Source organism: Leptolyngbya sp. KIOST-1, assembly GCF_000763385.1.
Lineage (GTDB): Bacteria > Cyanobacteriota > Cyanobacteriia > Phormidesmidales > Phormidesmidaceae > Nodosilinea.
Genome location: NZ_JQFA01000004.1, coordinates 1 through 53,928 on the forward strand (window position 1 = coordinate 1; position 53,928 = coordinate 53,928).

The window sequence follows — 53,928 nt, forward strand, 5'->3', positions numbered from 1 at the left end:
GCCCCCCAGGACTTACGCGGATAACCTGGATCGGGTGCTGGGGTGGCTGCTGGCCCCGCAGACGCGCACGGGGGCGGTGGTGCGGCTGGTGGTGGTGGCCGGGGTGGTGGCGGCGGTGGTGGTGGTGATGGACTGATTCAGCCAGATGGCTGAAAGGGTGGTGGGCGGCTGAGGGGCATTCTCAGGAGGTAATCAGGAGGACGCGCCATGCAGACCCAGGCCCAAGTTGCCGAAGCCCTAAAGCAAATCACCCGGTACACCCACAACCGGCAGACCTCGGCGCGGTTGCTCTATGCGGTGCGCGAGGACAACCGCCACCAGACGCTGCAATGGTGTGTGGAGCGCACGATCGCCCAACTGGTGAGGGACAGGCGATAATGGGGCTGTAGCGAACCCGGCCACCCATGACCACCAGCAATGACCGCCTTGACCGGATAGAAGCCCTGGTAGAGAAGAACAGCGAGACCATTCAGCGCAACAGTGAGGCCATCGATCGGCTCTCCGCTGATATGGGCCAGTTTGCAGAAGAGGTGAAGCGCTGGGACGATCGCTTTTTTCAGCTCTCACGGGACAATTTAATGTTGTCTCGAACCATCATCGTTACGGCGGGAACAGTAGTGATTTTGTCGCCAGTGCTGCAAGCTTTGGCACCGGCAATTGAAACGGTGGTGGCTAAGCTGCTGGGGATGCAGCCATAAAAAACCCCCGGCTGAGAGACCGGGGGTTTTGGCTAAGGAGCCGAGTCGTCATCGTTTAAGCTGTCGCCGTCTGGGACTTTCCCCAGCGTAGATACCCCTTCTCTTGCAAGTGAGTTAGCCGTGCGTAGAAGGAGCGAATATCTTTGATGTTGAGACGCTGCATGATAGCTGCTGTCTTTACCCGTGGGGCAGAGTCTAAAAGCTCTCTGGTAACGCGGTAGGTTTCAGCTTGGCAGCTGGTGCAGTCTGCGAAATCAGGGGCGTCCCCCTTCAGAAACTGAATCCGGATCATAATTCCACCTAGCTAGAGTGGCCACCAGCCCGAAGGCCGGGTTTCGTTATAGTACGTTTCTACTTCGTCTTCTGTCGAGCAGTGAACGTCGTCTTGAGTTTCGACTTTGTGATCAACGTCGCGATCGCCCCAGTCATCCCAGACGGATCGGGGGTCTACGCCCTCTTTGCAGTTGTTGTTTAGGTAATCAGGAGGACGCGCCATGCAGACCCAGGCCCAAGTTGCCGAAGCCCTAAAGCAAATCACCCGGTACACCCACAACCGGCAGACCTCGGCGCGGTTGCTCTATGCGGTGCGCGAGGACAACCGCCACCAGACGCTGCAATGGTGTGTGGAGCGCACGATCGCCCAACTGGTGAGGGACAGGCGATAATGGGGCTGTAGCGAACCCGGCCACCCATGACCACCAGCAATGACCGCCTTGACCGGATAGAAGCCCTGGTAGAGAAGAACAGCGAGACCATTCAGCGCAACAGTGAGGCCATCGATCGGCTCTCCGCTGATATGGGCCAGTTTGCAGAAGAGGTGAAGCGCTGGGACGATCGCTTTTTTCAGCTCTCACGGGACAATTTAATGTTGTCTCGAACCATCATCGTTACGGCGGGAACAGTAGTGATTTTGTCGCCAGTGCTGCAAGCTTTGGCACCGGCAATTGAAACGGTGGTGGCTAAGCTGCTGGGGATGCAGCCATAAAAAACCCCCGGCTGAGAGACCGGGGGTTTTGGCTAAGGAGCCGAGTCGTCATCGTTTAAGCTGTCGCCGTCTGGGACTTTCCCCAGCGTAGATACCCCTTCTCTTGCAAGTGAGTTAGCCGTGCGTAGAAGGAGCGAATATCTTTGATGTTGAGACGCTGCATGATAGCTGCTGTCTTTACCCGTGGGGCAGAGTCTAAAAGCTCTCTGGTAACGCGGTAGGTTTCAGCTTGGCAGCTGGTGCAGTCTGCGAAATCAGGGGCGTCCCCCTTCAGAAACTGAATCCGGATCATAATTCCACCTAGCTAGAGTGGCCACCAGCCCGAAGGCCGGGTTTCGTTATAGTACGTTTCTACTTCGTCTTCTGTCGAGCAGTGAACGTCGTCTTGAGTTTCGACTTTGTGATCAACGTCGCGATCGCCCCAGTCATCCCAGACGGATCGGGGGTCTACGCCCTCTTTGCAGTTGTTGTTTAGGTAATCAGGAGGACGCGCCATGCAGACCCAGGCCCAAGTTGCCGAAGCCCTAAAGCAAATCACCCGGTACACCCACAACCGGCAGACCTCGGCGCGGTTGCTCTATGCGGTGCGCGAGGACAACCGCCACCAGACGCTGCAATGGTGTGTGGAGCGCACGATCGCCCAACTGGTGAGGGACAGGCGATAATGGGGCTGTAGCGAACCCGGCCACCCATGACCACCAGCAATGACCGCCTTGACCGGATAGAAGCCCTGGTAGAGAAGAACAGCGAGACCATTCAGCGCAACAGTGAGGCCATCGATCGGCTCTCCGCTGATATGGGCCAGTTTGCAGAAGAGGTGAAGCGCTGGGACGATCGCTTTTTTCAGCTCTCACGGGACAATTTAATGTTGTCTCGAACCATCATCGTTACGGCGGGAACAGTAGTGATTTTGTCGCCAGTGCTGCAAGCTTTGGCACCGGCAATTGAAACGGTGGTGGCTAAGCTGCTGGGGATGCAGCCATAAAAAACCCCCGGCTGAGAGACCGGGGGTTTTGGCTAAGGAGCCGAGTCGTCATCGTTTAAGCTGTCGCCGTCTGGGACTTTCCCCAGCGTAGATACCCCTTCTCTTGCAAGTGAGTTAGCCGTGCGTAGAAGGAGCGAATATCTTTGATGTTGAGACGCTGCATGATAGCTGCTGTCTTTACCCGTGGGGCAGAGTCTAAAAGCTCTCTGGTAACGCGGTAGGTTTCAGCTTGGCAGCTGGTGCAGTCTGCGAAATCAGGGGCGTCCCCCTTCAGAAACTGAATCCGGATCATAATTCCACCTAGCTAGAGTGGCCACCAGCCCGAAGGCCGGGTTTCGTTATAGTACGTTTCTACTTCGTCTTCTGTCGAGCAGTGAACGTCGTCTTGAGTTTCGACTTTGTGATCAACGTCGCGATCGCCCCAGTCATCCCAGACGGATCGGGGGTCTACGCCCTCTTTGCAGTTGTTGTTTAGGTAATCAGGAGGACGCGCCATGCAGACCCAGGCCCAAGTTGCCGAAGCCCTAAAGCAAATCACCCGGTACACCCACAACCGGCAGACCTCGGCGCGGTTGCTCTATGCGGTGCGCGAGGACAACCGCCACCAGACGCTGCAATGGTGTGTGGAGCGCACGATCGCCCAACTGGTGAGGGACAGGCGATAATGGGGCTGTAGCGAACCCGGCCACCCATGACCACCAGCAATGACCGCCTTGACCGGATAGAAGCCCTGGTAGAGAAGAACAGCGAGACCATTCAGCGCAACAGTGAGGCCATCGATCGGCTCTCCGCTGATATGGGCCAGTTTGCAGAAGAGGTGAAGCGCTGGGACGATCGCTTTTTTCAGCTCTCACGGGACAATTTAATGTTGTCTCGAACCATCATCGTTACGGCGGGAACAGTAGTGATTTTGTCGCCAGTGCTGCAAGCTTTGGCACCGGCAATTGAAACGGTGGTGGCTAAGCTGCTGGGGATGCAGCCATAAAAAACCCCCGGCTGAGAGACCGGGGGTTTTGGCTAAGGAGCCGAGTCGTCATCGTTTAAGCTGTCGCCGTCTGGGACTTTCCCCAGCGTAGATACCCCTTCTCTTGCAAGTGAGTTAGCCGTGCGTAGAAGGAGCGAATATCTTTGATGTTGAGACGCTGCATGATAGCTGCTGTCTTTACCCGTGGGGCAGAGTCTAAAAGCTCTCTGGTAACGCGGTAGGTTTCAGCTTGGCAGCTGGTGCAGTCTGCGAAATCAGGGGCGTCCCCCTTCAGAAACTGAATCCGGATCATAATTCCACCTAGCTAGAGTGGCCACCAGCCCGAAGGCCGGGTTTCGTTATAGTACGTTTCTACTTCGTCTTCTGTCGAGCAGTGAACGTCGTCTTGAGTTTCGACTTTGTGATCAACGTCGCGATCGCCCCAGTCATCCCAGACGGATCGGGGGTCTACGCCCTCTTTGCAGTTGTTGTTTAGGTAATCAGGAGGACGCGCCATGCAGACCCAGGCCCAAGTTGCCGAAGCCCTAAAGCAAATCACCCGGTACACCCACAACCGGCAGACCTCGGCGCGGTTGCTCTATGCGGTGCGCGAGGACAACCGCCACCAGACGCTGCAATGGTGTGTGGAGCGCACGATCGCCCAACTGGTGAGGGACAGGCGATAATGGGGCTGTAGCGAACCCGGCCACCCATGACCACCAGCAATGACCGCCTTGACCGGATAGAAGCCCTGGTAGAGAAGAACAGCGAGACCATTCAGCGCAACAGTGAGGCCATCGATCGGCTCTCCGCTGATATGGGCCAGTTTGCAGAAGAGGTGAAGCGCTGGGACGATCGCTTTTTTCAGCTCTCACGGGACAATTTAATGTTGTCTCGAACCATCATCGTTACGGCGGGAACAGTAGTGATTTTGTCGCCAGTGCTGCAAGCTTTGGCACCGGCAATTGAAACGGTGGTGGCTAAGCTGCTGGGGATGCAGCCATAAAAAACCCCCGGCTGAGAGACCGGGGGTTTTGGCTAAGGAGCCGAGTCGTCATCGTTTAAGCTGTCGCCGTCTGGGACTTTCCCCAGCGTAGATACCCCTTCTCTTGCAAGTGAGTTAGCCGTGCGTAGAAGGAGCGAATATCTTTGATGTTGAGACGCTGCATGATAGCTGCTGTCTTTACCCGTGGGGCAGAGTCTAAAAGCTCTCTGGTAACGCGGTAGGTTTCAGCTTGGCAGCTGGTGCAGTCTGCGAAATCAGGGGCGTCCCCCTTCAGAAACTGAATCCGGATCATAATTCCACCTAGCTAGAGTGGCCACCAGCCCGAAGGCCGGGTTTCGTTATAGTACGTTTCTACTTCGTCTTCTGTCGAGCAGTGAACGTCGTCTTGAGTTTCGACTTTGTGATCAACGTCGCGATCGCCCCAGTCATCCCAGACGGATCGGGGGTCTACGCCCTCTTTGCAGTTGTTGTTTAGGTAATCAGGAGGACGCGCCATGCAGACCCAGGCCCAAGTTGCCGAAGCCCTAAAGCAAATCACCCGGTACACCCACAACCGGCAGACCTCGGCGCGGTTGCTCTATGCGGTGCGCGAGGACAACCGCCACCAGACGCTGCAATGGTGTGTGGAGCGCACGATCGCCCAACTGGTGAGGGACAGGCGATAATGGGGCTGTAGCGAACCCGGCCACCCATGACCACCAGCAATGACCGCCTTGACCGGATAGAAGCCCTGGTAGAGAAGAACAGCGAGACCATTCAGCGCAACAGTGAGGCCATCGATCGGCTCTCCGCTGATATGGGCCAGTTTGCAGAAGAGGTGAAGCGCTGGGACGATCGCTTTTTTCAGCTCTCACGGGACAATTTAATGTTGTCTCGAACCATCATCGTTACGGCGGGAACAGTAGTGATTTTGTCGCCAGTGCTGCAAGCTTTGGCACCGGCAATTGAAACGGTGGTGGCTAAGCTGCTGGGGATGCAGCCATAAAAAACCCCCGGCTGAGAGACCGGGGGTTTTGGCTAAGGAGCCGAGTCGTCATCGTTTAAGCTGTCGCCGTCTGGGACTTTCCCCAGCGTAGATACCCCTTCTCTTGCAAGTGAGTTAGCCGTGCGTAGAAGGAGCGAATATCTTTGATGTTGAGACGCTGCATGATAGCTGCTGTCTTTACCCGTGGGGCAGAGTCTAAAAGCTCTCTGGTAACGCGGTAGGTTTCAGCTTGGCAGCTGGTGCAGTCTGCGAAATCAGGGGCGTCCCCCTTCAGAAACTGAATCCGGATCATAATTCCACCTAGCTAGAGTGGCCACCAGCCCGAAGGCCGGGTTTCGTTATAGTACGTTTCTACTTCGTCTTCTGTCGAGCAGTGAACGTCGTCTTGAGTTTCGACTTTGTGATCAACGTCGCGATCGCCCCAGTCATCCCAGACGGATCGGGGGTCTACGCCCTCTTTGCAGTTGTTGTTTAGGTAATCAGGAGGACGCGCCATGCAGACCCAGGCCCAAGTTGCCGAAGCCCTAAAGCAAATCACCCGGTACACCCACAACCGGCAGACCTCGGCGCGGTTGCTCTATGCGGTGCGCGAGGACAACCGCCACCAGACGCTGCAATGGTGTGTGGAGCGCACGATCGCCCAACTGGTGAGGGACAGGCGATAATGGGGCTGTAGCGAACCCGGCCACCCATGACCACCAGCAATGACCGCCTTGACCGGATAGAAGCCCTGGTAGAGAAGAACAGCGAGACCATTCAGCGCAACAGTGAGGCCATCGATCGGCTCTCCGCTGATATGGGCCAGTTTGCAGAAGAGGTGAAGCGCTGGGACGATCGCTTTTTTCAGCTCTCACGGGACAATTTAATGTTGTCTCGAACCATCATCGTTACGGCGGGAACAGTAGTGATTTTGTCGCCAGTGCTGCAAGCTTTGGCACCGGCAATTGAAACGGTGGTGGCTAAGCTGCTGGGGATGCAGCCATAAAAAACCCCCGGCTGAGAGACCGGGGGTTTTGGCTAAGGAGCCGAGTCGTCATCGTTTAAGCTGTAAAGTGATGTCGATGAACGCGCCCTTGTAGAGTCGTTTAAGTTGTGGCAGTGAAAATATGGAAAAACCAGACATCAGGCCAGTAACGTGCTATCGGCTGGCGGGGAAAAACGGGAAACCCGAGGCAGTGCAGGTGAATATGGCCAACATCTCTTCCTGTCATCGGACAGTCGAAGGGGGTGATTTTTACTATGCGCGACTAATCATGGTCACTGGTGAGTTCTACCTAATCTCTGAAGACGATTATTTTCGCCTTTTCCCTAAGGAGCCACCGGGCGATCGCCCCGCTGCAAACCCGCCTGGTAGATAGCCCAGTAGGTACCCTCATCGATCCACCGCCGATAGACCTTGCAGTGCGTCTCGGGGCTGTGGCCCATCAGCTTTGCCCCAAACTCTGGGCTGTAGCCAAACTCAAGGCACCGCCGCGCAAAGCAGTGGCGCAGATCGTAGGCTTGGCAAAAACCCAGCCGATTGAAGGCCCTCGCGGTCTTTGTCCCCAATTGGGCATTGCTGTACCCTTCGATGTTGGCCAGCGGCGGCATGGTCACGGTGGCCAAATCCCAGCCGGTGGCCCACTCCGGGTAGAGCGGCCACACAAACCGCGCCCCCGTTTTCGTGTCGGCGTGAACCCTCACCGTGGGGAAGTCGGCCAGGTCGGCGGTGTAGGCTTCGTGGGGCCTCAAACCATAGGTTGCCAGCATCCCAAACAGCCACCGCCAACCGGGCTCCGTGATTTTGCCCCGCCAACCGGCGATTTGTTCGTCCGTGGGCAACGAGCGCGGGTCAACCGCCGTCGCGCTGTAGCTGCCCTTGAGCACGGCAACCCCCTCCCCCGGCAGGCCCGCAAATTCTGCCAGCTGGCGATAGGCATTGCAGGCCCGTAGCCGCGCCCTGGTATCCTCGCCGGTGGTTTTCTCGGCGGTCTGCTCCAGCAGGGCCACCGTCAGCGGCGCATCGAGGGCCAGTTTGTTAAAGGGCTGCTGGTAGTCGGTCTGCCAGGTGATCGCCGCGCCCCGCCACCGGCGACGGAACCGCTCGATCCAATCACCCACCGTTTCGGCCCGGGCGCCCCGGTAGGCCCCCCAATCAAATCGCCCTGCCTCAAGGGCCACCCCGATAGCTTTGGCCTGTTCCTCGGCCACAGAGAGGCCCCTGGGGTTGGCCGGTAGCCCCAGGGCGATCCGCTGCTGGTGGGGCGCGTCTTTGGTGCTGCCAGGGGCCGGAGGGAAGGTGCCACGGGCGTAGAGCTTCTGATTGAGCACTTGCAGCCGCACGCGGATCTTAGCGGCCTTCAGCCGCCCGTTAGCCCGGTTCAGTCGCTCAGCAAAATCCATGCCTAAATTTTGCCTAGATTTTGAGGCTCGATTAGCAACGATTAACTACAACTAGCAACAATACACAAACCGTAACAGAGCTGTAACGCCCTGTCTACGGTGTTTCTAGCCCAAAAATGAGCATGAAAACAAAAGGCGACAGGCGGATTCGAACCGCCGAATCGAGGTTTTGCAGACCTAAGTGTTTAGCCCTGAAAGCCTTGCTTGCTATAGCTTTTGGCTTTTAATTATTAATCCTTGCCTAAGATATGGCCTATTATCGCCGGTTTGTCTCGCGCTGGAGGGGGCAAAATTGGAGCAGTGATTTAGGCCAAATATCATGACAGCTTTCACCTCAGCTCAATTACCGACCGGCGCTTTTGCGATAACTACCCTCGAGGAGTTGGTTACTTGGTCTACGGCTGTTTTATCGTTTAACAACTCTACTGATAGTTATACCGAAGCACCTAATACAAATAGGATTTATCGTTATATTCAGCCACAATTAAGAGTGCCAGACGGCGAGTTGATAATAGTAAATCGGGCGATGATCGTTGTTAATGAAACCGCAGCCCAAAATTTGCCGGTTTGGAAACGGGTGCGCGAATTTTCTCAAACAGTAATACCCACCAGCTTTAGATCACCATAATGCCAACCCAATTTGCCGAAGTTATTGACGGTTTAACGGGGCAATGGGTTGTTGGATCGCCTCTGCCCACTGGGGGGCCGATTGCGCCCTATCAAACCGGGGCCGGTGGTGGATACGTTGCGCCAGCTGCCCCGGTGCAGCCCCCCCGTATAGGTAGCCCAACTACCAGACTGGATGCTGCCTTTGATTCGGCCACCTACGTTACCCCCAGCGGGCAACGGGCTTGGATGCCAGACGCGACCGAACGGGCTTTTAATGCCCGATACGGGTTTCCCAGCCCCGTGCCCGCTGGAGCTGTCGATAATTTGGTGCCCTTACCCGCAGCTGCCACCGCTCGAACTGGATCTAGAGTTGCCCAGTCCCTGCCCTATGTGGGGGATGTGGTCGGTGGTGTTGTCGAAGGGGCAGTAGTGTATGGTCGCACCGGATCGCTGACCCATGCGACGTTTGCTGGGGGCGGTGCTGCTATCGGTGGTATTGCCGGGACTACTCTGGGCAGTGCGATCGGGGCCATGGGGGGGCCGGTTGGAGTCGTAGCTGGGGGCATAGTCGGGGGGATTGTTGGTAGCGCGATCGGTTCCTTGTTGGGGCAAGGACTAGCCAATATAATTTCACCGTTGCCATCTGCAAATAAAAATAATGCTCAAATAGCTGGGGTTTTTCCTTATGAAACAATGGGGCAAAGCTCACAGCTTTTTCAAGTCTACTGGCAGTATCGGTATGCTGGTGGAGCTTGGCAAGACAATCAATACGTTGGTATTAGCCAGATTTACCCTTATAGAACTGGATCAAATGGTAGTTCAGTTGGATGCCCTGGTGGCACTAGCAATATTTTTTATGCGCTAAACACACACGGTTTAGCCGCTGGTTGTGGTGCAGAAGTAAGAGATATTAGGATTGCACCCTGGCCAACCGATCCTAACTTTCCTTTGCAAACCATAGTTATTCCTGTAAATTTCGACTCAGTAAATAATCCAAATGCCCCAAAAATACAGCCTCAACCTATTAATCTCCCCGGCCCTACTCCTATCCCAACCCCCCGGCCAACCCCAACCCCAACCCCCTGGCCAACCCCGCTACCAGGGCCAGGGCCAACCCCAACCCCCGGCCCTGACCCTATCCCCTTCCCCGTGCCAGTGCCGGTGCCGGTGCCAACTGGGGACGATAAAAAAGATCCTTACCCCCGGCCAACCCCAACTCCAACCCCAAACCCCCGGCCCAACCCCAACCTAACGGAGCAGCCGGGGCCGGACGATGGTGATTGCGATCCGTGTGCTGAGCTGAAAATAATTAGGGCCAAGTTGGAAGAAACGTTTACCCTCGCTTGGGCGCTGCCGGAGTGTGGAACCGATTTTTCTGTTAGTAGAAACGGTGAAAAGTCAGGCCAGGGTTTAGGAGGGTTAAGTCAAAAAATAGATGGCCTGCATCAAATCTTGAAAGTGTTGCATGACAATACTAGATGCGAGCCACCCCCGCCTATTGCTACTGTGCCAGAGTGGTGGCAGGTGCGGGTAGGAGCGGATCGGCCTCAACTGGTAGTGCTTTATGCGGAGATCAAAAAGGATGGTTCACTAGGGCAGTCTCGATGGCCTCTTACTATTCCTTGGTTTAATGCCTCTCTGAGAAGTGAGCTTAAGCGACGATTGCCCTCTTATAACAAAGGCCAGTGGCAGGGCATGTTAACCCTAAATGACAATTCAAAAATATTGGTCCACGCCAGAACCAAAACAGAGGCAGAGTCAACAATTAATACTCTGGCAAGAATAATTGTTAGCGAACAGCGACCAAAACCAATAGCAATTGTTACAGGAGAAAGGCAGGGCACTGCATTGAAAAAAGTCTCAGTAGTGCCAACTGTGGCTCATTTCTACCCCACGGGGCAAAAAAATATGAAACCCGCCTGGACGGAGAAAATTAGATGAGAAACAAAATTCATCATTTTCGACGTCGGGCCAAAAAACCTCAAGACTGGAGCAATTGGGTAACGCTATTACAGTATAGTGAAAAACATTTCATCAGTATAAGCACGGCTCGACTCAGAATTGTGCGTGGTGAGGTTAGGGCTACTAAATTGAGCGGTCGATGGTATGTGATGGATACCTGATCCGAACTCTTTGGGGCTAAGGCTCGTGATGATAGTTTTGCTTTGCAACCCAATTGCAACGGGCGGTTGGGGCATAGTTTAGGAGACGAGTTCTACTAACAACTATGGCTGATACCGTTAACCTCAACACCGCCACCAGCCTGGAGGGCCAGGTGGTTGAAGCCCTGCGCGAACTGAAGCAGGCCGAAGACGAGTGGATCGCCGAAGGTTTGACCCTCGACCCCCCCGTAGATCGGGAAAACCGGGTCACAGTTTCGGCCAACTTCACCGCCTCTACCATCTCCTTCGATGTGACCATTCCCGTAGAATTTGCTGACAGTGCTAACGGCTATATCATCACTGCCGCGCCCTATCTGCCGTAAATTTCTATCGGCCACGCATTCTTTTTTGGTCAATAAATCAAGGTTTTTTTATGGCAAACAAACGACATTGGGTCCGGCTGGGCGGTGCGGTGGGTGACATTGGAGAGCTGAAGTTTGGCTTCCAAGCACCGGACTACGCCTACGACGGCATTAAGGACGAGCTAGGGGTACGCGAGATCAGCGACAATAACTCTGCCAAGGGCGTAGGGTTTGGGATTAACTACCCCAAGCCTCCCCGCGTTCGGCTTTCAGGCATTCGCAACAAGCGCCAGGTGTCAGCCGTGCGCTATTGTGACCCTGACAAGATTGGCCGGGTTTTGGGCGGCTCTATGGCCGATCAGGAAGTTAAGACCCGTGGCGGGAAGATTAAAATCAATACCGCTAACATGGCCTCATAGCTATGGATCTACTACTCCCGGGTGACCCAAATTTTAGAGCATGGATGGCCATCCCCCCGCCGGATGGCGACTACGCCTATGTTGTGCGACCTGGGGGTAGTCCCCTTATGGAGTCGGTCACACCTGATGAACTTGAAGAATACTTATTGTCGGGTGAATACGATGAAAGGCTAGAGGAAATTGAGGAAGAAGATGCCGATTTAGAATCAGTGGTTGAGATAGAGCAGCCCCGTTCCAGCATCCTTTATTTGCCTACGGCAATTTCTTTTTAGATGGACGTTCGATGGGCACGTTTTCACTCAATTACTTATAGACAAAAACGGGATTCAGTTCTTATTCCTGTTGTGCTGGCGGCAGAGTGGGTAAGGATTGAAATTGAAGTTTTTACTCCGCCCCGGCCTCCAAACTGGTACCGAGCTGGTTGGTTAAACCAGGTTTACCGAGTGGAGGGCAAGCCCCATTTGCTGCCGGGGGTGGTAGTGCCCCTGGCCCCTTCTATTTTTCGGTTTTCGGCAGACTATACCTACCGGCTGCGCTTTGAGCCGGTACATTATCTGCCCTCCTGCAAGGTGACGTTTTATCGGTCGGTGTAATGAGCGTTCAGAGTATTTTGGTGGCCGTGGCCCTGGCGGTGGTGTTGATGGCGGCGGCCTCGTCGATGGGGGGCAAGAAAGACCCCGACAAATTCCCTGGGCGTAGACAGGGGGGAGGGAGCCACGCTGCAAAAGACCCTACAGAGCAGGTGGACCCCGACGGCGATGCCTCCTAAGCTCTGCCTCTACTTTGGCGACGACTTTGCCGATACGGCCTGGGCGGGGCAGGTCTATCAGTTGGAAGCCCCCACCGACAGCCACGGGCATGGGGAGCGCGGGGAGTGGTTGGTGGGGCGGCATCCGGCCTCTGATCTCACCATTGCTCTACGCAACGTCAGCCGCCGCCACTGCGTTATCAGCTACAGCTACAGCGCCGATCGCTGGTCTGTGACCGACCTGGGCAGCACCGGGGGGACTACGGTGTCTGGCCAGGTGCTCACCCCTGGGGACCCGGCCCCGCTGCGCGTGGGCGATCGCCTGTGGCTTGGCCCAAACCTGGTGAATATTGTGGAGGACGAGGGCGACACGATCGGGGAGGATGGCCCCGCCACCGTGGCCGATGTGGTGCCCCTGGACCACCGCCCCCACCAGCCGCCCCCGCCGCCCCCGCCGCCCCCGCCGCCGCCCCCGCCGCCCCCCAGGACTTACGCGGATAACCTGGATCGGGTGCTGGGGTGGCTGCTGGCCCCGCAGACGCGCACGGGGGCGGTGGTGCGGCTGGTGGTGGTGGCCGGGGTGGTGGCGGCGGTGGTGGTGGTGATGGACTGATTCAGCCAGATGGCTGAAAGGGTGGTGGGCGGCTGAGGGGCATTCTCAGGAGGTAATCAGGAGGACGCGCCATGCAGACCCAGGCCCAAGTTGCCGAAGCCCTAAAGCAAATCACCCGGTACACCCACAACCGGCAGACCTCGGCGCGGTTGCTCTATGCGGTGCGCGAGGACAACCGCCACCAGACGCTGCAATGGTGTGTGGAGCGCACGATCGCCCAACTGGTGAGGGACAGGCGATAATGGGGCTGTAGCGAACCCGGCCACCCATGACCACCAGCAATGACCGCCTTGACCGGATAGAAGCCCTGGTAGAGAAGAACAGCGAGACCATTCAGCGCAACAGTGAGGCCATCGATCGGCTCTCCGCTGATATGGGCCAGTTTGCAGAAGAGGTGAAGCGCTGGGACGATCGCTTTTTTCAGCTCTCACGGGACAATTTAATGTTGTCTCGAACCATCATCGTTACGGCGGGAACAGTAGTGATTTTGTCGCCAGTGCTGCAAGCTTTGGCACCGGCAATTGAAACGGTGGTGGCTAAGCTGCTGGGGATGCAGCCATAAAAAACCCCCGGCTGAGAGACCGGGGGTTTTGGCTAAGGAGCCGAGTCGTCATCGTTTAAGCTGTCGCCGTCTGGGACTTTCCCCAGCGTAGATACCCCTTCTCTTGCAAGTGAGTTAGCCGTGCGTAGAAGGAGCGAATATCTTTGATGTTGAGACGCTGCATGATAGCTGCTGTCTTTACCCGTGGGGCAGAGTCTAAAAGCTCTCTGGTAACGCGGTAGGTTTCAGCTTGGCAGCTGGTGCAGTCTGCGAAATCAGGGGCGTCCCCCTTCAGAAACTGAATCCGGATCATAATTCCACCTAGCTAGAGTGGCCACCAGCCCGAAGGCCGGGTTTCGTTATAGTACGTTTCTACTTCGTCTTCTGTCGAGCAGTGAACGTCGTCTTGAGTTTCGACTTTGTGATCAACGTCGCGATCGCCCCAGTCATCCCAGACGGATCGGGGGTCTACGCCCTCTTTGCAGTTGTTGTTTAGGTAGTCGCGCTCGTCGTCGTCGGTGGTATCGTCGTGCGTCCAAAAAGGCCAGGGCATTACCTTCTCTCCTCATAGTGGTAGCCAACGGCCAGGGGGCCGTTGTAGCGGATCACAAGCCACCGGCCACCGGGGGCCTGGTAGTAGTCGAACTGGCCGCTAAAGTGCAGCGGGAAGCCGATCAGGGTGATCATGGCCTCGCGGTCCTGGGGCCAGGCCAGGTACTCGACGGTCAGCGCCTCCTCCTGGGTCACGCTGCCGTCGAGGCCGAAGGGGTGGCCGCCGTGGGGGGAGAACTCCCCCGGCAGAGAGCCATACTCCGGTGCCCAGGCGGCATCTACGCAGCTGGTAGGCACCGTGGAGAGCAGCAGCAGGCCACCCAGCAGGGTGGGGCTGGTGAACCCGTGGACCTGGGCCATTAGGTCGGGTTTGTAGCGCATTTAGTCCGCCTCCCTCACCACGTGGGGGAAGCCCAGGTCGTCGCTCTGCATGATGTAGCGGCCTTTGTCGGTGTCCACGACAACGTGATCCGCGTCGTCGTCGACCTCGACAACTTCAGCCCGGTCTGAGCCGGTTTCTTGCCTGGCCGCGTGCTCGAAGCTGAGGCGGTCGTAGTCTTCAAAGGGTCTATCTTTTGGGTCAGTCATTGGTGGGTACCTCGATAAATTTCAACTCTTTAACTAGGGCCTGGGCCAGCTCGATCGCCCGCATGGCGATCGCGGTGTTGTTCCAGTCGGGATGGGCAGCAATGAGCGCGGGCAGGGCAGCTAAAGCCGCTTTGTGCAGTAAACGCTCGTTGTAGCTGCGCCACCTGGGCTCTTCAGGCGGCATCGGGTTCGCCCTCCCAGACGAGCTGGAAGCGGTTGCGGGGCATGATGCGGCGTAGGGTTGCTATCTGGGCTTCGCCCATAGCTCTATCGCCACACGCGCCGACGGGCACCCACCGGTGGCCCCGGAGCATGTAGATCTGCCAGGGCTTGCATGGGCGCACGGATTCGGCCCCCGGCGTGGGGGTGTTGCAATTGGGTAGCATTGAGTTGTTCCTGTTACTAGATGGACAGTGGACAGGCGCGGGGGTGTGGCTTGCAGGCTACCCCCGCGTTTTTAGGTTTAGCTCACCTGGTGATTGAGATCATCGGGCAAGTCTTCAAGTGAGTAGCCAAAACGGCTTAGCTCACGCATCAACTTTTTAAACTGCCCCGCCGTAAACATGGGCGTTCCTATCCCACGTTCCCAGCGGCTAACTGTGCTCACAGCAATGCCAAGCCAGGACGCGAAGTCCTGCTGAGACATTTCGAGAAGTTCACGAATTGTTTTCAACGGGGGAACCCCCTCGACATTCAACGGGGACGGATCTACCATAGCTCATGTACTAGGCAAATTGACTAGTGCTTTAGATCAACTTTTCAAGCTGATCTTTCCCACTAGGCAGTTCGCTTAGCTCCGATAAACAACGATGGGGGCTGGTTAGATTGGCGTCTTCAGCTCCCATCGCATTATCTCAACAACACGTGTAATCCCCGTGAATCAGCCGATTTCGGACAAAACTTGAGCACAAAAAAACGGCGATCGCGCTCTAGGGTGCGATCGCCGTTGTCGTTTAACCCAGGAGTCTACATGCAACTAGAGCTTGGCCTGATAGAGCCAGACCAGCAGCGCCTGTGGGTTTACGGGCTGGTTAAAGGCCCCCGCCCCATTGCGCTAGATACCGCCTCTCCCATTGGCCGACCAGACGACAGGGGCATGACTTGGGCCAGCTCCTGTATGGGAGAGGTCATCCCAGGGCACTGGGATTTAGTCGGCCAACTGCTGGCCCGTTCATAAAAAGCGGCGATCGCCCCTGAGTGAGCGATCGCCGTCGTCGTTATTGAGAAGACTTTATGGAACCCCTTCCAAAACATCCCCTCGGCCAGAGGCTATGTGAGCTGTTCAGCTACCGCTGGAACTGGCTCGAAGCTTCGTTAGAAGATAGCGCCACAAACACTAAATGGTCAACCAACTCGAAATACCCCATCAAGCCTAGAAGCCTTTGGGTACGGTATCAGGATGCCTCTCAGGTCATCGGTGTGCGGTTTGGCTCAACCACTAAATATGGCCTGGTCGACATCGATGCGCACTCCCCCTACATTGACCAGCTCGACCTGGTGCGAGAGGCCCTAGAAACCATCGGCATCGTCAGGACGATCACCCTCCGCAGCAGCTGGAGCGGCGGCGTCCACATCTACTGCCCCCTCCCCAAAGCCTACGCCACATTCTCGGTGGCCTGTGCCCTCACCATGGCCCTTGAGGCCCAGGGCATCCACATCGCCGGGGGCCAGTGCGAAGTCTTTCCCAACATGAAGGCCTACACCAAATTCTGGCTTGGCGAGTTCAGCAACTACAACGGGCACCGGCTGCCCCTGCAACCCGCCACCGGCAGCTGCATCCTTACCGACGACGGCCAGCCCATGAACGGAGCCTACGACCTGGCCCGGTTCTTCGCCCTATGGGATAACGCCCTACTGCACCAAGACCGCGACGCATTCGAGCAGGCCCTGGTGGTGGCCCGCCGCAACCGCCGCCGTCGGCAGCGTGCCACCGGCCCTGTCGAAACGTGGCGCAACGACCTGGAGCTGGTGATAGCCGAGGGGTGGACAGGTGCAGGGCAGACCAACCAGCTGCTGAAAGAGTTTGCCTGCTATGGCCGTGTCTTCGAGGGGCTCAGTGGCGTTGAGCTGGCCGAGTACGTCGAGCGCATCGCCACCTCGCGGCCCGGTTACGAGCGCTGGTGCAGCCACCAGCACGAGATATGGCGCAGGGCCTGCGTCTGGGCCAGAGCCGCCGAGAACTATTACTGGCCCCTGGGCAGTGAGCCACTAAGAGAGCGGCGATCGCTGGTGGCCGTCGCCCAGGAGCGCGCCAACGATGCCAGGGCACGAATAGCTGAGGCGATCCGCTCAGTGCGCTTTGCTGGCCTCAGCATCCGCGAGTTGGTCAGCAGCCTGTGCAGCTATGCCCGGTGCAGCGCCACCACGCTCTACAAAAACCGCGATCTGTGGCATCCAGACCAGGCCCCAGGAGATGATCCACCTGCACAACCTGTAACAGCCCAGCCAGAGGGCGATGCAGCCTCTATGGGCGCTATCTTGGCGCAGATCAGGGAAAGCCTCGAAAGTGCTGATTTAGCGTCTGTTACAGGTTTATGGGGGGAGAATGAAACGTGTAGCCTGGATTCCTCCGATTTAAAAAACTTATCTCCGGGGGGGAAAGAGGGGGGTGCAGGGGGGAGAGAGGGGTTATCAACAGGGGGCAGCTATGCGTGAGCGCCCCATCCTCCGCCAAAATCGCGGCCCTCAGCAGGCGACGGCCAACCCCACCGCCACCGGCGGCGAATACCTGGGCGATTTGATAGTCCAGGCCGATGTCCTCCGGCTTGAGCTGGGCTACCAGCGCTGGGCTGATCTAAAGCCCCTGTGCGATGGCAACGACCCCAGGACACTAAATCGGCGGGGCCTGGTGTGGCTGATCGGGCAGCTGGGACTTCAAAAGCGGCAGCGACAGCTAACCATCTTCGATGTGTTGGAGGGCCAGGGCGATGACTAAACCCTCCCCCTGGTTGAGCACCGCCGCCGCCTGCCAGCGCCTGGGCGTGAGCCGGTGGGTGCTGGCCACCGCCCGCCAGAACGGCGAACTGAAGAAAGGCCATCACTGGAAGGTGAAAAATCCCACCGCCGCCCGGCTCACCTATCTGTGGCACGTTGAGCGGCTGGAAAAGTGGCAAAGTGATGTCGATGAACGCGCCCTTGTAGAGTCGTTTAAGTTGTGGCAGTGAAAATATGGAAAAACCAGACATCAGGCCAGTAACGTGCTATCGGCTGGCGGGGAAAAACGGGAAACCCGAGGCAGTGCAGGTGAATATGGCCAACATCTCTTCCTGTCATCGGACAGTCGAAGGGGGTGATTTTTACTATGCGCGACTAATCATGGTCACTGGTGAGTTCTACCTAATCTCTGAAGACGATTATTTTCGCCTTTTCCCTAAGGAGCCACCGGGCGATCGCCCCGCTGCAAACCCGCCTGGTAGATAGCCCAGTAGGTACCCTCATCGATCCACCGCCGATAGACCTTGCAGTGCGTCTCGGGGCTGTGGCCCATCAGCTTTGCCCCAAACTCTGGGCTGTAGCCAAACTCAAGGCACCGCCGCGCAAAGCAGTGGCGCAGATCGTAGGCTTGGCAAAAACCCAGCCGATTGAAGGCCCTCGCGGTCTTTGTCCCCAATTGGGCATTGCTGTACCCTTCGATGTTGGCCAGCGGCGGCATGGTCACGGTGGCCAAATCCCAGCCGGTGGCCCACTCCGGGTAGAGCGGCCACACAAACCGCGCCCCCGTTTTCGTGTCGGCGTGAACCCTCACCGTGGGGAAGTCGGCCAGGTCGGCGGTGTAGGCTTCGTGGGGCCTCAAACCATAGGTTGCCAGCATCCCAAACAGCCACCGCCAACCGGGCTCCGTGATTTTGCCCCGCCAACCGGCGATTTGTTCGTCCGTGGGCAACGAGCGCGGGTCAACCGCCGTCGCGCTGTAGCTGCCCTTGAGCACGGCAACCCCCTCCCCCGGCAGGCCCGCAAATTCTGCCAGCTGGCGATAGGCATTGCAGGCCCGTAGCCGCGCCCTGGTATCCTCGCCGGTGGTTTTCTCGGCGGTCTGCTCCAGCAGGGCCACCGTCAGCGGCGCATCGAGGGCCAGTTTGTTAAAGGGCTGCTGGTAGTCGGTCTGCCAGGTGATCGCCGCGCCCCGCCACCGGCGACGGAACCGCTCGATCCAATCACCCACCGTTTCGGCCCGGGCGCCCCGGTAGGCCCCCCAATCAAATCGCCCTGCCTCAAGGGCCACCCCGATAGCTTTGGCCTGTTCCTCGGCCACAGAGAGGCCCCTGGGGTTGGCCGGTAGCCCCAGGGCGATCCGCTGCTGGTGGGGCGCGTCTTTGGTGCTGCCAGGGGCCGGAGGGAAGGTGCCACGGGCGTAGAGCTTCTGATTGAGCACTTGCAGCCGCACGCGGATCTTAGCGGCCTTCAGCCGCCCGTTAGCCCGGTTCAGTCGCTCAGCAAAATCCATGCCTAAATTTTGCCTAGATTTTGAGGCTCGATTAGCAACGATTAACTACAACTAGCAACAATACACAAACCGTAACAGAGCTGTAACGCCCTGTCTACGGTGTTTCTAGCCCAAAAATGAGCATGAAAACAAAGGCGACAGGCGGATTCGAACCGCCGAATCGAGGTTTTGCAGACCTCTGCCTTACCACTTGGCTATGTCGCCACCTTATCAGCTACTGAGTATAGCAAACTAAGGCGGGCAATCTAGCGATCGCCCTGGGAGACCTGCGGCAAATCTAGCTTGGTCTGGGGTTGGCGAAACCGGTAGATATCCTCCAGCGCTGTCACCCAGCCCTGGGTCAACGACTCCAGCAGGCGATCGCCCTTGGCCGCTGTCGCCACCGTTGGGTCGCCCAGCACCCCGCTAGCGCTTAGGTCCCGCGTCACCCAGGCAAAGGGCAGCGCCCCCTCCATCGTCAGCCAGCTATCGGTGGGCAATCCCTGGGGAAACTCAGTCTGGGCCTGGTCCATCCGCACCTGCTCCGGCAGGATCGACAGCATCAGGCTGGTTTCTGCATCCCCGGCATGGATGCCCAATTCCAGTTCTTTCTCGGTGAGCACCTCCCCGGCGCAGTTGGGCACCGCCCACACAAACAGCGGAAACACCATCAGATCAGGGTGGGCCAGGTGCAGGTCGCGGGCGGCGATCTCCAGCACCTGAGGTTGGCCGCCGTGGGCATTGAGCAGCACCAGCTTGCGAAATCCGGCCCGGTAGATGCTCTCTGCCACATCGTGCAGCACCCGCAGCAACGTCTCCGCCGAGAGGGTAATGGTGCCCGGAAAGTGCCAGTGCTCGTTCGACTTGCCGTAGTAGAGGGGCGGTAAGCTGTAAACCGGAACTGCCAGGTCGAGCCGATCGAGGGCGCGACCTAAAACCGTGGTGCAGATGGCACTATCCACGGCCAGGGGCAGGTGGGGGCCGTGCTGCTCAATCGCCCCCATCGGTTGCACGATCACAACATTTTCGCGATCGGGCATGGCTTCGATCTCGGTCCAGGTCAGGTAGGGAAAGTAGCGATGGGCTGGCAGGGGGCTGTGCATAGGGTGTGCAAAATTAAGAGCAACTCAGATGTTAGGGTTCTTTGACAGGTCGGCTTGACAGTTCCGGAGCTAACGGTAACAATGAATACAGAAACAAATCGTTCATCTCTCTACGAGAGACGGAAGTAGAGCTCCAGCTCGAAGGAACGCGCCTCTGTTTATACACCTTCACTCATTTAAGGAGAGGCGAAAGATGTCCTTGAAATATCGCGGCGTTGATTACGAACCGGCTACCCCTCAGGTAGCTATTTCTGAAGAAGTTATTGGCCGCTATCGCGGTGCGGTGGCTACTCGCCACGTGGCGAAGCAGGCTAAAGCCGCTCATCCCCAAGGTCTGAAGTACCGCGGGGCCGTGGTTCGCTAGCTCAAGTTTGCCCGGTTAGGCTAAGTGCTGGCTCCAGCGGTGATTTTTGCGCCGCTGGAGCCAGCGCTTTTTTAAGGGTAGTCACTACCAATCCCTGAATTTTTATTTTACTAAAGCACCTCGGCGGGGTGTTTTTTGTGCGATAGGCTTGGACTATATCAAATAGTACCGATCGCGTCGTCCAGGTGAATTTTTGACTATTTTCGCGTATCTGCTGGGGCTGGCTACGGGGGTGCTGCTGCTAGTTTGGCAGCGCGGGCGGCAGCGTTACCGCGAGCAGCGGCTGCTCGGTACGCTGAAGGCAACCGACTGGCCTACGGCCCTGGGCCAGGTTGAGCAGATGGTGCAAACTCAACCCCAGCAGCAGCGGCAGCTGCGATCGCTGGGCACTAGCCGCGACACCCTGGAGCGCATTTTGCAGACGGCTCCCATCGGCTATCTCCAGGTCGATGAAGAAAATCAGCTGATCTGGTGCAATGAGCAGGCCAACCGACTGCTGAAGATGAACCAACCCCTGGCCGGGCCGGTGCGGCGACGGCGGCTGCTGCTCGAAGTAGCCCGCTCCTACGAGCTGGATGCGCTAATTGAGGAAACGCGTGAAAAGCAAACCTGCTGTCAGCGCGAATGGATGCTCTACCAAATTTCACCCGACCCCCTGCATCCCAAGGAGGAGCCAACCTATCCACTGCGGGGATATGCCCTGCCCCTGGAGGGCGGCGAAGTGGGAGTCTTTTTGGAGAACCGCCAGGAGGCCGCCCTACTGGTGCAGCAGCGCGATCGCTGGACCTCCGACGTCGCCCACGAGCTCAAAACCCCCCTCACCTCAATTCGGCTGGTGGCTGAAACCCTCCAGCCCCGAGTCGACGACGGCCAGCGGCGCTGGCTCGATCGCCTGATCAACGAGACCATTCGGCTCAGCAACCTGGTGGAAGACCTGCTCAACCTCAGTCGGCTCCAGGGCGACCAGTTTCGGGGGCTCACCCTGGAGCCAGTCGATCTGCCCCAGCTGGTGCAGCGGGCCTGGGTGAGCCTGGAGCCTCTGGCCCAGGTCAAAGGGCTTACCCTCACCTACGAAGGTCCCTCCCGCTACCTGGTTAATCTCGACGAAACCCTGTTTCATCGGGTGCTGCTCAACCTGATCGACAACGCCATCAAGCACAGCCCCAGCCAAGCGACGATTTTGGTCCGGTTAAACCTGCCTCCGCAGCCGGTCAGGGATGGCGATGGCGAGGCCGACGCCATAACCCTGGAGGTGCTGGATATGGGGTCGGGCTTTAGCGCCAAAGACTTGCCCTACATTTTCGATCGCTTTTACCGCGCTGATCCCTCCCGCAGTCGCAGCGATCCCCTGGTCGATCTCCCCCCCATGGATCCGGTCGTGGCTACTGAGCTCAGTCGGGGAACCGGCCTGGGCCTGGCCATCGTCAGCCAAATTGTCGAAGCCCACAACGGCACGATTACTGCGGCTAACCACCCCGAGTTGGGGGGTGGTTGGCTACAGCTACAGCTGCCGGTCACAGCCCTAGTTGAATAATTAGATCGCGTAAAAAAATTGCAGAAAATTCATATGGGCAGCGATAGCCTTGATTTGAGCTAACTGAGAGTTTATACTCAGCCTCCCCAATAGCTGCCATACTGGTTAAGTTGATAGCGTCATCTAGGCGGGGTTCTTTGCCCCACGCGTTTCCCATGGCAGAGCGGCTGCAAAAAATTCTGTCTCAGTATGGTTTGGCCTCGCGGCGACAGGCCGAACAGATGATCGAATCTGGGCAGGTGCGGGTCAATGGGGAAGTGGCCTACCTCGGGCAGCGGGCCGATCCCAACTGCGATCGCATCGAGATTAACCGGCAACCCCTCCAGCCCCACCACCGCCCTACCCAGCACTACCTGCTGCTGCACAAACCCCTGGGTATGGTGTCCACCTGCGCCGATCCCCAGGGTCGCCCAACGGTTCTGGACGTGCTCCCATCGGAGCTTCACAGTGCCGGAATGCACCCGGTCGGTCGCCTGGACGTCTACACCACCGGAGCGCTGCTGCTCACCAACGACGGCGACTTCACGTTTCGGCTCACCCACCCCCGCCACGACATTACCAAAACCTATCGGGTGCGGGTGGAGGGGCAGATGTCCCCAGAGGCCCTGGAGGCCTGGCGGCAGGGCATTCTGCTGGACAACCGCCCCACTCGGCCAGCCCGTGTGGAGGTGACTGCCCAGGGGCGAAACCATACCCAGCTGGAGGTCGTACTGCAGGAAGGCCGCAACCGGCAAATCCGTCGAGTCGTCCAGGCCCTGGGCTACCGGGTGCTAGACTTACATCGCACCGCCGTCGGCTCTGTCCGGTTGGGTAACCTCAACGTGGGAACCCACAGGGCTTTATCATCTGCCGAAATTGAGGCATTATTAGCAGAGTCACCGGTTCAATCAGCTCCTCCTGCTAAGCTGTCTCCACCATCAGTAAGCCATTCACCGTCTTGAGCTAGATTTTCCCTGTATGAAGACAAAAGAGTTGGTTGATCCTAATGCTGTTTACCGAGAGCAGCTTTTTGAGCTGGGTGCTCTACTGCGGTCTGCACGGCAGCAGCAGGGCAAAACTCTGGAAGCCCTGGCTGAAAAGACCCTGATTCGGGCCAGCTTAATGGCCGCGATCGAACAAGGTGATCTGGAGGCACTGCCGGAGCCTGTCTACATTCGCGGCCTGATTCGCCGCTACGGCGACGCCCTTCAGCTCGACGGCGAAACCCTGGCCAGTCAATTTTTTGCGCCGCCGCGCATCCAGCGGCGCTCCTGGAAAGAGACGCCAGCAGCCCAGCTGCGTCCCCTGCACCTCTACGGGGCTTACTTCATGCTGCTGGTTGCGGCCATCAGCGGGCTTTCCTACGTGCTGCGGCAAACTGCCCCGGAGGTCACCGTGCTGCCGCCGCTAAATCCGCTCGATGGCACGACGACCCAGCCCGCTCCCTCAGCCGGCTCCGATAGCCTCCCTGCCACTGCCGCCCCCGCCCCAGCGGAGCCCCAGTCCCCCATCCAGGTCAGAATGACCCTGACAGCGCAGTCCTGGCTCCGGATCACCTCCGATGGCAAGACCGAGTTCGAGGGCATCCTGCAGCCGGGCGATACCCGCATGTGGACGGCGGATGAGGCCCTCACCATTCGGGCCGGCAATGCCGGTGGCGTGATGGTCAGCTACAACGATCGCCAGGCCGAAGCCCTGGGCCAGCCGGGGATGGTGCGAGAAATCACCTTTTCCCCCGCTGAGGCCATCAGCCTAGCCTGGTAAGGAGCAGCTGTTTCGAGCAGGATTCGGGACTAGCCGGGTTGGGCGATCGCCCCGTCCTCGGCCTCGGTGCGCTGCAAATCCAAAATAAATGGCACATCGCTGCCCGAACCCACCACCAGCACCCTGGGCACCTGGGCTCCGCCATCTTTCCAGGCTTCGATCGCCTCTTTTTGCAGCACCAGCGCCCCGCCCTTGGCTTTGAGGGTTTCGGCAATTAGCCGCTGGGCTTCGGCCCGCCCCTTAGCCCGGTTAATTTCGGCCTGGGCCTCTTGCTCGGCCTCCTGGGCAATGTAGACCGCCCGTCGGGCGCGCTGCTCAGCAATTTGCTTGTCCTCTACCGCCTTGGCAAACTCCGTCGAGAAGGTCAGATCCACCACGCTGGTGTCGAGCACCACAATGCCGTACTTATCCAGGCGGGAGGTGAGAGCATCGTCAAAGTCCTGCTTGAGTTCAGCCCGCTGGGTAATCGCTTCTTCGACGGTGCGGCGAGCGGCGGCAATCTTAAACGACTCCTGGGTCTGGGGGGCCACAATTTTAGACACCAGGTTTTCCAGGGTGCCCTGGGTGCGGCGAATGTTGACCACCTCGTTGGGGTCAAGGCGGAAGTTGATCGCAAAACGGCCTGAGAGGTCCTGCAGGTCTTTGGTTGAGCTTTGGGCTGGCACCTCAAACTTCTGAACCGTGACGTCGTAAACATCTACGGTCGAGACCAGGGGGGGTTTCAGGTGAATACCCTCCAGCAGAGCCCCATCCTGGGATTTACCCAGGATACTGAGCACGCCGGCCTGGCCGGGATTGATGATGACAAAGCTGCTGGTTACCAGGGCCAGCCCAACGATGGCGAGAAAACTCAGCACCACAGGCGACCAGTTCAAAGTCGAAGATTTCAACGGTAGTTCCTAAATACGCGGCCCTTCTACGGTATCGGCTATTGAGCGAAGCGGCGAGGTTCTTCAGCAAGGCTTTGGATCAGGCGATCGCATCACGCTGGCCGTAGCGCTTAGGACCCCGATCTGGGGCCACGGTTGAAAACAAAAGCAGCACCACGGCGTACAGCCACCGCTTCAAGGGTAACGAGCAAGTCCGCTTCCCTGGCGATAGCGATGTCCGGTTGCCCATATGCTAGTACTGGCTAGCAGAAATAGAGCACCCCTTGCTGGGGGTGTCAGGTGTCAGGTGTCAGGAACAGTTGACTGACTTCTGCCGCAGAGTACTAGTCTGGCAGGCCCGTCACCTGGCCTGCCCCCGCCACCACTTCCCCAATGCAGTAGGCCTCGACCTGGTGCTGGGCCAGCCAGGCCAGCGCCTGATCGACATCGTTGGCCGGCACCACCAGGGCAAACCCAATTCCCATGTTAAAAGTGTGGTAGCGATCGGCTTCGGGCACCTGACCTGCCTGTACCAGCCAGTCAAAGACCGGTGGCACAGGCCAGCTACCAAGATCAAGATGAATGCTCTGCTCTGGCCCCAGGCAGCGGGGCAGGTTCTCGGGCAGACCACCGCCGGTAATATGGGCCATGCCGTGGATAGCCAATCCCTGCCGCCGTGCTTGCAGGACAGGGTTGACATAGATGCGGGTAGGGGTGAGCAAGACCTCGGCCAGGCTCAGGTCACCGAGCGCAGGGACAACCTCATCCCAGCCATAGCCCTGCTGCTCTGGATTCGAAGCATCGAGACGCTGGCCCTCGGCGACCACCTTGCGCACCAGGCTAAAACCATTGCTGTGTACGCCGCTGCTGGCCAGACCCAGGACGCGATCGCCCACCTGAACCTGACTGCCGTCTAGAATTTGCGACTTTTCGACCACCCCAACGCAAAACCCCGCCAGGTCATACTCACCGGGACCGTAAAAACCAGGCATCTCCGCCGTTTCTCCCCCCAGCAGGGCACAGCCAGCCTGGCGGCACCCGGCCACAATCCCTTCCACCACCTCGGCCAGGGCAGCGGGCTCTAGCTTACCGGTGGCCAAATAGTCTAGAAAAAACAGCGGTTCCGCCCCACTGGTGAGAATGTCGTTGACGCACATCGCCACCAGGTCAATGCCAACCGTGCTGTGGCGCTGGGTCACCTGGGCGATTTTGAGTTTGGTGCCCACCCCATCTGTGCCCGATACCAGCACGGGTTCCCGGTAGCCCGTCGGCAGCTCGCAGAGGCCGCTGAACCCACCCAATCCACCCAGCACTTCGGGGCGGCGGGTGCTCTCTACCAGGCTGCGAATGCGCTGTACGAAACCTCGCCCTGCCTCTACGTCCACACCGGCATCCCGATAATCCATGGGGGTTTAAACGTCCTTATATATGGGCCAGTCTTTAACCTTAGAAACGAGGGTGAGCTTCGTCAATGGCCAGGGCATAACTAGCGCCCTCCCACCTCTGAAACAAGCAAGCTACGGATCCAAAAAATGATTCATTGGGCGACTTAGCGGGGGACAATACCTACCCGATTGACGACTGAAGCGCCCCATCATCGCTCAGCAAGATGTATCGAGTTATACATTTTGCTGAGGTGCGCCTCACATTTTGCTGACAAAACTCTATCTGAGGATCACTTGGACTGATGATTTTTACATAACTCTTCAGCCTAAATATATAAATAATTCGAAATATAAGTTAAGCTCCGTCAGGGCTGACAAGTTCAGGCGCAGCAGTCGATTGAGCGATTTGGATGGCGGGCACCCCATTTTTATTTTGTGGTGGCAGCAAAAGTCATCGCCAACTCCCCGGATTCGCAAGCCTGGCCGAACGTGCTAAGTTACGTTTCGTCAAAAAAACCGAAGACCAATTTGCAACGAGTACGGGCTTTAAGGCGGCTCCTGTGTCGCCTGTTTTGGATCCTTTTTTTTCGGACCAGAATTCATCCCCTGCTCTTTCTGTTGAATTCTTTTGGTGTACATGAAACATTCCGTATTGGGCGGACTGACGGTTGCCGTCGCTATGTCCGTCTTTGGAGCACCTCTGCCTAGCCAAGCCCAAGACAGCGGTAATAGCGGTCTTTCTCTGGATGCTGAGGCCGAGTATCACGCTGAAGTCCTGTCCCGTTCCGACTCCCCAGATGCAGGTCCACCTGCCGACTCCGTCCCTTCAAATCTTGAGCCAGCCAAACCTGAATCAGGCCTGCTTCCCCAGTCCGACGACAATGAAAATTCAGCCTTAGATACGGCGACAGTGTTTCCCCACGCCCTCGATGCACGCCAAGCCGCCACGGTCTACATTCGTTCCATACCGGTGATTACGCTGGTGGGAGGTGAGCTTGAAACCCTAAATGCCAGTCAAGATAAAGTTGCCACACCACAGGACGCTCAGGTTTTGGTGGAGCGAGCTAATGAAATTCTGGCCCGACTTCAGGATCTGGCGGATGAAGGCGATGCCACGGCCATTGAGGCTCGGTGGGAGAAGGAGGCCGAGACGTTTGTGGTGGCCTGGGGCGACGAGACCCTGCTCACTGTAGACGACGACGCCATTCTGCCTGACACCACCGCCAACCCCGGCGAAGATGCACTCCAGATGGCCAACCGGCTGCGACGCTTGCTGGGGGATGCCCCTCCACTGGCGCGGATCGAAGGCTTACCTGAACCAGTGACGCCCACCAACCGGCTAGGTGTTGTTTCGGCCACCTTGACCGGGATGGCCTCCTGGTATGGTCCTGGCTTCCACGGTCGCCAGAGCGCCAGCGGTGAAGTATTCAACCAAAATGCGCTCACCGCTGCCCACCGGACGCTGCCCTTCGGTACACAGGTACGTGTCACCAACCTGTCGACAGGACAATCGGTGGTAGTGAGAATTAACGATCGCGGTCCCTTCAGCGGCGGACGGGTGATCGATTTGTCTGCGGCTGCGGCCAGCCAAATCGGCCTGAGGGCCAGCGGCGTTGGCCGGGTGCAGATCGACGTTCTCTCGCCCTAGCCGCGTTTCCACCAGCCTCTGCCAGGTCTGGCCGAGTACCCCGTCACCCCTCTCCATCGTCCACACTGGGGAGGGGTTTTTAGCGTAGACCCTGAGCCTGGCGGTGAGGCGATGGCGAGCTAAAGTCATAGAAAAGCGGAGCGGGGGTCGATATGCTCCTGACTTTAAATCTGGTACGGTAATACCTTTGGAGGGGGGTGGCCAGAAGTTCAGCTGTCACACACGCTCACACGGCAAGACGTAGAACATTGTGCGGGTACTACATTGTGCGGGTACTACATTGTGCGGGTACTTAAGACGGTTGAAGGCTTATTGCGTTATCTGGCGCAGGCGCGCCAGGGTCTAGGGGCTTCCAGCAGCCTGGAAGCTGGGTTGGGGGTTCCCCCTACGGTGGGTCTGGTGCCCACCATGGGCCACCTGCACAGGGGGCACCAGAGTCTGATCGAGCGGGCTCGGCACGAGAATACCCTGGTGGTCGTGAGCATTTTTGTCAATCCGCTCCAGTTTGGCCCCCAGGAGGATCTGGCCCGCTACCCCCACACCCCCGACCAGGATTTGCGCCTGTGTGAGCAGGGCGGGGTGGATGTGGTGTTTATGCCAACTCCGGCTGCGTTCTATGGTTCGGCCAGCCCTCAGGGAAAGGATGTGACCCAGGTTCTACCGCCGCAGCCGATGGTGTCGGTGCTGTGCGGTCCCTATCGCCCAGGGCATTTTGCCGGAGTAGCGACGGTAGTCACCAAGCTGCTGAGCCTGGTGGCCCCCGATCGCGCCTACTTTGGCTACAAAGACGCCCAGCAGCTGGCCATTCTCAAGCGGCTGTCGCGGGATTTGAACTTACCGGGGCAGATCGTTGGCTGTCCCACGGTGCGCGAGGAGAGCGGCCTGGCCCTCAGCTCGCGCAATACCTACCTGAGTGAGGCTGAGCGGCAGCAGGCCGCCGCCCTCCATCGCGGTCTGATGGCGGCCCAGCGCTGCTTCCGAGCCGGGGAGCGCCTGGGCTCGGCCCTGATCGCCGCCGTGTACCAGGAGCTGGCCCTGGCCCCCGACCTGGTACCGCAGTATGTGGAGCTGGTGCACCCCGAAACCCTGCACCCCCTGGAGCGGATCGACAGTCTGGGTATGGTGGCGATCGCGGCTCACCTGGGCACCACCCGCCTGATCGACAATCTGCTGCTGCGCGATCGCCAGCCGATTGTGGCCATTGATGGACCGGCGGGGGCGGGCAAGTCGACGGTGGCGCGGCGGGTGGCCCAGCAGCTAAATCTGCTCTACCTCGACAGCGGCGCCATGTATCGGGCGGTGACCTGGCTGGCCCTGGAGCGGGGGGTAGACCTGCACGACGAGGTGGCGATCGCCGAGCTGGTCAGCGACTGTGACATTCACCTGGCCGCCTCGGGGGATGACCCGGCTTTTGCCGCTTTCCCCAGCCGCATCTGGCTCAACGGTCAGGAGGTGACTCAGCTGATTCGCAGCTCGGCGGTGACCGACCAGGTTTCGCTGGTGTCGGCCCAGCCCACCGTGCGCCAAACCCTCCTGGGTCAGCAGCAGCAGTACGGCGTGACCGGCGGCGTGGTGATGGAAGGCCGCGACATTGGCACCCAGGTCTTTCCCCAGGCCGAGCTCAAGATTTTCCTTACCGCCTCGGTGGCCGAACGGGCCCGCCGTCGCCAGCGGGACCTGGCCGCCCAGCAGCTGCCGGCGATCGCCCTCGACGAGCTGGAGCTGGCCATCGACGAGCGCGATCGCAAGGACAGCAGCCGCTCGGTATCTCCCCTGCGCAAAGCCGACGACGCGATCGAACTCAACACCGACGGCCTGACCCTGGACGAAGTGGTCGGTAAAATCGTGACCCTGTTTCAGGAACGCGTCCTGTCCTAACCAGCGACTTCCCCAAACCACCCACTCACCCACCCACCCTTCACCATGCCCATCACCGGTACTACCCGCCTCCTCGGCGTCATCGGCGACCCGATCGCCCACTCCCTGTCGCCGGTCATGCACAATGCCGCCCTGGCCGAACTGGGGGTCGATGCGGTGTACGTGGCTTTCCCAGTGGCGGTAGACGGGTTGGAGACGGCGATCGCTGGCTTTAACGTCATTGGGGTGCAGGGGTTTAGCGTTACCATTCCCCACAAACAGGCGATCGTGCCGCTGCTGGCCGAGCTGACGCCAGAGGCCCAGGCGGTGGGGGCGGTAAATACCGTCTGGCGCACCGAGCGGGGCTGGGCCGGCACCAATACCGATGTGGCCGGATTTATGGCCCCGCTCCGGGGGCTGCGGGACGGGGGGCTGCGGGACTGGTCGGGCCGAACGGCGCTGGTGCTGGGCAACGGCGGCGCGGCCCGGGCGGTGGTGGCGGGCTGCGGGCAGCTGGGCTTTGCCGTAGTGCAGGTGGTGGGGCGCAGCGTTCAAAAACTGGCGGACTTTAAGCAGAGCTGGGTGACCTCACCCCTGCCCTCGGCCCTGACGGTCCACAGCTGGGCCGACCTGCCAACCCTGCTGCCCACCGCCGACCTGATTGTCAACACTACCCCGATCGGCATGCACACCACGGCAGCCCAGTCGCCGCTGGCGGCGGAACACCTGGCGCTGGCTCCCGACCACGCCGTGGTCTACGACCTGATCTACACCCCCCGGCCCACCCAGATGCTCTCCCTGGCCGCCCAGCGGGGCCTGAACACGCTGGACGGGCTGGAGATGCTGGTGCAGCAGGGGGCCGTGGCCCTGGAGCTGTGGCTGCAGCAGCCCGTGCCCGTGGCCACCATGCGCCAGGCCCTGGAGGACTGGCTGGCGGCCCAGGCCACCTAGTACCCTGCGGCATAAGTCAGCCAACTGTTCCCGACACCTGCAACCAAGCACCTGAAACCCCCAGCAATGGTTACCCTCTTTCTGATCACCCGCACCAGTCCACCGTCGGTCACCCCTCGGTTTTAGGATCCTGAAATAGAAATGTTCGGGGTCGGGCCATGGGGCTGCTGGGTCGCCCCACGGCCTCACTGGCCTCTGTCCCCGGCCCAAAGCCCCCGTGGGCGCTCAGGTGCTGAATCACCTGGGCCACGATCCCTCGCAGCGCTGCTTCATCAGCACTGTGGTCGAGGGTCGCGGTGATGATGTAGGGCTGACCGCCGACCCTGACCGCCATGGTTGTGCCCAACACCTGAGAATTGCGGCCCGTTTTCTCTCCCAGCCAGAGGGTGGGTGGGTGAACAGCGGCATGGCCCAGGCGGCGATCGCGCTGCTCAGCCAGGGCCGCCTGAATCAGTCCCGCGTAGGGCACCTCCCGGTTGTAGATGGCCACCATCATATCGGTGAGTTCGTCGGTGGTGATGGCGTTGGGGCCTTGGCCCGGGTTGGCCGGGTAGGTGGATTGCCCCACCAGCTTGGTGCTGATGCGGGTGACCCCATACCCGCGCCGTCGCAGACTCTGGCTGAGGCCATCCCAGCCCAGGTAGTCGATCAGCTGGTTGGTGGCAATGTTGCCGCTAGCGCTGATCATATCGGCCATGATCTGGGCGACGGGGTACTCCGTTCGCACCCAGATGGTGCCAGCGTCTTCGGTCCAGTTGCCGGGGTCCACCCAGAGCGGGGTGGCCGGGTCGAGGCCCGCCTCGTGCAGGTGGCTCACCAGGGCGATGGCCACGGGCACTTTGATCAGGCTGGCGGGGTGGGCGGGGGGCTGGTTGCCCTGCCAGCGGCGACAGTCGCGCCGCAGATTGCACACGGTGAGCCGCACCCGCGCCGCAGGCCCGGCCTGCGCCACGATGGGCCGCAGAAACTCGGAGCGGGCGGTGTCGTAGTGGTAGGCCGCGATCGCCCGCTGTTGTTCATAGGCCTGGCGCTGGGCCGTGGCCCGGCGGGCCCCCAGGGTCTCGGGCGGAACCTGCTCCAGCGCGGCGATCGCGGTATCCCAGTGCCTGTGGGCCATGGCCAGAGCTGGCTCAGGCAGGGTAGTTGGATCCCCCAGGGCCGCGGCGGCCACGGCGGCCGTTCTGGCCCGGTGCCAGAGGCGGCGAGCGGCTTCCTCTTGCTGCAGGTGGCGATCGATCGCCCACCGCTGCTCCAGGGCAGCTTCCGGCACGATTCCCACACCCGACCGGGTGGCCACCATGACCGCAGACGATTGGTGGATCTCTCGGTTCAGGCGATCGCGCAGGTGGTAGAGATCGGTCAGGGTTTCCACCGGGGGCAGCGGGGCGATCGGGGTGGGCCCCCGCTCAGGGGCCGCCACCGGAAACTTGGGCAGCACTACATGGGTGACTGTAAAACCAGCCATGGCGGCAGATCGAACAGCTCGCAGCCAGCGATTGGGCATCGTGATCTCCCTGCTGTAGAAACACCCCAAACCAGGACAGGTCGTGTGGAGCAATGTAAATCCTAGGCAGGGCAAAAAAAGCCAGCCAGGACACAAATTCCCGAATTTTGCCCCCTGAACGCCCTTGAATGCTCTCAAATGCCCTCAGCCGCCCTTAGCTGACTGTGGTCGCAAGGGCTTGTTCTGAGGTCTTTTCCATCAGATTTTGCCAACTCGCACTCACATCGTCGTCGCTGCGGTGAGCCTCCCACACCCCGTTGTCAAAGCCGACAATGCTCCACTGACCAGCGATATGGTTGCCGTCCTCAGAGACTGTGCCGGTGTAGTCGATGGCCGTCTGGTTGGCGGTCAGGTAGCGCTTAACGAACTGCACCTGACGGCCCGCGACGGTGCCGCTGAGCTGGGCCTCGCCCAGGTATCCCGCGTCCAAAATGCGGCCGCTCAGCGCGTTCCCTCCCTGCACCAGGGTGGCCTCAAAGCGGGTCGGTGTCTCCCGCTGCCAGTAGGTGCCCAGCCACATGCCGCTCAAATCTGCCATTGCCTACCTTCCGAGTCCAGCCTTACCCGTACAATTTAGAATCTAAATAGACCTCTGCCTATACACTACCGAGCCCGACAAGGAGCCTGACCCATTTACACTCGTCCCCTGGCGCGACTCATCGAAGAATTTCAGCGGCTGCCGGGCGTTGGTCCCAAATCAGCCCAGCGACTGGCGCTGCACATCCTCAAACGGCCTCAAAACGAGGTCCAGGCCCTGGCCCAGGCGCTGTTGGAGGCCAAGGCCCAGGTGGGGCAGTGCTCGGTGTGTTTTCACCTGTCTGCCGACCCCGTCTGCGACATTTGCCGCAACCCCAACCGCGACCTGCAGACCCTCTGTGTGGTGGCCGACTCCCGCGATGTGATTGCGATTGAGAAAACCCGTGAGTATCGCGGCCGCTACCATGTGCTGGGCGGCCTGATTTCGCCCATGGATGGCATTGGTCCCGAGCAACTCAACATTGGCCCCCTGGTGCATCGGGTCAGCAAAGAGGGCACCCAGGAGGTGATCATGGCCATCAGTCCCAGCATTGAGGGCGATACAACGACTCTCTATATCGGACAACTGCTCAAGCCCTTTACCCGGGTGACCCGCATTGCCTTTGGCCTGCCCATGGGCGGCGATCTGGAGTACGCCGATGAAGTGACCCTGGCCCGAGCCCTAGAGGGCAGGCGCGACCTGGAGTAGGCCCCTGGGGAGCGCACTGGGGGAACTGAGCCGGGCACCGACGGCGGCAACGGAAGTGCAACCTCTAGTGTGGGGGCAGCAGAATTAAGATGTAGTTTTTAGTTAGGTCATATACAATTTTGAACCTGTTTTGGGTTAACTGGCGCGTAGGTTAGATTAGGGGAGAAAGGCCCTTGCCGCGGGTCTTAGCTGCTGCTGGAGTAAAGGTTTACAACTGACCTCAGCAGGGTCGCACTGTCGCTACCGTTGGGCACCGATGGGAGTTTTTCTCTATTTTTTGCGCCATGGCCAGACGGCCTATAGCCTGACGGGCGGCTACTGTGGCACGCCGGAAAACGACCCTGGCCTGACGCCGGAGGGCGTGGCGATGGCCGAAGAGTTTGCCACCACCTATGCCCATCTGCCCTGGACGGCAGCCTACGTTAGCCCCCTGCGACGGGCGGTAGAAACGGCTCGCCCTCTGTGTGAGTCGGTGGGGCTGGAGATGCAGCTGCGCGAGGGGCTGCGCGAGGTGATGTACGGCCGCTGGGAGGGCATGCACCCTACCGCTGTCGATCGCGAACACCACGATGAGTACGTCGCCTGGCTGACAGACCCGGCCTGGTACGCTCCGGTAGGTGGCGAGCGGGCAGTGGATATTGCCCGCCGCTCGGCTCAGGTGCTCGACGAGATTGAGCACACCCATACCAGCGGTCACATTCTAATGGTGTCCCACAAGGCCACGATTCGCATTATGCTGTGCACGCTATTGGGCATTGATGTGGGGCGCTACCGCGATCGCCTGGATATGCCCGTGGCCGCCGTCAGCGTGGTCGAGCTGGGGCTGCGGGGGCCGCTGTTTCATACCATTGCCGATCGCTCCCACCTGAGCGACCAGCTGCGATCGCTCCCCTGCACCTGAGGAAAGGCGACCTATGCCCCTGAGGCTCTACCTACTCCGCAATGCCGAAACCGAGTACTGCCGCACGGGCCGCTACTGCAGCCAGGATGGAGTGGCGCTGACCGCCCACGGCCAACAGATGGCCGACTACTTTGCCAAGGCCTACCACCACCTCGACTGGAAGGCGATTTTCTGCAGTCCCCTCAGCCACGCGGCCGCCACGGTGGAGCCGCTGTGTCAGATTACCGGGCTGGCCGTGCAGCGCCGTGCGAACCTGCGCGAGCTGTCCTTTGGGCGCTGGGAGGGCATGGCCCCAGCTCTGGTCAAAACCACCTTCCACGATGACTATATTCGCTGGCTGGCCGACCCCGCCTGGAATACCCCCACCGATGGCGAGAAGGGCATTCAGGTGGCCCGACGCAGCTCCGACGTACTGGCCGAAATCGAGGAAACCTACCCCGACGGCGATGTGCTGGTGGTCTCCCACAAGGCCACCCTGCGGATTATGCTGTGCTCCCTGCTGGGCATCGATGTGGGACGCTACCGCGATCGCCTGGCCATGCCCGTTACCGCCGTCTCTCTAGTTGAGCTGATGGACTACGGCCCCTTTGTCCGCCAGCTCAACGACTGTTCGCACCTGCCCCTGCACCTGCGCCGCCCCTGGGCCGGCAATGGCTCCGACAGCTAACTATCGTTTAGCAATCCACCCTCTACCCAGCGAAATATCCCCACTGCCAGATGTCAGCCCCCAGAAAAACAGGTCTGATTAAAGAGCAGAGCAAAGGGAAAACCAAAATGATTGGATGGTTGAGCGGGATACAGGAACACAGTGCGGGGTGGCTGCATCTGGCCCAGGTGCCGGTGGCACCAACAGCACCACCACCGCTAACTCGGCCAGAGGATGCTGCGCTCATTTTTTCGGGGCCGCAGTTTTTTATTGCCCTGCTGTCGGGGCTGGTGCTGGCGTTTGGTTTTCAGCTGCTGCTTACCAATTTATCCGTAGCGGTGGGCATCTCTGTGGTAGGAGGCAGCCCTGGCAAACGCTCCAATAGCGATAGCAGCAGCAGTGGCAGTGGTGGACCCCCGATCACCACTGCTGTGGGCCTTTGGACCGTTATCACGGTGAGTCTGGCTCTGTTTTTTGCCTGCCTGCTGGCGGTGAGACTGAGCCTGCTTAACAGTGCCCTGCTCGGAGCGATCACCGGTCTAGTTATTTGGGGTACCTATTTTTGCCTCCTGTTTTGGGTGAGTTCTACTACGGTGGGTTCCCTGATTGGCTCGGTGGTCAAAACGGCCACCTCTAGCTTCCAGTCGCTGATGGGGACGGCCACCTCTGCCCTGGGGGCTCGCGCCGCCAGCAATCAGGTGGTGGCCACCGCCGAGGCGACCGCCGCTGCCGTGCGTCAAGAGTTGATGTCTGGTTGGGAGAACACCGACATCAAAGATACGCTGCGCGAGTATATATCGACCCTGCGATCGCCCAGTCTAGATACCGCTGCCCTCGAATCTGAGTTTGAGCGGCTGCTGCAAGAGTCCGGCGTGGCCAAAGCCGATCGCGATGCCCTGGCCCAGATCGATCGCAGCGCCTTTGAGCAGCTGGTCAGCCGCCGCACCGATCTGTCAGCCCAGGAAACTCGGCGGATTGCCGATCGCCTCTACCAGAGCTGGTGTCGGGCGGTCGGGCAGAGCTCAGGTCGCGACTCCTTAGCCGAGCTGACCGACTACTTGAAATCGGCCCAGCGCGACGAGCTGATGTCGTCGGGTCAGCTGCGCGATCGCCTCGACCAGCTGCTGTCAAACCAGGGTGGTAACCAGTCAGGTTCTGGTCAGTCGTCCGGATGGCTACAGCAGGGGATGGGAATGCTGATGGCGGTTGCCATGCAGCGCCTTGACCTCAACGATCTAGATCTGTCCGATATTCTGGGCCAGCTTAAGCAAGCCCAGGGCAAGGTAAGTGGCACTGTCGCTCAGCTGACCTCGGGCGAAGAAAACCCGGCCTACAACGTGATCAAAGCCGATGTCGAGGCCTACCTCTCCAGCGCCTACCCCTGGCAGCTCCAACCCCAGCGGATGAAGCAGGACTTCTGGCAGGTCCTCTACGACCCCGAAGCCGACCCCGGCCAGCTGCGTCAGGCCCTGCTGCCGCTGAACCGCGCCTTTTTTGCCGATATTCTGGCCCAGCGGGGGCTGCTCACTCAGCAGGAAATTTCCCAGGTGTCTGGTCAGCTTGAGGACGTCCGCCGCCACGTGCTGGCCGAGGTCTCCGAGCGCTACCGCATCGAGGCCGCCAAGACCCTGCAAACCCGGGTTTATACCTTTATCCAAAGGTCTACACGGGACGAACTGCTGGCTGAAGACAGCGGAAATCGCTTTGCCCAGGTGATCGACGACCCCCACGCCAGTGCCGAGGATCTCCGCGATCGCTACGCCGTCTTTGGCTACGTCACCTTCCGCGATGCCCTCCGGTCGCGAGGCGACCTGAGCGAGGCCGAAATCGATCAGATCGCCCACCGCCTGGAGCGCTCCATGAACACCGTGCAGGCCGATGCCGCCGGGCTGCAGTCGGCGGCCACCGCCCGGATGGACAATCAGTGGCAGGCGTTGCAGGAGTACCTGCGCTCCACCGGCAAGGCCGAACTCAACCCCGAGGGCATCAAAGCTGATCTGCAAACCCTGATGGCCGAGCCTGACGCCGGACTACACCGGGTGCGGCAGCGGCTGGCCCAGTTCGATCGCGACACCCTGGTGCAGCTTCTGAGCCAGCGCAACGATCTGAGCGAGGACCAGGTGCAGCAGACCATCGACCAGGTTGAGGCCAACTGGTACCAGACCGTCCATGCCCCAGCGGCCCTGACCGCTCAGGCCAAGGCTAAGTACGACGAAGCGACCACCGCGATCGAAACTTACTTGCTGAAGACCGGCAAGCCTGAGCTCAACCCAGAGGGCATTAAGCGCGACCTGGAGCTGCTGGTGAACGATCCCAAGCTGGGCCTGCAGGCCGTCCAGTCGCGCCTGTCGGAAATGGATCGCGACACCCTGGTGAAACTGCTCAGCCAGCGGGGCGACCTGACTGAAGCCGAGGTCAACCAGACCATCGACGACCTGCAAGGGGCGGTCAGCGACCTGCTCAAGCTGCCCCAGCGGCTGGCCCGACGGGCTAAAAACCAGGTGATCTCCTTTGAGGTTGCCCTGGAAGATTACCTCCGCAACACCGACAAGGCGGCCCTCAACCCCGACGGCATCAAGCGCGACCTGAAGCTGCTGCTGCAAGATCCTCGGCTGGGTGCCGATCGCCTGCAGACCCGCCTGTCCAGCATCGATCGCGACACGGTAGTGGCGCTGCTGGCCCAGCGCCCCGACATGACCCAGGCCGAAGCCGAGGCCGCTGTCGATCGCGTACTGGCCATCCGCCACCAGTTCGTGGCCCAAATTCGCCAGGTGCAAGACCGGGTTCAGGGGGTCATCAACGGGATCATGGCCCGCATTCGCCAGTACCTCGATTCCCTCGATCGCCCTGAGCTGGACTACTTCGGCATCAAGCGCGACCTGCAGCAGCTAATGGCTGACCCCAAATCTGGTTTCGAGGCTCTGCGCGATCGCCTCAACCAGGTCGATCGAGACACGCTGATCGCCCTGCTCAGCTCCCACGACGCTATCTCGGAGGCCGATGCCCAGCGCCTGATTGCCCAGGTAGAAGAGGTGCGGACCACGGCGCTGAACAAGGCCGAGCAGTTGGAGCACGAGGTGGAGAAGCGCATGAGCGAAATGCGCTACCAGCTGGAGAAGCAGGTGGATGACACTCGTAAAACCGCCGCTGCTGCCTCCTGGTGGATCTTCGGCACCGCGACCATATCCGCCGTCTGTGCCGCGATCGCGGGCAGCCTGGCCACCCTCTAGGCCGTTTCGCTAGGGTAACAGCAGCCATCCCTCCGGGGGTGGCTGCTGTTTGTTTTGGTTCCCATACCTCTACGTTCCGATACCTCTACAAAGACGCTACTGATTTGACTTTGACTATGCGATTTCACTGGTTTACGCCCCTCGTTACGCCCCTAATTTTGGGCCTGGCCCTGGCTAGCTGTGCCGCCTCTACCTCAGACAACGGCCTCGCTGAAGACGGAGACACCGCTAACCAGCCCACCGTGGCTCAACCGGCCCCCGAAACCGCCCAGGTTCCGGTGGTGGATTCGGTCGAGCCTGTCACCCTGCTGGAGGGCCTGGAGCATCCCTGGGCCATGGCCTGGCTCCCCGATGGCGATCTGCTGATCACCGAGCGCCCCGGCCGGCTGCGCCGCGTCAGCAACGGGGAACTGGACCCCACCCCCATCGCTGGCGTTCCCGACGTGCTGACGGTGGGGCAGGGGGGACTGCTCGACATTGCCCTGCACCCCCAGTTCGAAGACAACCGCTGGGTCTACTTCACCTACGCCGCCGGCACCCAACAGGCCAATCGGACCCAGGTGGCCCGGGCTCGCCTGGAGGGCAACACCCTCACCGACTGGGAGGTCATTTTTGCCGTCAACCAGGACAAGTCCGGTGGTCAGCACTTTGGCTCCCGCCTGCTCTGGCTGCCCGACGGCACGCTGCTGGTGGCCATTGGCGACGGCGGCAATCCCCCCCTGGAAGTAGCTGGCGACCTGGCCCGCAACCAGGCCCAGGATCCCCAGAACCATCTGGGAGCGGTGGTGCGCCTGAACGACGATGGCTCAGTCCCCGCCGACAACCCCCTGCTGAATCGCAGCGATGCCGACCCGCTGACGTGGAGCTACGGCCACCGCAATATTCAGGGGCTGGCACTGGATCCGGAAACCGGTGAGATCTGGTCTACGGAGCACGGAGCCCGCGGCGGCGATGAACTCAACCTGCTGGAGCCAGGCGCGAACTTTGGCTGGCCCGTTGTCACCTTCAGCGAAGAGTATTCCGGAGGGCCCATCAGCGACCAAACCTCGCGGCCCGACATGGTTGACCCTGTCACCTACTGGACGCCAGCCACTGCCCCCTCAGGGCTGGCGGTTTACCGCGGCGATCGCTACCCCCAGTGGCAGGGACACCTCTTTGCCGGAGGGCTGGTCTCCCAGGACGTACGTCGGCTCGAAGTCGATGCCAGCGGCAGCCTGGTGAACGAAACCCCGATTTCCATCGGGCAGCGAGTGCGTGACGTACGTCAGGGCCCCGATGGCTTCCTCTACGTGCTCACCGATGCCGCCAACGGACAGCTGATTCGCCTGGAGCCCTCGTCCTAACCCCCGGAGGACTACCAACAGCTCTCCAGTTGGAGATCAACACACCGGATAAACCTACAAAGGGCCTTCTCAGCGCTGAGAAGGCCCTTTGTGTAGGTATCTGTAGGTATCGGGGCCAAGACTGATGGTCGCTTACAGATGTCGCCAGAGCACCGCTATGAGCCCTCAGGCGGCATAGTCGAACACCGCATCGAGATAGAGGCGGTTAATCCTGCGATCGCTAATGCCGTTCTGCATTAGAAATAGCGACAGCGCCGCACAAAACACTCGATGCTGACTCCAGGACGGGTGGGTCTCCACATAGTCCCGCATCGCCTCAAACAGCTCCTCCGGTACCTCCACACTCAGACTGATTCTCGGTGCCATAGCCGCCATGGATTGCTCACTCATCGCCACTTCCCCAATTAAAATTAGACGCCAAAACACAGCCCCTGCCACCTAACTCAAGTCGGCTGGATCCCTCGCTGCCAGGGAATCAGAGCCGCTAACCGAGTTGGAACAGAAGCGCTGTATTAGCTGGTCGCACCATTGTCACCAGACCGCTGGGGGATGTCAATCTTGCCAACTGCTCCCCAATCCGCTAGCCCAGATTTGCCCCTGACGAAGCTTTAGGGGTTTCAGCGATCCCCATCCAACCGAGTTGTAACTACGGCTACACAGCAGATCGGGTGTACCTGTGAACAACCTCAACTCCCAGGGTTGAGCCAAACACCCACTTTAGCGTTCCCACCTGGGGAAAACGCAGCCAGATCTGGGGAAAACCCTGGGGAAAACTCCTGGTAAAAAAGAAGAAAATCTAAAATCCAGACAAGTTTGAATTTTTTAATCGTTTCCCTGATTTCACTTTCGCCTAAATTGAACAATTGCAGGCCATGGCTCATTTGAGCGCAGGCGAATCGGTCAATCGGGTTCCCCCAGCTCTGAATCGAGGGCATCCGACAAACCATCCCCGTCGTAGTCAAGCGCCTCAAGGGCCTGTTTTTGCTGACGGCGAGAGGGGCGGCGGTATTTCTTGGCCTGGAGGCGGGGTTCCTGGTGCTGTAGCCCATGCTCCCCAACTTTGATTTTGGAGACGGCATCGGGGTCGCGCTGGCGCTGGAGGGTCTCCTCGTAGGCCAAAGCTTCTGCCAGCAGCGTCAGGTAGAAGTCGTAGCGCGGCCAGTCGGGGGCTACGGCACAGCCCGGCTCCCCCTGGTGCAGGCAGTCCGCAAACTGACACTGCCCCTGGGCCAGCCGCTGGCGCAGGTCAGGGAAGCACTGGCCCAGAGCGGCTGGAGTCAGGGCTAAATCAGGCTGGTTAAATCCCGGCGTGTCAGCTAGAAAGCCCCCTTCCGGTAGCTCAAATAGCTCCACGTGGCGAGTGGTGTGCCGTCCTCGGCTCAGCTTGCCTGATACCGCCCCGGTCCTCAGGTGTACCTGGGGAATCAACCGATTGATCAGGCTAGATTTTCCGACCCCCGATGGCCCAGAGACCACCGTTGTATGGGCCGTTAGGAGGGGGTGCAGGGTTTTGAGCAGCTCTCCCTGGTTGTCCTGCAGGCTGATGGTGGCGGCGGCATAGCCCCACTGGCTGAGCTGTTCCTGCCAGTAGCGTGCCGTGGTGGGGCTGACCAGGTCTTGCTTACTGAGCAGGACGCTGACGGGCACCCCTGTAGACTCTGCCTTGATTAAAAATCGCCCCAGCTGCTGGGGATCTAGATCGGGCTCGGCCAGAGCAAAAACCAGCAAAACTTGATCGACATTGGCTATGGGTGGTCGATCGAGCAGGCTGCGGCGGGGTTTGACGGCGGCGATCGCGCCGCGCCCCCCGGCCCAATCTATCCCCTCCAGGGTGACCCAATCCCCCACCATCACCCGCTGCCCGGTTTTCTTCAGGCGGGCCCGGCGGGTACACAGCAGCACCGTCTCGGCGGGGGTAGAGCCTGGGGCAGCATCGAGCCGGACCCGGTAGTAGTTGGCTTGGGTGGCAATGACCAGCCCCTGGGGACTGGCGGCATCATCTCCGTTAGCGCGAGAGGCTACCATCGCCTAGGCGGGGCGTCGCACGTGCAGAACAAAGTAGTCAGCACAGGCCGCCAGATTTTCGATGGTGTATCCCTCCATGGTCAAGCTGTCGGGCACCTGCTCTACGGGTTCGCCAGCATCCAGCCACACCTCCAGCAGGGCACCGGGGGCCATTTTCTCAAGCTGCAGCTTCGTCCGCACAAAATTGATCGGGCAGGGGGTACCGCGCAGGTCCAGCGGGCTATCCAAAGGAGTTGGCGCTGAGTTGTTCATCCGCGAAACAGTCCCCCCAGAAAGCCTTCAATTCCGCCCCGATTTACTTTCTCGCCGCGAATTTCCGCCAGTTTCTCCACCAGTTCGCGCTCCTCAGGCTTCAGCCGGGTTGGAATATCCACCTGCACAGTAATCAGGTGGTTGCCTCGGCTAACCGGGTTGCCCAGTCGGGGTACGCCTCGGTTCTCCAGGGTGAGCACCGTGCCGGGCTGAGTTCCGGCCGGCACATCCAGTTCTTCGGGGCCATCGACGGTATCAATGGTGAGCTTGCAGCCCAAAATCGCCTGCAGATAGCTAATTTTTAGATCGGAGAGAATATTGATGCCGTCCCGCTTAAAGGCCGCGTCCTCAGCTACGAACAGGTAGACGTAGAGGTCTCCCGCCGGACCGCCGCGGAGGCCAGCATCCCCCTCCCCAGACACCCGCAGCCGGGTGCCGTTGTCGACCCCCGCCGGTACGGTGATCTTGAGCTTTTTGGTTTCCTGGGTTTGACCACTGCCGCCGCAGACCTCACAGCGATCCTCAATCACCTCGCCAGTGCCGTTGCAGGTGGGACAGGCCGACACCTGGGTAAAACTGCCAAAGGGAGTACGGGTCGCCCGCCGCACCTGGCCGGTGCCGCTGCAGGTGCCGCAGGTGGTGGGGCGGGTACCGGGTTTGGCACCGCTGCCGGTACAGGTACCGCAGGTTTCTAGGTGGCTAATTTTGATCTCTTTCTCGCCACCAAAGACCGCCTCCTTGAAGTCAAGACGGAGGTCGAGGCGCAAGTCATCGCCCCTGGTGGGTCCACGACGGCGAGTCCCCTGGCCCATACCACCGGAGAAACCGCTGAAGAAACTTTCAAAAATGTCGGCAAAGCCGCCCATATCGCCAAAGTCCTGGTAGCCCCCAGCGCCAGCCCCAATGCCAGCCTCCCCAAAGCGATCGTAGCGGGCTCGGGTTTCAGGCTCAGAGAGCACTTCGTAGGCACGGTTAATCTCTTTGAAGGTGTCTTCAGCGCCAGGATCTTTGTTGACATCCGGGTGGTACTTGCGAGCTAAGCGGCGATAGGCGCGCTTGATCTCGTCTTGGTCGGCGTTGCGCGAAATACTCAGAATGTCATAGAAATCACGGGCCATAGGGGGCTACCTAGACAACTCCAGCAACAATCAAACATTAAACCATTTTAAAAGGAGTGCCCACTCTGACCAGGGGTGATACCCGCCCATCCGAACACCAGTCAGGTCTAAAGTGCTGCGGGGCGATCGCCCCACAGCAACCACCCCGCAGCAATCCCACCAGGCGGAGATCAGTCGATCGCGTTAGTCAATCGCCTCGTAGTCAGCGGTCACGGTGGCGTCTAGCTCGCTGTCGCTGTCGTAGGGATCCTCATCGTCGTAGCCCACGGGCTCGTCGGACGCGGGCTGAGCGTAGTCCGCCGCCGAAATTCCCATGTCGATCTCTCCGCTGCTGTCGGCATCGCGGTAGAAGTTAGTCCCAACCGCAAAGATGGCCGATTGCAGCGCATCGATACAGGCCTGGAAGGTGACCACATCAACCCCAGGGGACTGGGTCGCCGCCCGCAGCTCGTTGGCTTTCTCCTCCAGGCTGATGCGAGCCGCCTCATCCAGCAAGCTACCGTGGTCGCGCAGGGTCGCCTCGTAGCTGTAGAACAGGTTATCGGCCCGGTTGGTCAGCTCAGCAATTTGCCGCCGTCGCCCGTCTTCGTCGGCGTAGGTTTCGGCCTCCAGGCGCATCCGATCGACCTCACTGTCGCTGAGCCCCCCGGTATTGGTGATGCAAATGCTCTGAGCCCGCCCGGTGCCTTTGTCGAGGGCCGCCACATTGAGAATGCCATCGGCGTTGATTTCAAAGGAGACCTCAATCTGCGGCACCCCACGGGGGGCGGGGGGAATGCCCGTAAGCTCAAACTTACCCAGACTCTTGTTGTCTTTGGCCATGGCCCGCTCCCCCTGCAGCACATGGATCTCAACGGAGGTTTGGCCGTCGGTCGCGGTGGAAAAGACCTGAGATTTACTGGTTGGAATCGTGGTGTTGCGCTCGATGATCTTGGTAAACACTTCTCCCAAAGTTTCAATGCCCAAAGATAGCGGTGTCACGTCCAGCAGCAGCAGGTCTTTGACCTCACCCCCCAGCACCCCAGCCTGAATTGACGCTCCCAGGGCAACAGCCTCGTCGGGATTGACGGAGCGATCGGGGGCTTTGCCATTGAAGTAGGCGCTGATCGCCTGCTGTACGGCCGGAATGCGAGTCGAACCGCCGACTAACAGGATGCGATCGATAGCGTCCGGGCTCAGATCGGCATCCTTCAGCGCTTGCTTGACCGGTTCTAGGGTGGCCTGCACCAGTTCACCGGCAAACTGCTCAAATTGAGCCCGAGTCAGCCCCATTTCTAGATGCTTCGGCCCAGACTCATCGGCGGTGATAAACGGCAGGTTGATCGAGGTGGACGGCATGCTTGACAACTCGATCTTGGCTTTTTCAGCGGCTTCACGAATGCGCTGCAGTGCCATCCGATCGGCTGATAGGTCGATGCCTTCGGCCTCACGAAAAGCAGCCGTCATCCACTCGACAATGCAGTTGTCGAAGTCGTCGCCCCCCAGGTGGTTGTTACCGGCGGTGGCCTTGACCTCAAAGACGCCGTCGCCGAGCTGCAAAATGGAGACGTCAAAGGTGCCGCCGCCCAGGTCAAACACCAGCACAATCTGGTCTTGGTCCTGCTTGTCCAGCCCGTAGGAGAGCGCAGCGGCGGTGGGCTCATTGATAATGCGCAGTACCTCTAGGCCCGCGATCGTACCGGCGTCTTTGGTCGCCTGGCGCTGGGCATCGGTAAAGTAGGCGGGAACCGTGATCACAGCCTGAGTGACTTCAGTGCCCAGATACGTCTCTGCATCCTGCTTCAGCTTTTGCAGAATCATGGCAGAGATTTCCTGGGGAGTGAAGGCTTTGCCCCGAATCTGTACATCTACAGTATTGTCGCGCCCGCTGACGCAGACATAGGGGACTCGGCTGCGCTCAGCCTCAGTGTCTTCCCAGCGCCGGCCAATAAATCGCTTGATACTGTAGACCGTGTTTTCGGCGTTGGTCACCGCCTGCCGCTTGGCCAGTTGACCGACCAAACGTTCGCCATTTTTGCCAAACCCCACAATGCTGGGAACGGTTCGCCCCCCCTCAGTGCTGGCAATAACAGCTGGCTTGCCGCCTTCCAGGACCGCAACACAGCTGTTGGTTGTTCCTAGGTCGATACCGATTACTTTACCCATAGCCCACGGTGCTCGCTGAATCGTTCGCTCTACCCTTTAAAACAGTCCAGATCGTTTTTGTCCGGACTGGTGAGACTATGTTGCCCGTTTACAAGCGGGAAGTTATCGTTTTTGTCAACAATTTTCAGGGTTACTGCTTAGACTTGGCGATCGCGGTGGCGGAAACAACCCCATAGCGTGGGTGGCTGTCTAGACCCTAGACAGCCACTGCACCCTCTATTCTGCTAGGTCTGTATCCCCAGGGACGGCTTCGCCGGGGGCGTCTTCTGGGGGAGCGGCCACCTTCACCATGGCGTGACGCAGCACCCGATCGCCCAGCTGATAGCCCCGCACAAACTCCTCAATCACGACTCCTTCAGGATGGTCGGCGGTGGGCTCGCGCATAACGGCTTCATGCAGCAGCGGGTCAAACTCCTGGCCCTCCGCCCGCATGGCTGAGACACCGAGGCGCTTGAGGGTTTCCACCAGCTGTTTGTAGACGCTCTGATAACTTTTGTGAATGGTCATCTCGGCTTCGGTCTGGGGCTTGATCTGCGATCGCGCCCGCTCGAAGTTATCCACCACCGGCAGCAGCTCAATAATGGTGTCGCCTTTGATCTGGCTGGCCAAGTCGTCTTTTTCTTTGCTGGTGCGCTTGCGGTAGTTCTCAAAGTCGGCGGCTATGCGCATCGACTGGTTGGCCCGATCTTCGAGTTGAGCCTTGAGCCCTGCCACCTGACGCTCCAGGTCAGCGACCAAAGCCGAATCGACACTGCTCCCCGCTTCAGCGGCGGCGGGGGCGGCGGGTTCAACCGTAGCTGCCGCTGCCTCAACGACATCGTCAAAGTCAATATCAATGGCGTCGTCTTCGAGAATTTCTTCGATCGCTTCAGGCGCTTCAGGGTCAGAAGCAGGATCGTGGTCATTGTGGTGAATATCGTCAACCATGCTGATACGTAACCCGACGGGTGAATGCAACAATGCGTCCAGCCTTTAGCGTAACCCCGGCAGACATTAACTCTGCCACAGCGGCCTGGCTTGGACACTGGCTCTAATTCTATCGTGGATTGCAGGTTTCACCGCCGCCAGTTCTGCTCCTCCGCCCCGTGGGTTGGCCCCACCTGCGCCTGCCATGGTGCAGATAAATTGGATAAGGGTATTATCGAGACTACGGGGTTAAGCACGGGTACGGCTGGCGATCGCGCTCATTGGTAAGCACAGCCTCCCATTTTGGGCATACTGCCTGCATAGGTATTGGGTTCAGGCCTTTATCACATCGGTATTTTGGCATCAGCGCTATGACTAATTCCTCCTCCTCCCGGCGGGCTCTGGTACTCCAGCGGAGCTTTTCGCCCTTCGGCAACAAGCTCATTCAGGCCGGCTACGTCGACTCAGAGCAAATGCAAAAGGCTCTGGCAGAGAGCCGCAAGAGCGGGCAGTCGCTGACCGATGTACTAGAGTCGCTGACGGGACAACAGCTTTCCCCCGAGCTTCTGCGCCAATACAAAAAACAGCAACTGTTTGAGCTTAAGATTCTCTACGGCGTTGAGTCGCTCGATCCGGAACTTGACAACATTTCCCCGGCCCAAATTGGCCATCTAATCGACACTCTGGTGCCCGTTGATATCTGTCGCCGTCACCGATTGGTACCGCTTTCAAAGGAAGAAGGCGACTCGCCCTCGGTGCTGGTGGCCATGGTCGATCCCGAGAACCTGGAGGCCCAGGACGACCTCAACCGCATTTTGCGGCCTCAAAATATGGCCCTCAAGCGCATGGTCATCACCGTTGAGGACTATCAGCGCCTGATGTCGACCTACCTGGACGATGCGGTAGCGAAACAGAAAAAAGAAGAGCTTGACGCCGCCGTAGACGTCAACACCAGCCTGGAGGAACTCGACTTTGGCGAGGGCAGCCTCGAAGACGTCATCGATGAGGAAGCTGACCTGGGGGCTGCTCTCAAAGATGCCGGAGCGGCCCCGGTAATTGCCCTGGTCAACAAAATTTTGGCCAAGGCCTTACAGGAAGGGGTTTCTGATATTCACATTGAGCCCCAGGAGGAGTTTCTGCGAGTCCGGTTTCGCAAGGACGGCGTGCTGAAAGAAGCGCTGCCCAAAATGCCGAAAAAGATCATTCCCGCCGTCACCGCCCGATTCAAAATCATTGCCGAGCTGGATATTGCCGAGCGCAGAGCGCCTCAGGATGGTCGTATTCGGCGGGTGTTTCAGGGCCGCAAGGTGGACTTTCGGGTCAACACCCTGCCCAGTCGCTGCGGCGAAAAAGTGGTGCTGCGGATCCTCGACAACTCCGCCACCCAACTCGGCCTGGACAAGCTGATCACCGATCCCGACTCTCTGCGTATCGTGCAGGACATGGCCTCCCGTCCCTTCGGCCTGCTGCTGGTGACAGGACCAACGGGTTCGGGTAAAACCACGACTCTGTACTCGGTGCTGTCCGAGCGTAACGATCCTGGCATTAACATCAGCACCGCTGAAGACCCGATTGAATACACCCTGCCCGGCCTGACCCAGGTGCAGGTGATCCGTGAAAAGGGCATGGACTTTGCGTCTATTCTGCGGGCCTTTTTGCGCCAGGATCCCGATGTCATTCTGGTGGGTGAGACCCGGGACCGTGAAACGGCCAAAACAGCGATCGAGGCTGCCCTGACCGGACACCTGGTGCTGACCACACTGCACACCAACGACGCCGCCGGGGCTGTCGCTCGCCTGGACGAAATGGGGGTGGAGTCCTTCATGGTCTCCAGCGCTCTAATTGGGGTACTGGCCCAGCGTCTGGTGCGAAAAGTCTGTTCGGAGTGCCGCATTGCATACCACCCCAGCCACGAAGAACTGGCCCACTTTGGCCTCTCGGCTGCCGCAGAGGCAGACATTACCTTCTACAAAGCCAACACCCTGACAGCAGAGGAAATTGCTGCAGCCAAGGAGAAAAATACCCTCTGTCCCTTGTGCCAGGGCGGGGGCTACAAAGGGCGGGTCGGCGTCTATGAAGTGCTGCGGGTGACCGAGCGACTCCAGAAACTGATCTCTGAGGGGGCACCCACCGAGGTGATCAAAGAGGCCGCCGTTGAGGAGGGCATGCAGACCCTGCTAGCCTACAGCCTTAACCTAGTGCGCCAGGGCTACACCACCCTCGATGAAGTAGAGCGAGTCACCTTTACCGATACGGGTTTGGAGGCAGAACTCAAGGCCAAGCGCAAGGCGTCTCTGACCTGCTCCTGCTGTGCCGCTGAGCTCCAGCAGGAATGGCTGGACTGCCCCTACTGTCTCACCCCGCGCTTCCACGAGTAGTTCCGGTGATGTCCCTCTACTGACAGCATCGGGTGTCAAAGTGGGCATCTTGTTACCAGCACTGGGTTAAGGGCACCCGCTGTGTTTTCGACGTCGCCTAAGCTGTTCTAACGTTGTATTCGCTTACATTTCTCAACCCCCAGGAGATAGTCCTATGGAATTAATGATTGAAGACTTGATGGAAGAGGTGATTGAGCGAGGTGGCTCTGACTTACACCTTTCGGCGGGTCTGCCCCCCTACATCCGCATTAGCGGTAAGCTGACCCCCACTGAGCACGAGCCCATGACCCCTGAGTCGTGCCAGCGGCTCATCTTCAGCATGCTCAACAACACCCAGCGCAAGCAGCTCGAGCAAACCTGGGAACTGGACTGCTCCTACGGGGTAAAAGGACTGGCTCGATTTCGGGTCAACGTCTACAAGGACCGGGGCACCTACGCCGCCTGTCTTAGGGCCCTGAGCTCGAAAATTCCGAGCATGGATACCCTTGGCCTGCCCAATATCGTACGCGAGCTGTCCGAAAAACCTCGCGGCCTGATTCTGGTCACGGGGCCCACCGGATCTGGCAAATCGACGACGCTGGCGTCGATGATCAACAATATCAACCTGACCCGGCCAGAGCACATTCTTACCGTTGAAGATCCGATTGAGTTTGTCTACGAGCCGATTAAGAGCCTGATTCACCAACGCCAGATTGGGGAAGACACAAAGAGCTTTTCCAACGCCCTGCGCGCCGCCCTCCGGGAAGACCCCGACGTGATTCTGGTAGGTGAGATGCGTGACCTGGAAACCATCTCCCTAGCCATTTCTGCTGCAGAAACCGGTCACTTAGTCTTCGGTACCCTGCACACCAGTTCGGCCGCTCAGACCGTAGACCGGATGGTGGATGTCTTTCCCCCCGACCAGCAGCAGCAAATTCGGGTACAGCTGTCTGGCTCTCTGGTGGCGGTCCTCAGCCAAACCCTGGTGCCTAAGGCCAATGTTAAACCCGGTGAGTATGGTCGGGTCATGGCCCAGGAGATCATGGTGGTTACCCCGGCTATTGCCAACCTGATTCGGGAAGGTAAAACGGCTCAAATCTACGGGGCCATTCAAACAGGCGGCAAACTGGCCATGCAAACTCTGGAGAAAGTGCTGGCCGATTTGTACAAAGCCGGCACGATTTCCTTCGAGGCTGCGATGTCTAAGACCTCTCGCCCCGATGAACTGCAGCGGTTGATTGGGGGTGCCCCAGCGCCTAGTGCTGCCGCTCGCCAGGGAGCGGCGGGGGGACGTCACTAGTCCTGGCCTGGGTGTATGCCATCGAAGGCAAAACGTCATCTGTTCTAAGCAGTACAAAGCACGCGAGTTCGGGTAGATCTAGCGGGTTCGGTCCGACGAACCCGCCGCTATAATTGCAGTACTTTAAGCCACTGAGCCATTGAGCTATGCCTACCTACGTTGCCATTGGTCGTGATACCAGCGGAGCCCAGCGCAAAGAGCGTATTTCCGCTGAGACGCCTAGCGATGCCCGCAATCTCCTAAAGGATCAGGGCCTCTATGTGATGGACCTGAAGGAGGAATCCGGGTTTAACCTGGACCTGGAGAGTATCAAAACCTCCATGACCAAGGTGACCGTAAAGGACAAGGCGATCTTTTCGCGACAGTTTGCGGCCCTGGTCAACGCTGGGGTAGCCCTGGTTCGAGGTCTGGGGGTGCTGGCGGATGACTGCTCGAACCCCAAGCTGAAGCAGGCGCTGCTGGCCATCAATGCTGATGTGCAGCAGGGTACGAACCTATCTGACGCAATGCGCAAGCATCCAGCCTGTTTTGACAACCTCTACGTGGCCTTAATTCAGGCCGGGGAGGTCGGCGGTGTACTCGACGAGGTGCTCAACCGTCTGGCCAAGCTGCTGGAAGATTTAGCCCGGTTGCAGAACCAAATCAAGTCGGCCATGGCCTATCCGGTAACGGTAGGGTTTTTGGCGGTAATTATCTTTGTCGGTATGACGGTATTTCTGCTGCCCATTTTTGCCGACATGTTTGAGGACCTGGGGGCCGACCTACCGGTATTCACCCAGGTGATGATGATGATCAGCCGCTTCTTGCGCCAGCCATTGAACTGGGTATTTATGGTGGCGGCAATTTCGGCGTTGACCTTTGCCTACCGACGGTACTATGCCACCCTGAATGGACGACGGGTGATTGACCGTCTATCCTTGAAAATGCCTTTGTTTGGAGACTTGATTCAAAAAACCGCTACCGCTCGCTTCTGCCGCACCTTTGGGTCGCTGTCGAAGTCGGGGGTGCCGATTTTGACGGCCCTGGAGATTGTGCGAGATACCGCCGGCAACCAGGTGATTGCTGAGGCCGTAGATGAGGCCCGCAAGGATGTGCAGGGGGGTGGCATGATCAGCCTAGCGCTGCAAAAGCACTCGGTTTTCCCAAGCATGGCTGTTCAGATGATCAGTATCGGTGAAGAGACGGGAGAGCTGGACTCCATGCTGATGAAAGTGGCGGACTTCTACGAGGATGAAGTAGAACAGGCGGTGAAGGCCCTGACCAGCGTGATGGAGCCGATCATGATTATGGTGCTGGGGGGTATGGTGGGTTCGATTCTGGTGTCGATGTACCTGCCGATGTTTAAGATCATGGAGGCGATCGGCTAGGCTGCGATCGCCGCTTTCGATATTTGGCCAGGGCGATTTTGCCCTGGCCATTTTTGATCGGCGGTGGTTTTGGCCAGGCAAAAGGACTAGGAACCGTCATCAATTAGCTGCCAAACGCCCAAAAATTAAGGGTTATAGCCCTTAGTGCAGCGTCAAAGCCAAAAATTAGGGTTCCCTTAGGTTTGACAGAGTCCTAGGACAACAGCCCGGCACTGAGGCGGTGAATAGCTCGATGGGCCACGTCGCTGTAGCTGACTTCACCGCAGAAAACTTTAACCATGGTGAGGGTGCTGGAGGGGCGCTTCACCCCGGCTCTGTAGGCCAGGGAGGGGGCTTGGTAGACCAGACGGGCCAGGCGTCTGGCCCAGCGCATTTCCTCGCCCCATTCCCTATCCATGACCTGGGTGTAGTCTGCCAGGGCCGTATCGCTGCCCTGGAGAGCCTTGGCGATCGCCTCGGCAGCCTTGAGGCCACTAAAGATGGAAGGCCGAATGCCCTCGGCTGTAAACGGGTCTACCACACAGGCGGATTCACCTGCCAGGACGGCCCGGTGGGTGTGGAGGGTTTGAGGACCATCCCAAATGAAAATGGGGTGACCGAAGTGCTGCACGGTACTGGCATCGACATCAAAGGCGGCGGCATAGTCGGCCACCGGGGTGCGTAAGTCCTGCTTGCGCTGGGCCCCCGAGCGAAACACGCCGCCACCGATGGAGTAGCCGTCGGCCTTGGGAAAATTCCACAGATATCCCCGCTGCAGCAGGCCCAGGTCGAAATGCACCACCGGATCCTGGGGCACCTCTAGGCGAGGTTCGGCCTCCAGGGCGGCGGCCAGCTGATACTTGCGCTCAGGAAAGCCCAGCCACTTGGCCATAGCCCCCCTGGCACCATCGGCTGCAATTAAAAAGCGGCCCTGGACTGGCCCCTGGCTGGTGTGCACCTGCCAGTGGTCCTCGTGGGATTCAACCCCCTGGGCTTTGGTGGCATCCCACAGGGTGGCTCCCTGCTTTTGGGCCTGCTGCACAATAAAGTGGTCAAACTCGTCCCGCCGCACCATCCACAGCGCTTTTTCGGCGGGCAGTTCGGCTTCGACTGGGTCTTCCAGGTTGAAGGTGTAGCGCACTCTGCAGACCTTGACCGAGATCGCCGGGGAGAAGTCGAAGTCAAACCATTCGGCCACCTGGGGCGATACACCGCCGCCGCAGGGCTTGTAGCGGGGGAGTTGGGCGGCCTCCACGATCAAGACTCGATGGCCTGCTTTGCTGAGGTGGTAGGCGGCGGTGGCTCCGGCGGGGCCTGCCCCGACGATGATGCAGTCATACATGGCTTTGGGCTCCTTTGGGCGGGTCTGCTGGGCTAGGCCAACCAGCAGGCGAGGGGAAATATGAGGTACTGCAGAAAAAAGAGCTTCCAGATGAACTGGTAGAACTGGGGGTAGGTCATGGTGCCCAGTCCCGCCGCCGTCTGGCCGGTGGGGGGCACCCGCAGACTCATCCAGCCCAGCAGCAGCAGCAGCAGCAGATGGGAGCCAGCCAAAAACAGCGAATTGACCCCGGTCAGCCAGGGCGCCGCCAGGGCCATACCCAGGTAGCAGACGCTCAGAATACCTAGGGCAACCTTAAAGACATTGCGCTGCCCCAGCTTCAGGGATAGGGTGCGGATGCCGTAGCGGCGATCGCCCTCAATGTCGGGAATATCTTTGAACAGGGCAATGGCGATACTGAACAGCAGAATGAAGCCGGTCAGCGCCCAAACCCGTCCCGGAACGGTGAAAGGAAGGCCGAGGCGATCGCTGCCGTGCAGAAACAGACCCAAATTCACAATTGCCCCCCGCACCGCCAAAATGCACACCGAAGCCCAAAAGGGAAACCGCTTGAGGCGTACCGGCGGCAGCGAATAGGCGGTACCAATCCCCAGGCTGAGGCCCACGGTAGCCAGCAGCCAGGGGCCACCGACGGCCGCCAATCCGATGGCCCCAAGCCCTGCCAACCCCACAATCCAGCGGCCGTCGGCCACCGAAAATTCACCCGCCGCCACAGGCAAATGGGGTTTGTTGATGCGATCGATCGCAATGTCTTCGAGCTGGTTTAGCCCCACGATGTAGAGGTTGCCCAGCAGGCAGGCCCCTCCGGCAACGGCGACTAAACTCAGCAAGGCACCCAAGTAGGGTAAGTTTTCGCCCCTCAAGTCGGCCAGCACAATGGCGGTAATGCCCAGCATACTGAGGCTAGTGCCAATCACCGTGTGAGGCCGCCAGAACTTCCACAGGGCGTAGAGCCAGGGCAGAGGGGTTTGGGTAAAGCGGAGCCGGTTACCTGGGGGAACCGTAGAGTTTGGCGGAGCAGCGTGGGGCATAGATGAAAGTCGTTTTGCCAGGGGCCTCAGTTCCTTAGCTAGCTTATCGGCTGATGGCTCGCTTACTGGTGCAATTGGGCCTTAAAAAAAGCTTTTTTTTAATCTTGGTTGGGTTTGCCGCGCATGGCCTCAATATCTAGCCAGGTGATGATCACGCCGGCCACTGGCACGGCCAGAAACAGGCCCAGCACCCCAGCCACCGTGGCCCCGACAATCAGCGCAAAGAACATGACTACCGGGTTGATATCCAGGGAGTCCTTCATGATGTAGGGCAGCAGCAGGTTTTCCTCCACCTGTTGCAGCGCAATGCACACGACCAGTGCCTGAATTGCCAGCCATACGCTCTGGGAGAGCAGCAGCAGGGCCACCAAACCCACTCCTAGGGTGGCGCCAATGCCGGGAATCAGATCAAACACCCCGGCAATTAGGGCCAGCACCAGGGGAAAGGGAACGCCCAGAATCAAAAACACGACAAAGGTGGAAACCCCGAAAAAGATCGACAACAGCAGGCGGCCCCAGAAAAAACCGAGCAGATTTCGCTGAAGAACGGTGTTGAAGCGCTCCTTATGGCGGATGGGAACGTAGTTGAGCAGCCACCACCAGATTTTGGCCCCATCCAGCATCATAAACAGCGCCACCACCGCAATCAGGATGACCAGGCCCAGGTTAGCCAAAGTCGACTGCAGCAGGCCCAGGCCGGAGGTGAGCAGGGTGCCTACCTGATCTTGAACCTGAGGTTCTAGCCCCTCCAGGTCAACGGGCAAATTCAGTGTTTCCAACAGCTGCTCCAGGCTGTTGAACCAGGGGGTAACTGAGTCAGAAAAGTCTTGGGCGCTGGCGG

At 59.3% G+C, this 53,928-nt stretch carries 67 protein-coding genes, 1 tRNA gene and 1 riboswitch (1 of these 69 only partly in view); of the genes, 44 read left to right on the top strand and 24 right to left on the bottom strand.

From position 1 onward, the window contains the following. The first annotated feature begins 207 nt into the window (after window positions 1-207). From NF78_RS31250 to NF78_RS17065, 14 genes are all read left to right on the top strand, one after another. The gene (locus tag NF78_RS31250) at window positions 208-378 is read left to right on the top strand and encodes a hypothetical protein (RefSeq protein WP_156119852.1); all 171 of its coding nucleotides are present in this window, start codon (window positions 208-210) and stop codon (window positions 376-378) included. A 26-nt stretch (window positions 379-404) separates the two neighbouring features. Further along, complete coding sequence (locus NF78_RS17005) at window positions 405-698, top strand: hypothetical protein (protein WP_035990222.1); 294 nt, start codon at window positions 405-407, stop codon at window positions 696-698. Between the two features lie 494 nt (window positions 699-1,192). Further along, window positions 1,193-1,363, top strand: coding sequence for a hypothetical protein (locus NF78_RS31255; protein ID WP_156119852.1), 171 nt, complete (start codon window positions 1,193-1,195; stop codon window positions 1,361-1,363). Between the two features lie 26 nt (window positions 1,364-1,389). Then, window positions 1,390-1,683, top strand: coding sequence for a hypothetical protein (locus NF78_RS17015; RefSeq protein ID WP_035990222.1), 294 nt, complete (start codon window positions 1,390-1,392; stop codon window positions 1,681-1,683). Window positions 1,684-2,177: 494 nt separating this feature from the next. After that, entirely contained in the window at window positions 2,178-2,348 is a 171-nt protein-coding gene (locus NF78_RS31260) for a hypothetical protein (RefSeq protein WP_156119852.1), read from the top strand. Between the two features lie 26 nt (window positions 2,349-2,374). Further along, window positions 2,375-2,668, top strand: a complete 294-nt coding sequence (locus NF78_RS17025; RefSeq protein ID WP_035990222.1) for a hypothetical protein — start codon at window positions 2,375-2,377, stop codon at window positions 2,666-2,668. Between the two features lie 494 nt (window positions 2,669-3,162). After that, a complete protein-coding gene (locus NF78_RS31265) occupies window positions 3,163-3,333 on the top strand; it encodes a hypothetical protein (RefSeq protein WP_156119852.1) in 171 nt (56 codons plus the stop codon). A gap of 26 nt (window positions 3,334-3,359) precedes the next feature. Further along, entirely contained in the window at window positions 3,360-3,653 is a 294-nt protein-coding gene (locus NF78_RS17035) for a hypothetical protein (RefSeq protein WP_035990222.1), read from the top strand. A 494-nt stretch (window positions 3,654-4,147) separates the two neighbouring features. Beyond that, window positions 4,148-4,318 (top strand): hypothetical protein, encoded by a 171-nt coding sequence (locus tag NF78_RS31270; RefSeq protein ID WP_156119852.1) that lies wholly within the window; start codon window positions 4,148-4,150, stop codon window positions 4,316-4,318. Between the two features lie 26 nt (window positions 4,319-4,344). Next, complete coding sequence (locus NF78_RS17045; protein ID WP_035990222.1) at window positions 4,345-4,638, top strand: hypothetical protein; 294 nt, start codon at window positions 4,345-4,347, stop codon at window positions 4,636-4,638. 494 nt (window positions 4,639-5,132) lie between these two features. Further along, window positions 5,133-5,303 (top strand): hypothetical protein, encoded by a 171-nt coding sequence (locus NF78_RS31275; protein WP_156119852.1) that lies wholly within the window; start codon window positions 5,133-5,135, stop codon window positions 5,301-5,303. Between the two features lie 26 nt (window positions 5,304-5,329). Continuing rightward, window positions 5,330-5,623, top strand: coding sequence for a hypothetical protein (locus NF78_RS17055; protein WP_035990222.1), 294 nt, complete (start codon window positions 5,330-5,332; stop codon window positions 5,621-5,623). Between the two features lie 494 nt (window positions 5,624-6,117). Further along, window positions 6,118-6,288, top strand: coding sequence for a hypothetical protein (locus NF78_RS31280; protein WP_156119852.1), 171 nt, complete (start codon window positions 6,118-6,120; stop codon window positions 6,286-6,288). Between the two features lie 26 nt (window positions 6,289-6,314). Then, a complete protein-coding gene (locus NF78_RS17065; protein WP_035990222.1) occupies window positions 6,315-6,608 on the top strand; it encodes a hypothetical protein in 294 nt (97 codons plus the stop codon). A gap of 323 nt (window positions 6,609-6,931) precedes the next feature. On the opposite strand, the gene NF78_RS17070 is transcribed toward NF78_RS17065, so the two are convergent. Further along, entirely contained in the window at window positions 6,932-8,005 is a 1,074-nt protein-coding gene (locus tag NF78_RS17070) for a hypothetical protein (protein ID WP_035990225.1), read from the bottom strand. Window positions 8,006-8,324: 319 nt separating this feature from the next. On the opposite strand from NF78_RS17070, the gene NF78_RS31285 reads away from it, so the two are divergent. Further along, window positions 8,325-8,633: a hypothetical protein gene (locus NF78_RS31285; protein ID WP_156119853.1), complete on the top strand. Its 309-nt coding sequence runs from the start codon at window positions 8,325-8,327 to the stop codon at window positions 8,631-8,633. 314 nt (window positions 8,634-8,947) lie between these two features. Here the strand turns inward: NF78_RS31285 and NF78_RS17075 are convergent, their stop codons facing one another. After that, window positions 8,948-9,226 carry a hypothetical protein gene (locus NF78_RS17075; RefSeq protein ID WP_035990226.1) on the bottom strand — a complete coding sequence of 93 codons (279 nt, stop codon included), beginning with the start codon at window positions 9,224-9,226 and terminating at the stop codon, window positions 8,948-8,950. Between the two features lie 73 nt (window positions 9,227-9,299). On the opposite strand from NF78_RS17075, the gene NF78_RS17080 reads away from it, so the two are divergent. From NF78_RS17080 to NF78_RS17105, 10 genes are all read left to right on the top strand, one after another. After that, on the top strand, window positions 9,300-9,479 hold the full coding sequence (locus NF78_RS17080) for a hypothetical protein (RefSeq protein WP_035990229.1): 180 nt from the start codon (window positions 9,300-9,302) through the stop codon (window positions 9,477-9,479). A gap of 455 nt (window positions 9,480-9,934) precedes the next feature. Beyond that, complete coding sequence (locus tag NF78_RS31290) at window positions 9,935-10,555, top strand: hypothetical protein (RefSeq protein WP_156119854.1); 621 nt, start codon at window positions 9,935-9,937, stop codon at window positions 10,553-10,555. A gap of 286 nt (window positions 10,556-10,841) precedes the next feature. Beyond that, window positions 10,842-11,099: a hypothetical protein gene (locus tag NF78_RS17085; protein WP_035990230.1), complete on the top strand. Its 258-nt coding sequence runs from the start codon at window positions 10,842-10,844 to the stop codon at window positions 11,097-11,099. Between the two features lie 50 nt (window positions 11,100-11,149). Beyond that, on the top strand, window positions 11,150-11,497 hold the full coding sequence (locus tag NF78_RS17090; RefSeq protein ID WP_156119855.1) for a hypothetical protein: 348 nt from the start codon (window positions 11,150-11,152) through the stop codon (window positions 11,495-11,497). A 107-nt stretch (window positions 11,498-11,604) separates the two neighbouring features. Beyond that, window positions 11,605-11,769 carry a hypothetical protein gene (locus tag NF78_RS32500; protein WP_225885359.1) on the top strand — a complete coding sequence of 55 codons (165 nt, stop codon included), beginning with the start codon at window positions 11,605-11,607 and terminating at the stop codon, window positions 11,767-11,769. Between the two features lie 171 nt (window positions 11,770-11,940). Then, entirely contained in the window at window positions 11,941-12,090 is a 150-nt protein-coding gene (locus tag NF78_RS31295) for a hypothetical protein (RefSeq protein ID WP_156119856.1), read from the top strand. Next, window positions 12,090-12,266 (top strand): hypothetical protein, encoded by a 177-nt coding sequence (locus NF78_RS31300; protein ID WP_156119857.1) that lies wholly within the window; start codon window positions 12,090-12,092, stop codon window positions 12,264-12,266. The genes NF78_RS31295 and NF78_RS31300 overlap by 1 nt, the downstream gene beginning before the upstream one ends. After that, complete coding sequence (locus NF78_RS28385) at window positions 12,256-12,858, top strand: FHA domain-containing protein (protein ID WP_052050687.1); 603 nt, start codon at window positions 12,256-12,258, stop codon at window positions 12,856-12,858. Before NF78_RS31300 ends, NF78_RS28385 begins: the two co-directional genes overlap by 11 nt. A gap of 71 nt (window positions 12,859-12,929) precedes the next feature. Then, the gene (locus NF78_RS31305; RefSeq protein WP_156119852.1) at window positions 12,930-13,100 is read left to right on the top strand and encodes a hypothetical protein; all 171 of its coding nucleotides are present in this window, start codon (window positions 12,930-12,932) and stop codon (window positions 13,098-13,100) included. A 26-nt stretch (window positions 13,101-13,126) separates the two neighbouring features. Next, window positions 13,127-13,420: a hypothetical protein gene (locus NF78_RS17105; RefSeq protein WP_035990222.1), complete on the top strand. Its 294-nt coding sequence runs from the start codon at window positions 13,127-13,129 to the stop codon at window positions 13,418-13,420. Window positions 13,421-13,724: 304 nt separating this feature from the next. Here NF78_RS17105 and NF78_RS17115 read toward each other — a convergent pair whose 3' ends face one another. From NF78_RS17115 to NF78_RS17135, 6 genes are all read right to left on the bottom strand, one after another. Beyond that, on the bottom strand, window positions 13,725-13,952 hold the full coding sequence (locus NF78_RS17115) for a hypothetical protein (RefSeq protein WP_035990236.1): 228 nt from the start codon (window positions 13,950-13,952) through the stop codon (window positions 13,725-13,727). Next, a complete protein-coding gene (locus tag NF78_RS17120) occupies window positions 13,952-14,332 on the bottom strand; it encodes a hypothetical protein (protein ID WP_035990238.1) in 381 nt (126 codons plus the stop codon). The genes NF78_RS17115 and NF78_RS17120 overlap by 1 nt, the downstream gene beginning before the upstream one ends. Further along, complete coding sequence (locus NF78_RS17125) at window positions 14,333-14,539, bottom strand: hypothetical protein (RefSeq protein ID WP_035990240.1); 207 nt, start codon at window positions 14,537-14,539, stop codon at window positions 14,333-14,335. After that, window positions 14,532-14,723, bottom strand: a complete 192-nt coding sequence (locus NF78_RS17130; protein WP_035990241.1) for a hypothetical protein — start codon at window positions 14,721-14,723, stop codon at window positions 14,532-14,534. The genes NF78_RS17125 and NF78_RS17130 overlap by 8 nt, the downstream gene beginning before the upstream one ends. Further along, window positions 14,713-14,925, bottom strand: coding sequence for a hypothetical protein (locus NF78_RS31310; protein ID WP_156119858.1), 213 nt, complete (start codon window positions 14,923-14,925; stop codon window positions 14,713-14,715). The genes NF78_RS17130 and NF78_RS31310 overlap by 11 nt, the downstream gene beginning before the upstream one ends. Window positions 14,926-15,002: 77 nt before the next feature. Next, complete coding sequence (locus NF78_RS17135) at window positions 15,003-15,254, bottom strand: helix-turn-helix domain-containing protein (protein ID WP_035990245.1); 252 nt, start codon at window positions 15,252-15,254, stop codon at window positions 15,003-15,005. A 255-nt stretch (window positions 15,255-15,509) separates the two neighbouring features. Between NF78_RS17135 and NF78_RS17140 the strand changes: the two genes are divergently transcribed. The 4 genes from NF78_RS17140 to NF78_RS17155 all read left to right on the top strand — a co-directional run bounded on the left by NF78_RS17140 (window position 15,510) and on the right by NF78_RS17155 (window position 17,703). Next, window positions 15,510-15,716, top strand: a complete 207-nt coding sequence (locus NF78_RS17140) for a hypothetical protein (protein ID WP_035990248.1) — start codon at window positions 15,510-15,512, stop codon at window positions 15,714-15,716. 242 nt (window positions 15,717-15,958) lie between these two features. Then, window positions 15,959-17,194, top strand: a complete 1,236-nt coding sequence (locus NF78_RS17145) for a hypothetical protein (protein ID WP_035990250.1) — start codon at window positions 15,959-15,961, stop codon at window positions 17,192-17,194. Continuing rightward, window positions 17,187-17,474, top strand: coding sequence for a hypothetical protein (locus tag NF78_RS17150; protein ID WP_035990253.1), 288 nt, complete (start codon window positions 17,187-17,189; stop codon window positions 17,472-17,474). The genes NF78_RS17145 and NF78_RS17150 overlap by 8 nt, the downstream gene beginning before the upstream one ends. Next, window positions 17,467-17,703, top strand: a complete 237-nt coding sequence (locus NF78_RS17155; RefSeq protein WP_035990256.1) for a hypothetical protein — start codon at window positions 17,467-17,469, stop codon at window positions 17,701-17,703. The genes NF78_RS17150 and NF78_RS17155 overlap by 8 nt, the downstream gene beginning before the upstream one ends. A gap of 206 nt (window positions 17,704-17,909) precedes the next feature. Here the strand turns inward: NF78_RS17155 and NF78_RS17160 are convergent, their stop codons facing one another. From NF78_RS17160 to NF78_RS17170, 3 genes are all read right to left on the bottom strand, one after another. After that, entirely contained in the window at window positions 17,910-18,983 is a 1,074-nt protein-coding gene (locus NF78_RS17160; protein WP_035990225.1) for a hypothetical protein, read from the bottom strand. A gap of 132 nt (window positions 18,984-19,115) precedes the next feature. Then, window positions 19,116-19,187 (bottom strand) — tRNA-Cys (locus NF78_RS17165). Between the two features lie 41 nt (window positions 19,188-19,228). Beyond that, on the bottom strand, window positions 19,229-20,065 hold the full coding sequence (locus NF78_RS17170) for a creatininase family protein (protein ID WP_035990257.1): 837 nt from the start codon (window positions 20,063-20,065) through the stop codon (window positions 19,229-19,231). Between the two features lie 97 nt (window positions 20,066-20,162). Next, window positions 20,163-20,218, top strand: a riboswitch (Glutamine riboswitch). Window positions 20,219-20,258: 40 nt separating this feature from the next. On the opposite strand from NF78_RS17170, the gene NF78_RS29690 reads away from it, so the two are divergent. The 4 genes from NF78_RS29690 to NF78_RS17185 all read left to right on the top strand — a co-directional run bounded on the left by NF78_RS29690 (window position 20,259) and on the right by NF78_RS17185 (window position 23,706). Further along, window positions 20,259-20,429 carry a DUF4278 domain-containing protein gene (locus tag NF78_RS29690; protein ID WP_081972739.1) on the top strand — a complete coding sequence of 57 codons (171 nt, stop codon included), beginning with the start codon at window positions 20,259-20,261 and terminating at the stop codon, window positions 20,427-20,429. 193 nt (window positions 20,430-20,622) lie between these two features. After that, window positions 20,623-21,963 carry a PAS domain-containing sensor histidine kinase gene (locus tag NF78_RS17175; protein ID WP_035990260.1) on the top strand — a complete coding sequence of 447 codons (1,341 nt, stop codon included), beginning with the start codon at window positions 20,623-20,625 and terminating at the stop codon, window positions 21,961-21,963. A 155-nt stretch (window positions 21,964-22,118) separates the two neighbouring features. Next, a complete protein-coding gene (locus NF78_RS17180) occupies window positions 22,119-22,904 on the top strand; it encodes a pseudouridine synthase (protein WP_035990263.1) in 786 nt (261 codons plus the stop codon). Between the two features lie 31 nt (window positions 22,905-22,935). Next, the gene (locus NF78_RS17185) at window positions 22,936-23,706 is read left to right on the top strand and encodes a helix-turn-helix domain-containing protein (RefSeq protein WP_225885360.1); all 771 of its coding nucleotides are present in this window, start codon (window positions 22,936-22,938) and stop codon (window positions 23,704-23,706) included. Window positions 23,707-23,735: 29 nt separating this feature from the next. On the opposite strand, the gene NF78_RS17190 is transcribed toward NF78_RS17185, so the two are convergent. After that, the gene (locus NF78_RS17190) at window positions 23,736-24,596 is read right to left on the bottom strand and encodes a prohibitin family protein (RefSeq protein ID WP_035990266.1); all 861 of its coding nucleotides are present in this window, start codon (window positions 24,594-24,596) and stop codon (window positions 23,736-23,738) included. Between the two features lie 323 nt (window positions 24,597-24,919). Further along, the gene (gene purM / locus NF78_RS17195; protein WP_035990268.1) at window positions 24,920-25,981 is read right to left on the bottom strand and encodes a phosphoribosylformylglycinamidine cyclo-ligase; all 1,062 of its coding nucleotides are present in this window, start codon (window positions 25,979-25,981) and stop codon (window positions 24,920-24,922) included. Between the two features lie 616 nt (window positions 25,982-26,597). Between purM and NF78_RS32505 the strand changes: the two genes are divergently transcribed. From NF78_RS32505 to NF78_RS17210, 3 genes are all read left to right on the top strand, one after another. After that, the gene (locus NF78_RS32505; RefSeq protein ID WP_035990270.1) at window positions 26,598-27,608 is read left to right on the top strand and encodes a septal ring lytic transglycosylase RlpA family protein; all 1,011 of its coding nucleotides are present in this window, start codon (window positions 26,598-26,600) and stop codon (window positions 27,606-27,608) included. A 282-nt stretch (window positions 27,609-27,890) separates the two neighbouring features. Beyond that, window positions 27,891-29,486 (top strand): bifunctional pantoate--beta-alanine ligase/(d)CMP kinase, encoded by a 1,596-nt coding sequence (locus NF78_RS17205; RefSeq protein WP_035993112.1) that lies wholly within the window; start codon window positions 27,891-27,893, stop codon window positions 29,484-29,486. A gap of 45 nt (window positions 29,487-29,531) precedes the next feature. Then, window positions 29,532-30,416, top strand: a complete 885-nt coding sequence (locus NF78_RS17210) for a shikimate dehydrogenase (RefSeq protein WP_035990272.1) — start codon at window positions 29,532-29,534, stop codon at window positions 30,414-30,416. 109 nt (window positions 30,417-30,525) lie between these two features. Here NF78_RS17210 and NF78_RS28390 read toward each other — a convergent pair whose 3' ends face one another. After that, entirely contained in the window at window positions 30,526-31,881 is a 1,356-nt protein-coding gene (locus tag NF78_RS28390; RefSeq protein WP_225885361.1) for a serine hydrolase, read from the bottom strand. A 193-nt stretch (window positions 31,882-32,074) separates the two neighbouring features. Beyond that, window positions 32,075-32,458 (bottom strand): hypothetical protein, encoded by a 384-nt coding sequence (locus tag NF78_RS17220; RefSeq protein ID WP_035990274.1) that lies wholly within the window; start codon window positions 32,456-32,458, stop codon window positions 32,075-32,077. 93 nt (window positions 32,459-32,551) lie between these two features. Here NF78_RS17220 and recR point away from each other — a divergent pair, with 93 nt between their 5' ends. From recR to NF78_RS17245, 5 genes are all read left to right on the top strand, one after another. Further along, the gene (gene recR / locus NF78_RS17225) at window positions 32,552-33,145 is read left to right on the top strand and encodes a recombination mediator RecR (protein ID WP_035990276.1); all 594 of its coding nucleotides are present in this window, start codon (window positions 32,552-32,554) and stop codon (window positions 33,143-33,145) included. Window positions 33,146-33,401: 256 nt separating this feature from the next. Next, window positions 33,402-34,046: a histidine phosphatase family protein gene (locus NF78_RS17230; RefSeq protein ID WP_035990278.1), complete on the top strand. Its 645-nt coding sequence runs from the start codon at window positions 33,402-33,404 to the stop codon at window positions 34,044-34,046. 13 nt (window positions 34,047-34,059) lie between these two features. Next, on the top strand, window positions 34,060-34,713 hold the full coding sequence (locus NF78_RS17235; RefSeq protein WP_035990280.1) for a histidine phosphatase family protein: 654 nt from the start codon (window positions 34,060-34,062) through the stop codon (window positions 34,711-34,713). 107 nt (window positions 34,714-34,820) lie between these two features. Beyond that, window positions 34,821-37,922 (top strand): hypothetical protein, encoded by a 3,102-nt coding sequence (locus tag NF78_RS17240; RefSeq protein WP_035993116.1) that lies wholly within the window; start codon window positions 34,821-34,823, stop codon window positions 37,920-37,922. 116 nt (window positions 37,923-38,038) lie between these two features. After that, entirely contained in the window at window positions 38,039-39,265 is a 1,227-nt protein-coding gene (locus NF78_RS17245; protein WP_035990283.1) for a PQQ-dependent sugar dehydrogenase, read from the top strand. Between the two features lie 165 nt (window positions 39,266-39,430). On the opposite strand, the gene NF78_RS17250 is transcribed toward NF78_RS17245, so the two are convergent. From NF78_RS17250 to grpE, 6 genes are all read right to left on the bottom strand, one after another. Further along, entirely contained in the window at window positions 39,431-39,655 is a 225-nt protein-coding gene (locus NF78_RS17250) for a DUF2811 domain-containing protein (protein WP_081972741.1), read from the bottom strand. A gap of 510 nt (window positions 39,656-40,165) precedes the next feature. Beyond that, window positions 40,166-41,290 (bottom strand): small ribosomal subunit biogenesis GTPase RsgA, encoded by a 1,125-nt coding sequence (gene rsgA, locus NF78_RS17260; protein ID WP_035990287.1) that lies wholly within the window; start codon window positions 41,288-41,290, stop codon window positions 40,166-40,168. A 3-nt stretch (window positions 41,291-41,293) separates the two neighbouring features. Then, a complete protein-coding gene (locus NF78_RS17265; protein ID WP_412768532.1) occupies window positions 41,294-41,518 on the bottom strand; it encodes a sulfurtransferase TusA family protein in 225 nt (74 codons plus the stop codon). Window positions 41,519-41,538: 20 nt separating this feature from the next. Further along, window positions 41,539-42,660 carry a molecular chaperone DnaJ gene (dnaJ, locus tag NF78_RS17270; RefSeq protein ID WP_035990292.1) on the bottom strand — a complete coding sequence of 374 codons (1,122 nt, stop codon included), beginning with the start codon at window positions 42,658-42,660 and terminating at the stop codon, window positions 41,539-41,541. Between the two features lie 183 nt (window positions 42,661-42,843). Further along, complete coding sequence (gene dnaK, locus NF78_RS17275; protein WP_035990295.1) at window positions 42,844-44,805, bottom strand: molecular chaperone DnaK; 1,962 nt, start codon at window positions 44,803-44,805, stop codon at window positions 42,844-42,846. Window positions 44,806-45,021: 216 nt separating this feature from the next. Next, a complete protein-coding gene (gene grpE, locus NF78_RS17280; RefSeq protein ID WP_035990298.1) occupies window positions 45,022-45,732 on the bottom strand; it encodes a nucleotide exchange factor GrpE in 711 nt (236 codons plus the stop codon). Between the two features lie 350 nt (window positions 45,733-46,082). On the opposite strand from grpE, the gene NF78_RS17285 reads away from it, so the two are divergent. The 3 genes from NF78_RS17285 to NF78_RS17295 all read left to right on the top strand — a co-directional run bounded on the left by NF78_RS17285 (window position 46,083) and on the right by NF78_RS17295 (window position 50,735). Next, entirely contained in the window at window positions 46,083-48,089 is a 2,007-nt protein-coding gene (locus NF78_RS17285; protein WP_035990300.1) for a GspE/PulE family protein, read from the top strand. Window positions 48,090-48,243: 154 nt separating this feature from the next. Beyond that, the gene (locus NF78_RS17290; RefSeq protein ID WP_035990303.1) at window positions 48,244-49,368 is read left to right on the top strand and encodes a type IV pilus twitching motility protein PilT; all 1,125 of its coding nucleotides are present in this window, start codon (window positions 48,244-48,246) and stop codon (window positions 49,366-49,368) included. A 146-nt stretch (window positions 49,369-49,514) separates the two neighbouring features. Beyond that, the gene (locus NF78_RS17295) at window positions 49,515-50,735 is read left to right on the top strand and encodes a type II secretion system F family protein (RefSeq protein ID WP_035990307.1); all 1,221 of its coding nucleotides are present in this window, start codon (window positions 49,515-49,517) and stop codon (window positions 50,733-50,735) included. Between the two features lie 193 nt (window positions 50,736-50,928). Here the strand turns inward: NF78_RS17295 and NF78_RS17300 are convergent, their stop codons facing one another. From NF78_RS17300 to NF78_RS17310, 3 genes are all read right to left on the bottom strand, one after another. After that, the gene (locus NF78_RS17300) at window positions 50,929-52,056 is read right to left on the bottom strand and encodes a geranylgeranyl reductase family protein (RefSeq protein WP_035990309.1); all 1,128 of its coding nucleotides are present in this window, start codon (window positions 52,054-52,056) and stop codon (window positions 50,929-50,931) included. Between the two features lie 32 nt (window positions 52,057-52,088). After that, window positions 52,089-53,087 carry a homogentisate phytyltransferase gene (locus NF78_RS17305; protein WP_052050690.1) on the bottom strand — a complete coding sequence of 333 codons (999 nt, stop codon included), beginning with the start codon at window positions 53,085-53,087 and terminating at the stop codon, window positions 52,089-52,091. A 98-nt stretch (window positions 53,088-53,185) separates the two neighbouring features. Next, a protein-coding gene (locus NF78_RS17310) for an AI-2E family transporter (RefSeq protein ID WP_035990311.1) crosses the window boundary here: on the bottom strand, window positions 53,186-53,928 show its 3' portion. It continues 343 nt past the right edge of the window; only the last 743 of its 1,086 coding nucleotides appear in the window; the start codon falls outside the window, past its right edge; it ends in the stop codon at window positions 53,186-53,188.

Bases quoted from the DNA above. Each gene is read 5' to 3' on its own strand.
- NF78_RS31275 (WP_156119852.1), top strand. From the start codon at position 5,133: ATGCAGACCCAGGCCCAAGTTGCCGAAGCCCTAAAGCAAATCACCCGG.
- NF78_RS31265 (WP_156119852.1), top strand. From the start codon at position 3,163: ATGCAGACCCAGGCCCAAGTTGCCGAAGCCCTAAAGCAAATCACCCGG.
- NF78_RS17150 (WP_035990253.1), top strand. From the start codon at position 17,187: ATGCGTGAGCGCCCCATCCTCCGCCAAAATCGCGGCCCTCAGCAGGCG.
- NF78_RS28385 (WP_052050687.1), top strand. From the start codon at position 12,256: ATGCCTCCTAAGCTCTGCCTCTACTTTGGCGACGACTTTGCCGATACG.
- NF78_RS17065 (WP_035990222.1), top strand. From the start codon at position 6,315: ATGACCACCAGCAATGACCGCCTTGACCGGATAGAAGCCCTGGTAGAG.
- NF78_RS17245 (WP_035990283.1), top strand. From the start codon at position 38,039: ATGCGATTTCACTGGTTTACGCCCCTCGTTACGCCCCTAATTTTGGGC.
- NF78_RS17130 (WP_035990241.1), bottom strand. From the start codon at position 14,723: ATGCCGCCTGAAGAGCCCAGGTGGCGCAGCTACAACGAGCGTTTACTG.
- NF78_RS17085 (WP_035990230.1), top strand. From the start codon at position 10,842: ATGGCTGATACCGTTAACCTCAACACCGCCACCAGCCTGGAGGGCCAG.
- NF78_RS17025 (WP_035990222.1), top strand. From the start codon at position 2,375: ATGACCACCAGCAATGACCGCCTTGACCGGATAGAAGCCCTGGTAGAG.
- NF78_RS17120 (WP_035990238.1), bottom strand. From the start codon at position 14,332: ATGCGCTACAAACCCGACCTAATGGCCCAGGTCCACGGGTTCACCAGC.
- NF78_RS17210 (WP_035990272.1), top strand. From the start codon at position 29,532: ATGCCCATCACCGGTACTACCCGCCTCCTCGGCGTCATCGGCGACCCG.
- NF78_RS17180 (WP_035990263.1), top strand. From the start codon at position 22,119: ATGGCAGAGCGGCTGCAAAAAATTCTGTCTCAGTATGGTTTGGCCTCG.
- NF78_RS17045 (WP_035990222.1), top strand. From the start codon at position 4,345: ATGACCACCAGCAATGACCGCCTTGACCGGATAGAAGCCCTGGTAGAG.
- NF78_RS17170 (WP_035990257.1), bottom strand. From the start codon at position 20,065: ATGCACAGCCCCCTGCCAGCCCATCGCTACTTTCCCTACCTGACCTGG.
- NF78_RS31260 (WP_156119852.1), top strand. From the start codon at position 2,178: ATGCAGACCCAGGCCCAAGTTGCCGAAGCCCTAAAGCAAATCACCCGG.
- NF78_RS28390 (WP_225885361.1), bottom strand. From the start codon at position 31,881: ATGGCTGGTTTTACAGTCACCCATGTAGTGCTGCCCAAGTTTCCGGTG.
- NF78_RS17090 (WP_156119855.1), top strand. From the start codon at position 11,150: ATGGCAAACAAACGACATTGGGTCCGGCTGGGCGGTGCGGTGGGTGAC.
- NF78_RS31285 (WP_156119853.1), top strand. From the start codon at position 8,325: ATGACAGCTTTCACCTCAGCTCAATTACCGACCGGCGCTTTTGCGATA.
- NF78_RS17230 (WP_035990278.1), top strand. From the start codon at position 33,402: ATGGGAGTTTTTCTCTATTTTTTGCGCCATGGCCAGACGGCCTATAGC.
- NF78_RS31280 (WP_156119852.1), top strand. From the start codon at position 6,118: ATGCAGACCCAGGCCCAAGTTGCCGAAGCCCTAAAGCAAATCACCCGG.
- NF78_RS32505 (WP_035990270.1), top strand. From the start codon at position 26,598: ATGAAACATTCCGTATTGGGCGGACTGACGGTTGCCGTCGCTATGTCC.
- NF78_RS32500 (WP_225885359.1), top strand. From the start codon at position 11,605: ATGGAGTCGGTCACACCTGATGAACTTGAAGAATACTTATTGTCGGGT.
- NF78_RS31300 (WP_156119857.1), top strand. From the start codon at position 12,090: ATGAGCGTTCAGAGTATTTTGGTGGCCGTGGCCCTGGCGGTGGTGTTG.
- NF78_RS17305 (WP_052050690.1), bottom strand. From the start codon at position 53,087: ATGCCCCACGCTGCTCCGCCAAACTCTACGGTTCCCCCAGGTAACCGG.
- NF78_RS17295 (WP_035990307.1), top strand. From the start codon at position 49,515: ATGCCTACCTACGTTGCCATTGGTCGTGATACCAGCGGAGCCCAGCGC.
- NF78_RS17005 (WP_035990222.1), top strand. From the start codon at position 405: ATGACCACCAGCAATGACCGCCTTGACCGGATAGAAGCCCTGGTAGAG.
- NF78_RS31270 (WP_156119852.1), top strand. From the start codon at position 4,148: ATGCAGACCCAGGCCCAAGTTGCCGAAGCCCTAAAGCAAATCACCCGG.
- NF78_RS31255 (WP_156119852.1), top strand. From the start codon at position 1,193: ATGCAGACCCAGGCCCAAGTTGCCGAAGCCCTAAAGCAAATCACCCGG.
- NF78_RS17080 (WP_035990229.1), top strand. From the start codon at position 9,300: ATGAAACAATGGGGCAAAGCTCACAGCTTTTTCAAGTCTACTGGCAGT.
- NF78_RS17220 (WP_035990274.1), bottom strand. From the start codon at position 32,458: ATGGCAGATTTGAGCGGCATGTGGCTGGGCACCTACTGGCAGCGGGAG.
- purM (WP_035990268.1), bottom strand. From the start codon at position 25,981: ATGGATTATCGGGATGCCGGTGTGGACGTAGAGGCAGGGCGAGGTTTC.
- dnaK (WP_035990295.1), bottom strand. From the start codon at position 44,805: ATGGGTAAAGTAATCGGTATCGACCTAGGAACAACCAACAGCTGTGTT.
- NF78_RS17135 (WP_035990245.1), bottom strand. From the start codon at position 15,254: ATGGTAGATCCGTCCCCGTTGAATGTCGAGGGGGTTCCCCCGTTGAAA.
- NF78_RS17070 (WP_035990225.1), bottom strand. From the start codon at position 8,005: ATGGATTTTGCTGAGCGACTGAACCGGGCTAACGGGCGGCTGAAGGCC.
- NF78_RS31305 (WP_156119852.1), top strand. From the start codon at position 12,930: ATGCAGACCCAGGCCCAAGTTGCCGAAGCCCTAAAGCAAATCACCCGG.
- NF78_RS17235 (WP_035990280.1), top strand. From the start codon at position 34,060: ATGCCCCTGAGGCTCTACCTACTCCGCAATGCCGAAACCGAGTACTGC.
- NF78_RS31250 (WP_156119852.1), top strand. From the start codon at position 208: ATGCAGACCCAGGCCCAAGTTGCCGAAGCCCTAAAGCAAATCACCCGG.
- NF78_RS17285 (WP_035990300.1), top strand. From the start codon at position 46,083: ATGACTAATTCCTCCTCCTCCCGGCGGGCTCTGGTACTCCAGCGGAGC.
- NF78_RS17035 (WP_035990222.1), top strand. From the start codon at position 3,360: ATGACCACCAGCAATGACCGCCTTGACCGGATAGAAGCCCTGGTAGAG.
- NF78_RS17155 (WP_035990256.1), top strand. From the start codon at position 17,467: ATGACTAAACCCTCCCCCTGGTTGAGCACCGCCGCCGCCTGCCAGCGC.
- NF78_RS17125 (WP_035990240.1), bottom strand. From the start codon at position 14,539: ATGACTGACCCAAAAGATAGACCCTTTGAAGACTACGACCGCCTCAGC.
- NF78_RS17140 (WP_035990248.1), top strand. From the start codon at position 15,510: ATGCAACTAGAGCTTGGCCTGATAGAGCCAGACCAGCAGCGCCTGTGG.
- NF78_RS17105 (WP_035990222.1), top strand. From the start codon at position 13,127: ATGACCACCAGCAATGACCGCCTTGACCGGATAGAAGCCCTGGTAGAG.
- NF78_RS17290 (WP_035990303.1), top strand. From the start codon at position 48,244: ATGGAATTAATGATTGAAGACTTGATGGAAGAGGTGATTGAGCGAGGT.
- NF78_RS17015 (WP_035990222.1), top strand. From the start codon at position 1,390: ATGACCACCAGCAATGACCGCCTTGACCGGATAGAAGCCCTGGTAGAG.
- NF78_RS17250 (WP_081972741.1), bottom strand. From the start codon at position 39,655: ATGAGTGAGCAATCCATGGCGGCTATGGCACCGAGAATCAGTCTGAGT.
- NF78_RS17300 (WP_035990309.1), bottom strand. From the start codon at position 52,056: ATGTATGACTGCATCATCGTCGGGGCAGGCCCCGCCGGAGCCACCGCC.
- rsgA (WP_035990287.1), bottom strand. From the start codon at position 41,290: ATGGTAGCCTCTCGCGCTAACGGAGATGATGCCGCCAGTCCCCAGGGG.
- NF78_RS17240 (WP_035993116.1), top strand. From the start codon at position 34,821: ATGATTGGATGGTTGAGCGGGATACAGGAACACAGTGCGGGGTGGCTG.
- NF78_RS17055 (WP_035990222.1), top strand. From the start codon at position 5,330: ATGACCACCAGCAATGACCGCCTTGACCGGATAGAAGCCCTGGTAGAG.
- NF78_RS17160 (WP_035990225.1), bottom strand. From the start codon at position 18,983: ATGGATTTTGCTGAGCGACTGAACCGGGCTAACGGGCGGCTGAAGGCC.
- dnaJ (WP_035990292.1), bottom strand. From the start codon at position 42,660: ATGGCCCGTGATTTCTATGACATTCTGAGTATTTCGCGCAACGCCGAC.
- NF78_RS29690 (WP_081972739.1), top strand. From the start codon at position 20,259: ATGTCCTTGAAATATCGCGGCGTTGATTACGAACCGGCTACCCCTCAG.
- NF78_RS31310 (WP_156119858.1), bottom strand. From the start codon at position 14,925: ATGCTACCCAATTGCAACACCCCCACGCCGGGGGCCGAATCCGTGCGC.
- grpE (WP_035990298.1), bottom strand. From the start codon at position 45,732: ATGGTTGACGATATTCACCACAATGACCACGATCCTGCTTCTGACCCT.
- NF78_RS17115 (WP_035990236.1), bottom strand. From the start codon at position 13,952: ATGCCCTGGCCTTTTTGGACGCACGACGATACCACCGACGACGACGAG.